Genomic DNA, 57,671 nt, shown 5'->3' with positions numbered 1-57,671 from the left:
TGTTTGAAAAGTTGATCCACTTTTTTTTGTTTATCAGCATCTAAAGTATCACTGTCTAAACCTGTCCATCCAATCCATGTTCCACCATAATCTTTATAAATCGATTTCATTCCTGTTGCCAAGCCGCCTACACTGGCTTCAAGCGTTGTGTTTTCGCCTTCTTCTTTAACGCTAAAAGGGAGTCTATTTGAAACTATATGAATTTTTTGCATAGATTGACTTTTTTTAATTTGAATTTTAGAATTATTATACGATTTTTAGACCGATTGTTTTGGTTATGCCATTTTTATTTGAAATCCCCTAAAAATGAGCCTCAGGTTCATTTCAAGTATTAATTGGTGGTGCTCCTCAAATGGGAGTATTACAAAACTAACCAATAAATTTTAAAATATGGAGAATCTGAATCTGAATTACGGGATTATCGGAAATTGTAAATCTGCGGCGTTGGTTTCCGAAAATGGCAGTATCGATTGGTTATGTTTGCCCAAGTTTGATGCTCCGTCTGTTTTTGCCAAGTTATTGGATAAAGACAAAGGCGGTTCAATGTCTATTATACCTGAGAAATTACTTTCAACATCACAAGAATATATAGAACGGACCAATTTGCTGTCTACCCGTTTTGTTTGCGAAGATGGTGTTTTTGAGGTGATTGATTTTATGCCTAGATATAAATATGAAGATGGCAGTTATTATTCACCAGCGGATGTGGCGCGCGTATTTAATCGTATTAGTGGTGCACCAACCTTTAAGATCGTTTATGATCCACGGCTGGAATATGCTTTACATGAGACTTTTATATCGGAGCATACAAGCTTTATCAAAGCCATTACAAAGAAAGGGTCTTACGATTCTCTTTATCTGTATACCGACTTCGATTTTAAAAAGGTGATAAACAGTGAAACTATCACCTTAACCAGTAGTAAATATATGTTGGTTAGTTATAATCAGAAATTACTTAGGCAGGACATTCATCGCGTCAAGTTAAAGATGGAACGTACCAAGGTGTACTGGTTAAATTGGTCGGAAAACACCACTACATTTAGTAAGTATAATGACGAGATAAGTCGTAGTGCTTTAACATTGAAGCTTTTAAGTTACGACAAGACGGGGGCCGTATTAGCAGCACTGACCACTTCGTTGCCCGAAACCATCGGAGAAGTTCGTAATTGGGATTATCGATTTTGTTGGATCAGGGATGGTTCAATGGTAGTGAAAATATTGACACAACTGGGACATAGTACGGTTGCTCAGAATTATCTTCGTTTTATTGTTGATATCTTACCCGAGAAGGATGAGAAGATGCAGATTATGTACGGTATCAGTGGTGAGAAAAGGCTTTCGGAATATGAACTTCCTCACATGGCGGGATATGGAGATTCTAAACCTGTTAGAGTTGGGAATGCCGCTTATAAACAAAAGCAAAACGATATCTATGGCATCTTAATGGATGCTATATTTCAACATTTTAGCTTGTTTGCAGCTTCGTTGAGCTATAGTGAAGATTTGTGGACTGTGGTGCGAAATGTGGTGAAAATGGTGGAGCGAAACTGGCAAAAACCGGATAAGGGTATTTGGGAGATACGTAACGAGAGTAAGCATTTTACCTTTAGTAAGGTGCTGTGCTGGGTAGCTATTGATCGTGCTCAAAAAATTGCCGTTTTACTTAAACAGGATGATTACATCAAGAAATGGAAGAAGCTGGAAGATAAAATACGGACCGATATTGAATTGAATGCCTGGTCGGAGGCAAAACAGTCTTATGCACAAGCTTATGGTAGTGACGATTTGGATGCTTCTGTTTTATTAATGGAGAGTTATGGTTTTATCAGTGCTAAAGATGAACGCTATAAGTCTACTGTTTATGCAATACAAGGAGAACTTGAACATAATGGTTTAATGTATAGATATATTAATCAGGACGACTTTGGATTGCCTAAATCTTCCTTTACAATATGTACCTTCTGGCTTACCAATGCTTTGTATAAAATAGGTGAGAAGAAGGCGGCCATTGAACGTTTTGAGCAATTACTTACATATAGTAATCATTTGGGTTTGTTTAGTGAAGATCTGGATTTTGAGACGAAACAACAGTTGGGTAACTTTCCGCAGGCATATTCGCATTTAGCCTTGATTGAAACGGCCATCACTATTCTGGACGGTGAAATTACCAATGAAGAGAAAATTATGGATGTACTAAGGTACGAGACTTTTCATTAAGATATGATAGGTGCAATAGTCAATGGTTTTATAGTTTGACTATTGCACCTATTTCTAATAAGTGTGCTATTTGAGCAGTTCGGTAAAGGTCCTGGAAAAAAAGTAAGCATCGTTTAGTTTATAGGTCTCTACTTCTTTTTTCCATTCTACCGTCATTTCAGAGATAGGAGAATGCATGATGCGTTTAAATTGATCATCATTAAGCATACAGGCGCCTTTTAGTATGGAAAAGTTATATTTCTCCATGAATTCCATATCTATATCTTCAGTGAGGATCAAATCTATTGAAGTGTTGTTCTTGGTGATTAAACTTATTTTTTTTCCGGCTTTCATATGCCCAAAGTATCGGTAACTGTCTAACAAACCTAATTCCCATTGAAAATAGATTTTAGCTTGTCCTTCCACAAACATACATTTGGCCCTGCCTTTAATCTTTCCTTTGGTGGGTCCAAAATATTTAACCAGACGTTTACTCTCTGCATAGTATAGCTCATCTAAATCAGACTCCTTGTTTAAGCCATCCGTAATTTTTAGAGATGTAGTTTCTGTGATCTGAGGGGTTTCTTGTGTGAAATATTCCCATGTGCCATTTTCAAATAGCAGGACCGATTTACCTTCCTCGGTGGTGGCTTTTATTTGCGCAGCAGCTAGCATTGGCAGCGCCAGCAAAATGATTGTTATAAAAATTTTCATATGTAATAATTTAGTAAATTCACTGATCTAGTAATTATAAGGTTTTAATAGTTAGTCCTTCATCTGTTTTTGTTGACTATGCTATCCTAGCTAAATACCATGTATTATTCATATTCCTGAACAATGGCTCCTGTCATTCTTAAAAGGGATGTATGTGTATCAATATAGTTGTATATCGCCTCTAACTGCAGTTGTGAAGCCTGAAGGTAAATGTTTTGAACATCTCTATAATTAAATGAGTTAATAGCTCCTGAGTTAAATTTATCCTGTGATATTTGAAGGTTTAGCTTGGCTGCAGCTAAATTTTCTTGGGCAACATTTAGCAGTTCTTTGCGAACCAGAAACATTTCATATAAATTGGCCAGGTTGTTTTTTAAATCGTGTTGCATATCTTCCAACGCAATGACACCTACTTCTTCGTCTATTTTTGCAATTTGTAATGCTCTTTTCTTGCTGCCGCCACTAAATAAATTAAAGCTAAGGGTAAAGTTGCCATAAATATTAGTGGCATTATAATCGGTGGTGGCACTGATGTCGTAACGGGTATGGGTTGAGGAATATTGTGCGCCTCCTTGAAATGCCAGAGTGGGAGAAAAGTTACTTTTTGCTGCCGCCACCGCATTTTCAAGTATGCGTTGGTGAATGTACTGGTTTTGCAAAGTCTTGTTATTGTTTGTCATTTGCTCTTGCAATTCAGTTAGCTTATAATTGATAGTGATGGCGCTGAAGTCTTCTGTTAATGTATAGGCTGGGTTGTCTTTTTCGGCCATCAGGTAGTTTAAATCACGCAAGGCATTTTTTAAAGTCACTTCCTGTAATAGATAATCCGAACGATCAGATAAGTATGCGTTTTGTGCTTGTAATAGATCGTAGGTAACAGCATTGCCTAAGTCTTTCTGGATTTGTACTTTTTGATACCTGTCTTCCGATAAGGACATCACTTCATTGAAGGTTTCTAGCTTTTTCTTTTGTAATAAGGCATCGTAATAAGCTAATACAACAGATTGAATGGTGCCTTCAACCATGATAGCAGTATTCTGGTGCGATTGTTCCTCTAATTCCACAAAACGTTGTTTGTTTATTTTTACTGCAAAACCATCAAAGATTGTCCAGTTGATTTTGGCGTCTCCAATCAACTGTGTTCTGGTAAAGTCCTCGGAATCGTTAAAGTCATTGGCGTTATTGCTGGATGCACTTAGGTTAATGTAAGGGTAACGCCCCGCAGCTCCCCAAGAGTTATTTATTTCGGCCACCTGTTGGTTGGCTTTACTTATGTGAATGCTATAATTATTTTTTAGAGCCTTGTTAATTGCATCAGCCAGTGACAGGTTTTCCTGTGCCATGCTGATAAATCCCAGACTTAAAATAAAGATCGTTAATTGTATTTTTTTCATATGTTTAAATTTCTCTTTCAATGGCCATATGGAACTCCCAAGTAAAATTGATCATCCTCTGTTGTGTAAATTTGGATAATCAAATTTACATGCTCGTTTCATGTACTTGTAATATGTGATCAACCTATAAAATCTTCTTCGCCAGTAACGCTTTTTCGTTGTTCGTTTTGCCAAGCTATTTCCACGTGCTCAGGTTCTATTTTTTTATCATGCCACCATTCTCTTACCACTCTTCTAACATCGTTTAGGATCATAATCAAGGCAGGGAAGAATAATAGGATAAACAAAGTGCCAAAAGCGACGCCCATACACCAATGAGATGGCCATGGGTATAAGGAATTGAGCCTGAAAACTTTTTTCTAAGATCAATGGATATAAGCCAAAGGAGGTGGTGAGGGTTGTTAAAATGATAGGACGTAACCTCGATTTACCAGCCTCAACAATGGCTTCTTTTACTTTTTTACCTTCCACAATGAGCGAATTGAATTTGGATAAGAGAACCACTGCATCATTCACGATTACCCCGGTTAAGGCCACTATTCCCCAAAGACTTAAAATTGATAATGGCTTACCATGGATACCGTGACCCCAAATAGCACCTAGGATAGAAATGGGTATCATCATTAATATGATGAGGGGTTGTTCAAAGGATTTAAAATTTATCATTAGGATGATGATGATGGCTAAAAATGCCATTGGAAATAAGAACATGAGATCTTTCATGTTACGCTGACTTTCCTTCTGCTGTCCTTGAAATTCAACCGAAATGCCGGGATAAAGTACTTTGAGTTCAGGTATGACCTCTGCATTTATCATGTCTAAAACTTCGGTTACCGAAGCATCCGGGTTGGACATGTCGGCATTTACCCTAATCTCACGTTTCCCGTTAAAGCGGTTGATATTCACAGGGCCGCGTTTAATTTTATAGTCGACCAATTCTGTGATGGGGAATTCTCCCTGAGAGCTTACAATTTTCATATTTTCAAATTGTCCTATGTTCTTGCGGCCTTGGGCAGGGTATCTTACCCACACCCTCAGTTCGTCGCGTCCCACCTGTAGTCGTTGCGCCTGACCACCGTAAAAGGCCTGACGAACCTGGTTGGCTATATATGCTTCGTCTAGTCCCATCATATAGGCCTGTGGTTTTAGTTGCAGGAGTATCTCCTGTTTTCCCATGGCATTGGTTGAAACCACATCTTTGAGTTGTGCATATTTTTCAAGTTTGCTTATTAAAAAGTCTCTTCCTTGTTCAAGTTCTTCAATATTACGAGATAGCAAACCAATGGAAACTGGATCCCCAAAGCGGCTTCTGGCACCCATGGAGTATTTGTCTGCTTGGGGTATGGGGCCAATTTTTTCTCTAAGTCTATTGATGATTTCATAGGAACTAATGCCTGTATCTTCTGAGTTTCTGGGAGAAACATCAACGCTTCCTGTATGTGAACCACTCTCTGTACCGTCAAAGGCCGATCCTAAAATAATAATGCTATTTTCTATAATGGGTATGGTATCATTATATTTTTCCATCAATTCCTCATTGACTTCCCATACTGCACTGTCAAAACGCTCCAGGTATTGCATGGTTTTCTCTTCTCCAGATCCGGGAGTAAAGGCGATATTAATGTTAAAGGAATCAAATTCCATGCGTGGAAAAAAAGTTGTTTTAATGATATGTCCGCCTATCAGTCCACCAGTTATTATCATCATGGCCACCGGAATACCAATTGTTATGTAGCGCCAATCAACCGTGAGTCTGATGACCCTATCGTAGGCATAGTCACGTAGCCAAGTGAAAAAACCTTCGGTGTATTTTTTTAAGCCTTTGTTTTTTGCGTTGAGTACTTTTCGGTTGAGCACATGTTTGTTACCCAAGTGAGCGGGAAGTACTAAAAAGGCTTCAAAGAGGGATACCAACAGACTACATATTACAATCAAGGCCATTTCAAACATCATCTCCATCCGTCCTGTAATAAATATCAAGGGCGAAAAAGCAACAATGGTCGTTGCTACCGAAGCTACTACGGCTGGAATTACTTCTACGGTACCATCAACAGCTGCTTGTATGGGGTTTTTTCCCTTTTCAAAGTGCTGAAAAATGTTTTCTCCGATAACAATTCCGTCATCCACTAGAATACCTATCACCAGAATCATTCCAAAGAGAGAAATCATATTAATAGTAACTCCCAATAGGTTAACGATGATAAACATACCTAAAAATGAAGCAGGAATACCCCATGCTACCCATAAGGAAAGACGAATGCTTAACATGATACCTAATATAAGCAGTACCAAAAAAAGTCCTTGACCACCATTTGTATACAATAGATCCAGTCTCATCTTTAAAATGTCCAAAAAGGAACGCGATAGTTGCAAGGTAACCCCTAGCTTTTTGGCGTTGAAATCTTTTACATAATCTTTGATATAGGTATCTATCTCGTCCAGGTCTTCTGTAATGAGTTTATTTACCTGAAGACTGATTACCGGGTTGTTTTTCTCCAGAGCTTTAACAGACACATCTGCAAACTTGAGTTTAACGGATGCGATGTCTCTTATTCTAATGACGCTTCCATCGGGGTTGGCACGCAGAATAATGTTTTCTATCTTATTGGGGTCAGCGCTTCGTGATCGTAAGCGAATCAGTAACTCTTCTTTTTTCGAACGTAGTTGTCCCCCTGATACATCCTTGTTGTTATTGGCAATGGCATTTTGTAGATCATTGAATGTGAATCCGTAGCGTAAGAGTGTTTCCTCTTTGGCTTCTACAGATATTTCGAGATCTGGAAAACCCTGGATACTCACCTGACTGATAAATCCAGATGCTAAAAAATCTTCTTCTACCTGTTGGGCATACGTTTTTAGGGTGAGCAAGTCTACTTCGCCTGTTACTAAAATACGAGCTGCAGGAGAGGTGGTGCGGGTTTTGGATACGATGGGGCGTTCAGCGGCTGTGGGTAGTGATGATATACCATCCACCGCATTTTTAACCTCAATAAGCGCATCGTCGATATCGTAATTGGGTTCAATTTCTATGGTTACGCTAGAACTGTTTTCTGAAGATACAGAGTTTATCTCGTAAATGCCAGGGATAGCCCTGACCGCTTCTTCAATGCGGGAAGTAACACCTTCTTCCATTTCTACCGGTGATGCACCGGGATAGTATACACTTACCCTTAAAATGTGAGATTGTCTCTCTGGAAAAAATGACTTTTTCATGGAAGCCAAACTGATTCCTCCTACAATCACCAAAACCATGATAATAAGGTTGGCGTAAAAAGGAAACCTAACAAATAATTCTACTATTTTCTTCATGATTGGGCTCCTTTATTTTGTTTTCCTTCAACACCTTTGTTTTCTTTTTTAGAAGCGGGTGTATTGTTTGGTTTGTCAATGCCAATGATTCCCACAGGACTATTTTCTTTGACATTGATAAGGGGTTCTGAAACAATCATTTGCCCAGCTTCTAATCCGTTAAATATTAAAGTGGTTTCGTCCCATTTTAATATGTTAATTTGTCGTTTCTTTAACTTGCCTTCTACCACAGTAAATACTTCATTGGCATTGAAAACGGCATTGCGAGGAAGAAGCATTGCTTGGTTGATTTGTTGTCCTGGGAATTGAACTATTTTGTATTCTCCGGCCAATAATTCGTCAATATCAGTGTTGGGTACTTTTATAAATATGCTTCTGGATTGTGTATTGGCATCAATAAAGTCTGATTTGCGAACTACAACACCCTTATGGGCCCTTTGTTTGTTGGTGTTAAATACCTCTACTTGATCACCTATTTTTATCCATTTGCTTTGCTCTTTTTGTACCGGAACCTCCACTTCTACTTGGTCGGTACGTATCATTTTAGCAATTTGTGCACCTGTGTTTACATATCCACCTACCTCAAAATTAACTTGCGAAAAGGTTCCGTCAAAAGGAGCGTAAAGTGAATGACGACTTAGCTTTTTTTCGTCCTGTAATATTTCATAGTAGGCGCTCATGAAGTTTCTACTGGCTAAAAAAACTTTTAGCTGGGAGTTGGATATGGGTGGTAATGGGGGCAATGCCTTTTCCATTTCAATGGCATTAAAAAAATCTAGATACGCCTGATATTGATCTGGGTAATCGACTTTCATATCCGGTAAAATAGTCGTTATGGTTGTTAGAAATTGACTCTTTTTAGCCTTTAATGCAAGTTCAACTTCGTCTTTATATATTTCGGCCAATAGCTGGCCCTTTTTAAAGGAGGTACCTTTACGCAAGTCTACGTTTCCCCTTTGTATTTTGCCGGCCGCTTCTGATACTAGCATTACTTCGTTGCTGGATACCACCCTTCCTTGAGCTGAAAGAGGCGAGGTGATTTGTGTATAGCGAACGGTGTCTGCTTTTACAAAACGTTTAATGTTAAAATCAGGTTTGCGCTTACTATCCGGTTTCATGGATATAAATAAATTGGAAAGAAGATAGGAGCCTCCTAATAACAGGACTAAGGCAACAACAACAAAAGTGATTTTTCTTCGACTCATTATGAATATTTTATGCTTTAATAAAGTAGATACAAAAAAAAGGAAATTATATCAATATTCCCCGTAAGTTGCACTAAAAAAGCTGTTTTGTATGCTATTTGTTGGTGGTTTGGGTTAAATAATGAAACGAACATGAAATTTTAGCATTCTATAATGCACACAAGAGAATGATTGAAATGCAGCGAGCGTTTCAAATGACCATTGAAAGAAATTATAAACTGATGAAATATATGGTGGATTGGATTTTCTAACATTAATTATTTTAAATTTGCAGCATGAAAATGACCAATAGAATAGTTGTAATATTACAGGTGATGCTGTTAAGCACTGTAATGCTGTTTTCTATTGGTATGCAGTATGGGCAGAGTGATAACGCACTGGCTTCTTTATCCGAAAAAGGAAAGCATGTTTTAGTTGCCTCCAGTAGTTTATATCTTCCTGTATCTAATAATCAGGAGCAGAGTGATACCCTGCACACTTTCCCTTCTTTGCGTCCGGTAAATCAGTTGTTGAGTTTGGACGCCATTAATAAATTGAAGGAATCTCTTATGGGCTATAAAAATTCGAATTATATCTATTATTCGATATGCCTGATTCGGATAGGACTTGCCATCCCTGATATTATCTATCCTTTTAACTATTTCTGGTAGTTTTATTCTTTTTTGTTCGCTGGTAAATACTTAACAAAGATCTATGGGTATGCTATAGATGGGCGTATAGGATATGTTCTTGAATGAATATAAGTGCGAAAAATGTATCGTAAAAAGAAAAGTAAATATTTGATATACAAATAAAAAAGATGAATACTACAATATCGATGGTTCTCCTTATTGGAGCTATAATTGCAATAATAATTATTTTTTATCGCGTTAAAGAATCTAAGAAAAAAAAGAAAGTAAAAGAAGATCTGAATGGCCTGGCCAAAGATCATGGCTGTACAATTACATATTATGATTTTTGGAATCATGCCAAATTGGGGTTTGATAATAAGGCCGGCGTTTTGTTTTTTGTTAGAACGATTCACGAACAAGAACACAGCTCTGTAATTAAGTTATCGGAAATAAGTAAATGTGAAATGATGCGAAGTGTTCGCAGTTTATCGGCAGGTAAGAACTCTCCAGATGTGATTGATAAAATAGGATTGATTTTTATTGCCAATGATAAAAAGAAAAGCGATGTGACTTTAGAGTTCTATAACACCCAATATGATAGTCTTAATTTGAATGGAGAGCTTCAATTGGCAGAAAAGTGGCTCGCCCTCTCTCAAGAGTTTTTGCAAAAAGATTAGATGTAGCGTATCAGAATTTTTTTTGCGCTAACAATAAAATGTTAATGGGAAGAGCTATCTAGTGCCTCTTCCCATCTTTTAGGTTCTAATGTTGATACCAATACGTACAGGCTTATTATCATTTAGTGGCTGCAAGAAAACAACTGTTTTTAATATGTTACCCAACTAGTTAGTGAGACCGGTTGTTTCAATTCACCGTAGAGTGGTTATGTCTTATCTTAACAGGTTTATGGTGAATGGTATGTTTTTGTTTCATGAAGAAGCTCTAATGTGTCATTCTGGTTAAAATAATCCATATTAATGTTTAAATTTGTCCTGTTAATTAAACCCATTATGAACAGAGGAGCGGATAACGGGAAGTTGTATGATTGGTTTATGAGAGAAAAAAGAAGAAGCTTTATTATGTAAACTCAACATATTATAGATATCATCATGAGTTTTGCAGGAAAGAACTGGAGCCTGATATTGACCTTGCATACTTCAATATAAGTAACTACTCCAATGATCCCAAAAGAAAATATATATTAGCAAATATTAATTATTTCAAGAGCTTAAATATATATGCATTAGAAATTTCTCCTGTCGATTTAATGCCAATAGATGATATTGTTTTTCTATGGGAGAAGGTGTCAGAGTCAAGCTATATTCAAGAAGAACTACATATACTCCTGAATAGTTCCAGGCTACAAAGTTTAAAAAGCAAATTGAAGAGTCGTATCCCTCTGCTTGAACCGGTGGATATTTATCGTAACCTAGATTATCAAGCTATCGGGAAATATAAAAGTTGTGGAATTTTAAACAAATTGAGTCGAAAATATGATTTCAAAGTGCCCGAATGTGCTTTTGTCATTCCGTTTCATTATTACCATCAACATGTTATAAGTTCGTCTACATCCAGTTTAATCGATAGTTTACTATCTGTAAAAAATACGATTCCCAAAGATTCGCTTCAATTATTGTTAACAGAAATTAGAACAAGGATAAAACGGGCTCCCATTGATACTATATTGATGAAGGAGGTTAATTCAAAAGTTTCCACCGACTGTGTGTATTCACGTTTTAGGTTTCGTTCATCCACTAATGCAGAAGATGCAAAAGGGTTTTCAGGAGCAGGGCTATATACTTCTAAGACTGGGGTACGAAACAGTGAAAAGAAGTCATTTGAAAAGGTAATTAAAAAAATTTGGGCAAGTTTGTGGACTTATGAAGCATTTTCTGAACGAGCGTATTATCACATAGATCACAAGGACGTTTACATGGGTATTCCTGTTCATCGTTCTTTTCCTAATGAGGAGGTAAATGGAGTAGCAATAACTAAAAATATTTATATAAAACAAGTAAGGTTATACAATGATTGAGATTATTGGGATCTCTGTATTTTTTAAACTTCATTTATTGAGGAATACATAAGATAAAGAACGAGGGTATTGTTATGATATACCCTCGTTTTGTATGGATTACTTTATTGATTTATGATTAGCTTATAAGTTGATGCGAACGTTAATACCTGCTTTTATCCATCTGCCCGGTTGATATAGTTGACCAATGTCGGTATACTTTTTATCGAACAGGTTAGTGGCTTCTGCATAAAGGGTATATGTTGGTTTGCGCCAACTTAACTTTAAGTCAACAACGGTGAATGGTTCGTAGTTTTTTGAAGACTCCGTGTTGCTAATGATATCATATTCATCATATCCACCAAGCCTATCTTGATAAAGCACAGACCAGGATGCACTTAAGTGAGAGATAATATTATGCTGAAAGCTTCCTGAAAATTTATGCTTTAAATAGTCAAATATATAATTAGAATCATAGCCGACAGGAAGCGATTTATCTTGATTGAGCCAGGAATAAGACAGGTTTAGGTTTTGGAGAAAATGTTGATTTTGAAATAGTTTTTGAAGATCAAGGTTTAGTGTCGATTCAATTCCTATGGTATTTATTTCGCTGATATTAGAGGTAGTCCATTGGCTTCCCTCGGCTGCATCAGAGGGTTTACCCCAATCAATCATATTTTTCCCAAGACGATAAAAAGATGAAATATGCATACTAATACCTTGGTTGTTTCTGTATTTGATACCACTCTCGTATGTGGTGGCTTCTTCTGGTTCTAAATCAGGATTACCTACGTTTGTGGGACCAGAATAAAAAAGGTCGGTGTAGGTAGGCATTCGTAATGATTTATTAATGCTTCCAAAAATCTTTAAATTATTGTTGACCCAATAGCTGATGTCGAAACCGGGGAAATAGTCAAATTTCCAATCTATATCGCTGTTTAAGTTGGCCATAAGTCCTGCGGAGAGCGATAAACGGTTGAAGGTGTAGCTGTGCTCTATAAAAAATGACGTATTGGTTCGGTTGTATTTCTTGGTGAAAAAACCCAGGTCTTCTCCGGGAATATTCCATATGGTGTCAGGCAGTTCTGAGCCCAAAACATTACTCCAAATACTTTCTGACCTGATGTCTGCTCCAACTGCAGTCTTACCAAGAGCCGACTTGATGACGGTATTGATATTTGCTCCCACCACATCGGTTAAATGGTAGTTGTGGTTGTGGTACCATGAAGCTGCATCATCGTTATTACGATATAGTTCAAAACGGTCTTGATGGCGACGCCAATAAACAGATGATTTGAGGGGATTTTTGCTTTGAGCCGAGAAACTCAAACTGGCAAAGGTTGTCTTGGTTTGTTCATACTGATTAGGGTAGGCAGCTGTATAAAAGGAGTTGGCTCCGTAGCCTTTATCTGTATAGCCAATTTGTAATTCTAATTTTTCTTTTTCCAAATTAAGCTGTCCTTGGTAAAAAAGATTGTAAACCTCAAAGTCTGTGTTGTGTATATAGCCATCGGTGGCACTTTTGTTGACTGAAACAAAGCTCTTGAGTTGGTCGTTTACGATGTTTCCGCTGGCTCCCATGTTGTATAGACCATGTGCGCCTGCCATCACATTCGCTTTGAGGTTAGATTGGTTGGCAGATCCGGTTATGAAATTGATGGCTCCGCTAAAGGCATTGGAACCAAAAATACGTGCTCCGGGACCTTCCAGAATCTCTACTCGTTCTATGTTTGAAAAATCTACGGGTAGGTTGAGACTTAGATGCCCTGTTTGTGGATCGGTGATGTTAATGCCGTTGAGTAAAATCATTACCTGATCAAAAGAACCTCCTCTTGCACTTACGTCTGCTTGAATTCCCAGCGGACCACGCTGGCGTACATCAACATGAGCCACATATTCCAGCAGTTGATCTACTGATTGAACAGGTAGTGCTTCGATCTCCTTTTTGCTGATGACCGTGACTACCCGTCCTATCTCGGAGTAGATGACTGGTGTTCGTCGAGCCGAGACTTCTATTTCTTGTAGATTGATTTTTTTGTTGGTAATAGTGGTGTCGTTTTGTGCAAGGAGCTGCCCATAAGTGAATAGGATAAGGTACGAAGCCGATAACATACCTATTCGTATGTTTTTTTTCAGGGAACAGAACACTGCATAATTGGTTCTTTGCCACTTTTTAAACATAATTTCGAAACCTTTTTTCGAAGAATTTAATTTTGTCATAACTTATTTTTTTTGGCAATGCCAGTTTATAATAGCGGCAAAACTAATAAAATAATCATTTGTTTATGGTCTTACGTAAAAACGTAGGGAGGGTAAAGGTGCATTGTCTCTTTGTTTGTGTGTTTTTTTTCGTAAAACATTTCTTGTTTTCAGTATATTTAGCCTTATGAATAGCATCTTACAACAGATCAAAAAATGTCAGGTATGTAAAGAAGGCCTTCCTTCTGGTTGTAATCCGGTGGTTACGGCCCATCGCAAAAGTAAAATTGTAATTGTGGGGCAAGCGCCCGGAATAAAAGTTCACCAAAGTGGTATTCCATGGGATGATAAGAGTGGAGAAAACTTGAGAAGCTGGATGGGTGTTAATAGGGAGCAGTTTTACGATACCCAACTTTTTGCGATCATCCCGATGGGCTTTTGTTATCCGGGTAAGGCCAAGAACGGTGATCTGCCTCCTAGAAAAGAATGTGCGCCCCTGTGGCATCCCGCATTGTTTGATATGATGAGTGAAGTGAAAATGGTGCTATTGGTTGGTTTGTATGCACAAAAGTATTACCTGAAACAAGCAATAGGTAAAAATCTTACTCAGACTGTGATGAATTACGAGCAATATTTACCTTATTTTTTTCCCTTGCCTCATCCATCTCCCCTGAATAATATATGGCAAAGCAAAAATCCTTGGTTCAAAGCAAAGGTGCTGCCTGCGTTATCAGAGCAAGTAGATGCAATTGTTTGCAAAACAGATAGTTGTATATAACATTATGGGGTATTGATGTAAAAGCAAAATGTAGCGAGTTGTGATCTGGTATTCCTCACATGGTAGATAGTGGCTGCAAGGAAACGACCGTTTTTTCTGATTTTGATAGGAAGCTTCAAAAACAAGGCTTTCGATATTTTTGAAACCAAGGAGTTTACTGATTGTAAATGACTGTTTCAAAAATGAGTATAACGCAGTATTTGGAGTTTTCTTGCAAAGACTAGATACTAATGTTGATGTGTTTCATGTGACCTTGAAAATAAATTATAAACACATGAAACTGTAAAATTATTTTTTAGAATGCTGTCAGATATAAGCCAAGCTACATCAAAAGAAAGTCCTTTGTGATGAAGTCCTCCTCCTAGTGTAAATGCACTAACACCGATGTTATTGTCAAAATAGCGATAACCGCAGCGTAGTGCCAATAGCTTATTGTATTGATATTGAAGGCCAACGCCTGAATAAAGGCCCTTGTGTTGATTAGCGGATATATATGAAATATCAAGACTGCTTGTTACGTTGTGTTTTTCATATATCGTTAAAGGGTATGCTAATCCTCCGCCAATGGAGAGCGGTAGTTGACTGGATCCTTGATCAAACGTCAATTGGGATCCCAGATTGCGGATTACCAATCCGTAGTCTATTTGTTCGTAGGTACTTTTAAACCCCAAATCAAAAAAGAAAGTGTGGGCAGAATAGTTTTGTCCCAGATTTGACTTTAGGTAGTTGATAGAGAGTGAGAGAGCTGAAGCTGTTCCAATATTGTGGGCATACCCGAAGCCAAAAGTAAATTCGAAGGGATCGTAGCTGCCAGTGTAATTCCCTTGGTCATCGCTTGTCTTATAGGTATGCATATTGTATTTTTTGTAGCCCAAAGCGATGCTGTTTTTATCATTGACAGAATAAAACAAAGAAATATCAGAAAGGTGATCATCATTGGTTGTTGCGTTTAGCCACGGACGATAATTTATAGCTAGCGCAAACTTTTGTGGACTCAGATGTGCAGCGGAAAGGTTGGAATAAATGGATGCATTATTATCTTGTGCGATATAAGTATTTCCTAAAGCGGAAGTTTTTGCACTTAGAGGTATCGTGAGAAATGAAGCCGATTGAGACAAGCATGTCATGTACATAAGGCTAAGTACAGATGATATTACTATCTTTTTAATCATAACTTAATGATGTTTCGTTCGAATTCCTGATTGTTATATTTTATTTTTAACAGGTATTGGCCACTTGCCATATTGGATATGTTGCTACTTGCGGGAGAAAATGTGCTGATAGGAATGGATAGCTTATTTACCATAACTGCTTTGTCGTTGTAAAATTCTATTTCTATATTCCCGTCAATTTCATCTCCCATTCTGAAGTTGATGAGGTCAGTGACCGGATTGGGGTATATGTCTATTGGCATAGAATCGTTGCGTATCATCACCTGAAAGGTCGTGCTGGCACTTGCCTGCCTGGCATCCAATGCCGTGATTTCCAATGTGGAGAGACCATTTGATAAGGGGGTCAAGCTAAGTATGTTATTGCTTATGCTAGCATCGAGATAGGATGCGGAAAAAGCTAGTTTATATTGTAAGTCTTCTTCGTCTTCATCATAAAACACATCAGATAAATCCATGCTAATCGTATTGTCAGGATCACCAATGTATGTGTTCTCAATGGCCTTGATCACAATAGGAGGATGGTTCTCTTGAATGGTATAATTAAAAGTGAAATCCGAGGTGGCGCCAAATTCATCTTCAATGAATATGGAGGCTTGGTATGTTCCCGGTGTTGCGGTTAAACCATGAATGGTAATGATTATCTCAGAAGTAGTACCTTCTGTTGTTATATTTCCTGCGGAGTCACTTATGTTCCAAGTATATGAATCACCATCCTGATCGGCTAATGAACAGGTAAAGGTGTATGTTTCATGTGCTTTTAACTTAAAACTATTTCCGCTGTTTGATGTAATGGTGGGGGCGTGATTTTCTGCAGTGATCACTAATAGCGATTCAGAATATTCGGAGTAGGAGCCTAAGACATCATAAGCCGCAATTCTGAAATAATAGTTTGATGCGTAGTCTAGATTGTTAATAGTGAGACTTATCGTATCTCCTACTTCATGTAACTGAACCAGTTGAATCGCTGATGACAAGGAAGTGTTGTTTTCAGTAATGTCGGCGGTGGAAAAATAGTTTTTGGAGTAGTATATTTTATAGCCCGTAGGTTTCAGGTCATCAACATCATTGGTTACAGTCCACGTAAGACTTATATCATTGCCATCAACAATGGCTGTAAGATCGGTTACCGGTTCAGGAGGAATGCTATTAAGTTCAGAGAGGCAAGCTGCTGCATTTATGAGGCCATTACCTAACATGCCTTGGTAGTTATTGTTATATATATCCACATTGATGGCTCCATAATATAACCTTTCTTTCAGCATGTCTGGCGTAAATCCCTGACCACCAAATTCAGATACGATAAGAGCCGCTACCCCTGATACATGCGGGCATGCCATAGAAGTCCCTATGAGATAGGCATATTCATTGTCAGTGACTGTGCTGGCGATCCAGTTGTCGTAATAATCTTCGGAGCTATCCACTCCGCCAGGAGCTGCGATATCTACCCAACTTCCATAGTTGGAATAGTATGGCATAGTAAAATTAGCGGACAAGGAAGTTACGGCAATCACAGGATCGTACATGGCCGGATAGGCATTGGTTGTGCTGCTTTCATTACCTGAGGCAAAGATGACGATGCCGCCACTCATGGGACCTATCTGTACTCCATTCTCATCTATGCCGGCAAATTCAATAAAATAGTCGATGGCCGCTTTCATGGATTCGGGAAGATAGGAGAGCTCATCGTATCCCCAGCTATTTTGACAGATAACGGCCCCATTGTCAGCTGCATATTTAATGGCCTCTGCAAAATTATCGGCACTTGTTTCATTGCCCATTGCATCGGTCTCAAATACCTGACATGACATTAACCTGACTCCCGGAATAGCTACATCTCCTCCTGCTATTCCACAAAGGCCTATGTTATTCCCATTTTCTGCACCAATAATGCCGGCAACATGAGTGCCATGGTCATTAGGTTCTATTGTTCCATTATTGTCGACAAAGTTATATCCGTAAATATCGTCTTTGTAACCGTTGCCATCATCATCGGTTTTAGAGCTACCATTGTATTCTGATGTATTGACCCAAATATTGGTAGCTAGGTCTTCGTGTGTAATATCAATACCTCCGTCTATAACGGCTACAATGACTTCTGGGCTTCCCTTTTGTTTGAGCCAAGCATTAAAGAGGTTGATATCACAGCCTTCAAGGGCATCGTTTACTGTTCCATCGTTATAATAATGCCATTGATAACTTAAAAAAGGATCTGAAAAAGGATAGTCATTGCTTGTGGAAGCTGTGCTTTTTAAAGTATGTTCTAAAAGCACTGGATCTAACTTTTGTATGCTATAAGCTGGTGTAATGATTTTTTTGATGGGTTCTGTTATTTCAACTTCGTTTAGATTCTTAAATTTACCAATCACCTTGGCTAAAGATGCCTGACAGGTATCGTAGCTAATGTCGTACCAAAGATGCATACCTTTTGCCATTGTTCTTTCTTCGTATTTACCGGAGTTAGGGAAAGTTCTTTTAAAGCTCATAGCTCCAATGGCGTTTAATATACTATCCAAGCCTTCGATATTGGATTGGATATTTCCTGATTTTAAAGAAATAGAGAGGTCATTAATATTGTCTTCACGGAGTTTTAAACGAATGATACCTTCTACAGATTCTGATGCTTCAGCCTCAAAGTCACCTTCGTTGTACGCAGTGTTATTTATGATATGATCTTCTTGGCAGGAATAAAGTGTGATAATTAATATTGCCAAGATCGAAAAATAGGATGGGAACGTTTGTCTTTTCATCTTTAATAATCCATAATTATATTTCTTCATTAAAGAGTAAACTTAGTTTTTTCTACGGATAGCGAATGATTTACTATACCAATAGGTTTATTTTATCTGCGAAATTAATTGAGTTAACGTAGTTTTGTTAATTGGGAAAGCTAGATAAAACCAGAAAAATGTATTAGAAAATATATTACGAATTTATATTGTACTTTTAATTATCATGACGAAGTTCTAATGCATTATTAAAACAAATTCTATTTTTGAGTATACAGTTTATTATTAGTAAACGATTATATATGATTAAGCCTTTAACATCATTGAGATTCATTTTTGCTTTTATGGTATTTACATCTCATCTGAGTTTTTTTGAAGAGAGTAGGTCTGGTATTTTGACTCGGATTTATAATTCTGTATTACATGAAGGTTACATAGGTGTAAGTTTCTTTTTTATTTTAAGTGGTTTTATACTGGCTTATAATTATCAAGATGGAATTTTGAAAAATAGAGAATCAATCAAAAAGTTTTACTTAGCACGCTTTGCAAGAATTTTTCCGTTGCATATTTTGACACTGATTATATCTATACCTTTAAGTTATGGTATATTTATGGAAGATAGGAGTATTTGGCTGAGTCAGTTGGTGACAAATTTGCCTTTGATGCAAAGTTATATTCCAGTAAAAAGTATTTATTTTTCTTTCAATGCGCCTTCCTGGAGTATATCTGATGAGATGTTTTTTTATCTTGTCTTTCCTTTCTTAATTTTGTTGATCACAAAGGTTAGAGTGTTCAAAAGCTTTTTTGTATTATCTATTATTGGCATAGTTCCATTATTAACATTTGTAGTCCCAGAGGCATATTATCATCAAATCTTCTATATAAATCCTTTTTTGAGAGTTGTTGATTTTATGATTGGTATATTTATCTTTAATATTTATCTGTCCTTTTCTAAGAAAGAGCGAAGTATCAACTATACTTATTTAGAGGTTTCTTCAGTTTTATTATTAGTGGTGTTTTTTGTGTTTCATCGATTGATACCAACGGTTGCGCGATTTTCTTTTTACTATTGGATACCCATGTGCTATTTGATATTTTCATTTTCCTTCCAGAGAGGTAAGGTTTCTGTTTTATTATCCAATAAGATGTGTTTTTACTTAGGAGAGATAAGTTTTGGATTTTATTTGTTTCATCAACTTGTTTTAAGATATTTTTTGGTGATTAATACTAAGTTTTTGGGTATCGCTAGTGACTTTGTAATAGCCATGGTTGTTTTTGCTATTTCGTTGGTTATTAGTCATTATAGCTTTGTTTTGTTTGAAAGACCAATGAATGGTTATATTAAAGCGTTGAAGGAATCAAAAGCTAATACACCATAATTTGTATGGATTATAGTTGGCGAGTTGAAATGTTTAGGGAATTGTTTTTCAATCTTGGAATGACTTCAAGTAAAGCAAAAGCACTTATAATTAATAATTCGCATTAAAATACAGAAGTCTTATTAAATGAACCGCAGGGAAGGCAATAACAATAGTCGTGGCCGGCGTTGGCGAGAAGCTTGAAGTTGGCGAGTTGTTAAGTTGTTGAAGTTGGCGAGTTGTTGAAGTTGGTAAAGTTTTTAGCTTGTTAGATTGGCGAGCCGGTAAAGTCGTGGAGTGGCTGAGTTGTATTTCTCATTTAATAGATATCTTCCATTCGTATATGAAACTATCGGTAAAAGACCGCAGGGTTGGCCAGAACAATAGCCCCGGGGCCGGCGCTGGCGAGAGGCTATAACCCGGAAAATGCATTAGAAAATCTATTACGCCTTAAAATGGCTTCAAAAGAAGTCACTTCGTTACTTTTCTTCAACTCACCATAGCTGGTGCTATGCCTCATCTCAGAAAAGCCTTCTTTTATTGCCATTTCAACGCTCATAACGAAGTTCTAATACATCATTTGGGTTCGTCGCTGCAGGGTAGGTAGTGGATCTATTGTTCTAGACCTTTGGGCTTCTTTTTGTGGCAATGACGTAGTTATCATAAGGGCCTTTAAAAATAAACCTCTCCGAATAAAAAGAATATATATAGAAATTTAAGGAGCAAGATATATGTCATATAAGTAGAGGTATTACTCTCGTTTTGTAAACTATAACTTCCCATTTATAGACATTATTCGATTAAAAAAACAATAAGTTACAATTTATCCATAACCATATTCAATAACTCTCAATGCATGAATAATCCCCATTTAAAAACCCAACAATCAGTAAAAGACCGCAGGGTTGGCCAGAACAATAGCCCCGGGGCCGGCGTTGGAGAGAAGTTTTCCTGGGCGCACTTGAGGTGGTAGTGCGGTTGGCCTAGCGCGAAAGAAGTGTGTGCCGGACGGAAAGGGAAGCTGATGCCGGGGAGGTAGCGATCTATTGTTCTAGACTTTTTTGGTTCTTTTTGTGGCAATGACAAAAAGAACATATCAATAAGCAGCAAGAGCAAGGTATGTATCAAAAGAATCAAGTTATCCTCTTTCATACAAAAACAATATTTTTCATTTTATGAACAATTTCAAGTAAAACATAGAAGTTCTCAATTATAAAAATCCATATTCAAGATCTCTCACCTAAAGAATATTTTCCATTTTAATACTCAACTATCAGTTAATGAACCGTAGCGTTGGCCAGAACAATAGCCGGGGCCGGCGGTGGCGAGAGAGCTTCAAGGGCGCACTTGAGGTGGTTGTGCGCCGGACGGAATTGGAGCTTGATGTAGGGGAGGTAGTGATCTATTGTTCTAGACCTTTTTGGTCCTTTTTATGGCAATGATAAAAAGGACGTTAACGGAAGTTTCAAAAGCAAGCAATGTACCATGTACGTAGTAAAATATAGATCACTCTAAAGCGATGAGATATTTCATCTTAGAACCCGTTATGCCTCATCTCAACAAGTTCTTGATTGATTGCACTTTTAATTCTCATAACGAAGTTCTAATACATCATTTGAGTTGGTCGCTGCAGGGGAGGTAGTGATCTATTGTTCTAGACTTTTTTGGTTCCTTTTATGGTAATGACAATGACGCAGTTATCATGAGGACCTTTAAAACAAGCCTTCCCGAATAATTCGGCGAAGCCTGATCATGAGGACCTTTTAAAATATACCTTCCCGAGTAATGACGCAGTTATCATGAGGACCTTTTAAAATAAACCTCCCCGAATAAAAAGGACATATCAATAAGCAGCAAGAGCAAGGTATGTATCAAAAGAATCAAGTTATCCTCTTTCATACAAAAACAATATTTTTCATTTTATGAACAATTTCAAGTAAAACATAGAAGTTCTCAATTATAAAAATCCATATTCAAGATCTCTCACCTAAAGAATATTTTCCATTTTAATACTCAACTATCAGTTAATGAACCGTAGCGTTGGCCAGAACAATAGCCGGGGCCGGCGGTGGCGAGAGAGCTTCAAGGGCGCACTTGAGGTGGTTGTGCGCCGGACGGAATTGGAGCTCGATGTAGGGGAGGTAGTGATCTATTGTTCTAGACCTTTTTGGTTCTTTTTGTGGCAATGACAAAAAGGACATATATAGAAATTTAAGGAGCAAGATATATGTCATATAAGTAGAGGTAGTACTCTTGCTTTGTAAACTATAACTTCCCATTTATAGATATTATTCGATTAAAAAACAAGAAGTTACAGTTTATCCATAACCATATTCAATAACTCTCAATAAATGAATAATCCCCATTTAAACACCCAACAATCAGTAAAAGATCGCAGGGTTGGCCAGAACAATAGCCGTGGCCGGCGTCGGCGAGAAACCTTCATGGGCGCACTCGAGGTGGTTGTGCGCTGGACGGAAAGATAACCCAAAAGCTGCAATATAAAATCTATTACGCCTTTGTGTACTGGTTGTTTGACTGATTTGAAGAAACCATATTCAGTACGACATAAAAAAAGAATAAAAAAACATTTAGCTGTAAATACTTGACAATATATTGCTTAGGTATTATCTTTCAAGTTCGATTAAAAAAAAGAGAAGGGAAAGGTTAGGAATTACGAAATAAAGTCTCTTTCTTTGCACCCGCTTTGAACGAAAGGCGAGAGAAATAACTGAGATATTGAGGTAAAAGAAGGGATTAAAAAACATTGATAATAAGGTGTTTTAAGGACGGATGAGGAGTTAAAAAAGAGTCTGAAAAATATTTTTAAATTTTATTTTGTAGATTCAATAAAAACCTTTATCTTTGCAGCCGCTAAAACGGTAGCAAAAAAGGATAAAAAACTGATAAGAATGAAGTCTTTAAAACTGTTTAAATACAGGGGTTTGGAAAGGAATAAAGCGAAAAAATTAATTTTCAATTTTTCTCAAAAAACATTTGGAATTAAGGGAATAAAGTTGTTATCTTTGCATCCGCTTTTACAGCGATAAACTAACATCGGTTAGTTTTAACAAACAGATTGAACTTAGGTTTTAGACCTAAAAGATATAAAGACGATAAGGAGACTTATCGACGTTCTTTGAAAATATTGGAATGCACAAAAGGAAAAATAACAGAGTGATTCTTTGAGTAAGGCTCTTGTAAAGAATAATAGTTATAGAAATAGTTTACTAGATCTATACAGATAATTTTTATACAACGAAGAGTTTGATCCTGGCTCAGGATGAACGCTAGCGACAGGCCTAACACATGCAAGTCGAGGGGTAACATTGTAGCTTGCTACAGATGACGACCGGCGCACGGGTGCGTAACGCGTATGAAACCTACCTTTTACAGGGGAATAGCCCGGAGAAATTTGGATTAATGCCCCATGGTTATACTTTACCGCATGGTAAATTATATAAAGCTTCGGCGGTAAAAGATGGTCATGCGTGACATTAGCTAGTTGGTAAGGTAACGGCTTACCAAGGCGACGATGTCTAGGGGTTCTGAGAGGAAGGTCCCCCACACTGGTACTGAGACACGGACCAGACTCCTACGGGAGGCAGCAGTGAGGAATATTGGTCAATGGCCGCAAGGCTGAACCAGCCATGTCGCGTGCAGGAAGACGGCCCTATGGGTTGTAAACTGCTTTTGTACGGGAAGAAACGTATCTACGAGTAGATATTTGCCGGTACCGTACGAATAAGCATCGGCTAACTCCGTGCCAGCAGCCGCGGTAATACGGAGGATGCGAGCGTTATCCGGATTTATTGGGTTTAAAGGGTGCGTAGGCGGACTAATAAGTCAGTGGTGAAATCTTGCGGCTCAACCGTAAAACTGCCATTGATACTGTTAGTCTTGAATTTAGTTGAGGTAGGCGGAATGTGTTGTGTAGCGGTGAAATGCATAGATATAACACAGAACACCGATTGCGAAGGCAGCTTACTAAGCTATAATTGACGCTGATGCACGAAAGCGTGGGTAGCGAACAGGATTAGATACCCTGGTAGTCCACGCCGTAAACGATGATTACTCGTTGTTGGCAATACATGGTCAGCGACTGAGCGAAAGCATTAAGTAATCCACCTGGGGAGTACGTTGGCAACAATGAAACTCAAAGGAATTGACGGGGGCCCGCACAAGCGGAGGAACATGTGGTTTAATTCGATGATACGCGAGGAACCTTACCTGGACTTAAATGTAGGCTGCATAGAGTAGAGATATTCTTTTCTTCGGACTGCTTACAAGGTGCTGCATGGTTGTCGTCAGCTCGTGCCGTGAGGTGTCGGGTTAAGTCCCATAACGAGCGCAACCCCTATTGTTAGTTACCAGCACGTAAAGGTGGGGACTCTAACAAGACTGCCGGTGTAAACCGCGAGGAAGGTGGGGATGACGTCAAATCAGCACGGCCCTTACGTCCAGGGCTACACACGTGTTACAATGGCCGGTACAAAGGGCAGCTACATGGCGACATGATGCTAATCCCTAAACCCGGTCTCAGTTCGGATCGGAGTCTGCAACTCGACTCCGTGAAGCTGGATTCGCTAGTAATCGCATATCAGCCATGATGCGGTGAATACGTTCCCGGGCCTTGTACACACCGCCCGTCAAACCATGGAAGCCGAGGGTACCTGAAGTCCGTTACCGCAAGGAGCGGCCTAGGGTAAAACTGGTAACTAGGGTTAAGTCGTAACAAGGTAGCCGTACCGGAAGGTGTGGCTGGAACACCTCCTTTCTGGAGAGAGACTTACAATTATTAAAGATGAACAGTTACTCAAATTTTGTGTATTCCACGTTGTCCAAAACGGGACAAAACGTACATTGACATATTGGCAAAACAATCAAAATCATAAGTTGGCCTTAACGCAGATCGTTAAGGATCAACCAACAAGAAAGTAAGCAAGGGCGCACGGTGGATGCCTAGGCTTTCAGAGGCGACGAAAGACGTGATAAGCTGCGATAAGCCACGGGGAGAAGCAAATATTTGTTGATCCGTGGATTTCTGAATGGGGCAACCCGTCCGGTTGATGACCGGTCACTCCGCAAGGAGGGCAAACCCAGGGAACTGAAACATCTAAGTACCTGGAGGAGAAGAAAATAATAATGATTCCCCTAGTAGCGGCGAGCGAACGGGGATTAGCCCAAACCTACAATGTTTAGGCATTGTAGGGGTTATAGGACCACAACATGAATATAAAATAGAAGTAGAACGTTTTGGAAAGAACGACCAAAGAAGGTGATAGTCCAGTACACGTAATATTTTATAGGATAGTGGTATCCTGAGTAGGGCGGGACACGTGAAATCCTGTCTGAATTTGCCGGGCCCATCCGGTAAGGCTAAATACTCCTGAAAGACCGATAGTGAACCAGTACCGTGAGGGAAAGGTGAAAAGTACCCCTAACAGGGGAGTGAAATAGTACCTGAAACCGTGCGCTTACAAGCGGTCGGAGCTGATTAATCAGTGACGGCGTGCCTTTTGCATAATGAGCCTACGAGTTAGTCGTAGTTGGCAAGGTTAAGGGCCTCAGTCCCGGAGCCGAAGCGAAAGCGAGTCTTAATAGGGCGAATAAGTCAGCTGCGCTAGACGCGAAACCAGGTGATCTACCCATGGTCAGGTTGAAGTTCCGGTAACACGGAATGGAGGACCGAACCGCCAGACGTTGAAAAGTCTTCGGATGAACTGTGGGTAGGGGTGAAAGGCCAATCAAACCTGGAAATAGCTCGTACTCCCCGAAATGCATTTAGGTGCAGCCTTGTTTTAGTTATACAGAGGTAGAGCTACTGATTGGACGAGAGGGCTTCACCGCCTATCAACTCCTGATAAACTCCGAATGCTGTATAATGATGAACAGGAGTGAGGGCATGGGTGCTAAGGTCCGTGTCCGAAAGGGAAAGAACCCAGACCATCAGCTAAGGTCCCCAAATATATGCTAAGTTGAACAAACGCGGTTTGATTGCAGAGACAGCTAGGATGTTGGCTTGGAAGCAGCCATTCATTTAAAGAGTGCGTAACAGCTCACTAGTCGAGCGATCGAGCATGGATAATAATCGGGCATAAGCATATTACCGAAGCTATGGATTGTTAATTTATTAACAGTGGTAGGGGAGCATTCCAATGACGCAGAAGCCGGATGGCGATGTCCGGTGGAGTAATTGGAAAAGCAAATGTAGGCATAAGTAACGATAATGCGGGCGAGAAACCCGCACGCCGAAAGACTCAGGTTTCCTGATCAACGCTAATCGGATCAGGGTTAGTCGGGACCTAACGCGAACCCGAAAGGGGTAGTGGATGGATAGCAGGTTAATATTCCTGCACTTCCTGTACAATAAAAGTGACGTATTGTTGAGACTGCTAGGTACTGACGGAATAGTACGTAGAGCCTAGGCTTCGGCCGAAGCGAAGCAGAGCAAACGGTACCGAGAAAAGCGAGTACAGGGACCCGTACCGTAAACGGACACACGTAGTTGGGTTGAGTATACTGAGGCGCTCGAGTGATTCATGGCTAAGGAACTCGGCAAATTAGCCCCGTAACTTCGGGAAAAGGGGCGCCAGTTTAGGCTGGCCGCAGAGAAATGGCGCATGCGACTGTTTATCAAAAACACATGGCTTTGCAAATTCGAAAGAAGAGGTATAAGGCCTGACACCTGCCCGGTGCTGGAAGGTTAAGAGGAGATGTTAGTTTCGACGAAGCATTGAATTGAAGCCCCAGTAAACGGCGGCCGTAACTATAACGGTCCTAAGGTAGCGAAATTCCTTGTCGGGTAAGTTCCGACCTGCACGAATGGTGTAACGATGTGCGCACTGTCTCGGCCATGAGCTCGGTGAAATTGTAGTATCGGTGAAGATGCCGATTACCCGCAACGGGACGGAAAGACCCCGTGAACCTTTACTGCAACTTAACATTGGTTGTGGGTAAGTAATGTGTAGGATAGGACGGAGGCTTTGATGCTGCATCGCCAGGTGTAGTTTAGTCGCCCTTGAAATACGTCCCTTTGCTTATCTGTGGCCTAACGGATTAATCCGGACATTGTTTGGTGGGTAGTTTGACTGGGGTGGTCGCCTCCAAAAGAGTAACGGAGGCTTTCAAAGGTTTCCTCAGGACGATTGGTAACCGTCCGTGGAGTGTAATGGCACAAGGAAGCTTGACTGTGAGGCCGACAAGCCGACCAGGTACGAAAGTAGGACATAGTGATCCGGTGGTTCCGCATGGAAGGGCCATCGCTCAAAGGATAAAAGGTACTCCGGGGATAACAGGCTGATCGCTCCCAAGAGCTCATATCGACGGAGCGGTTTGGCACCTCGATGTCGGCTCGTCACATCCTGGGGCTGGAGAAGGTCCCAAGGGTTGGGCTGTTCGCCCATTAAAGTGGCACGCGAGCTGGGTTCAGAACGTCGTGAGACAGTTCGGTCCCTATCTGTTGTGGGCGTAGGATATTTGAGAAGACCTGACGTTAGTACGAGAGGACCGCGTTGGACATACCTCTGGTGCACCAGTTGTTCCGCCAGGAGCATCGCTGGGTAGCTATGTGTGGAAGGGATAAGTGCTGAAAGCATCTAAGCACGAAGCCTGCTTCAAGATGAGATATCCTTATTAGGGACGTTGTAGACTACGACGTTGATAGGCTGTAGGTGTAAAGGTGGTAACACCAAAGCCGAGCGGTACTAATTGCCCGAAACTTTTAGTTGGAGCATTAAGCGCCGAAATGTGATTTTGATTGTAGCCGATGTGACAATAAAAAAATATAAAGGAATATAACAATATTCAGGTGGTTATAGCGACGGGGCTCCACCTCTTCCCATTCCGAACAGAGAAGTTAAGCCCGTTAGCGCCGATGGTACTGCGTACAGTGGGAGAGTAGGTCGCCGCCCATCTTAAAAGAGAGCAATTGGATTTTATCCAGTTGCTCTTTCTTTTTGCTTTATAAGTGTTGCAAGACGCAAGACGCAAGACGTGGCGAGTTGATGGAATTGGCGAGCTGGAAAAGATGTTAGCTTGTTAGGTTGGCGAGCCGGTAAAGTCGTGGAGTGGCTGAGTTGTATTTCTCATTTAATAGATATCTTCCATTCGTATATGAAACTATCAGTAAAAGACCGCAGGGTTGGCCAGAACAATAGCCGTGGCCGGCGTTGGCGAGATGTAACCCGGAAAATGCATTAGAAAATCTATTACGCCTTAAAATGACTTCAAAAGAAGTCACTTCGTTACTTTTCTTCGACTCACCATAGTAGTTACTATGCCTCGTCTCAGAAAAGCCTTCTTTTATTGCCATTTTAATGCTCATGACGAAGTTCTAATACATCATCCGGGTTTAAGGGCGCACTTGAGGTGGTAGTGCGCCGGACGGAAAGGGAAGCTGATGTAGGGCTGATAGTGATCTATTGTTCTAGACCTTTTTGGTTCTTTTTATGGCAATGATAAAAAGAACAAATATAGAAATTTAAGGAGCAAGATATATGTCATATAAGTAGAGGTATTACTCTCGCTTTGTAAACTATAATTTCCAATTTATAGACCATATTCAAGTAAAACAAAAGTAGTTACAACTCATCCCTAACCATATTTAGTAATTCTTAATCAATAAGTAATCCCCATTTAAATACCCAACTATCAAAATAACGACCGCAGGGTTGGCCAGAACAATAGCCGCGGGGCCGGCGCTGGCGAGAGGCTTGAAGTTGGCGAGTTGTTGAAGTTGGTAAAGTTTTTAGCTTGTTAGGTTGTTAGCTTGTTAGGTTGGCGAGCCGGTAAAGTCGTGGAGTGGCTGAGTTGTATTTCTCATTTAATAGATATCTTCCATTCGTATATGGAATTATCAGTAAAAGACCGCAGGGCAGGCCAGAACAATAGCCCCGGGGCCGGCGCTGGAGCTCGATGCCGGGGAGTTGTGATCTATTGTTCTAGACCTTTTTGGTCCTTTTTATGGCAATGACAATGACGAAGTTATCATGAGGACCTTTGAAAAATATACCTCCCCGAGTAATAACGCAGTTATCATGAGGACCTTTAAAACAAGCCTTCCCGAATAATTCGGCGAAGCCTGATCATGAGGGTCTTTTAAAATATACCTTCCCGAGTAAAAAGAACATATATAGAAATTTAAGGAGCAAGATATATGTCATATAAGTAGAGGTAGTACTCTCGCTTTGTAAACTATAATTTCCAATTTATAGACCATATTCAAGTAAAACAAAAGTAGTTACAACTCATCCCTAACCATATTTCGTAATTCTCAATCAATAAGTAATCCCCATTTAAATACCCAACTATCAAAATAAAGACCGCAGGGTTGGCCAGAACAATAGCCCCGGGGCCGGCGCTGGCGAGAGGCTTCCCTGGGCGCACTTGAGGTGGTAGTGCGGTTGGCCTAGCGCGAAAGAAGTGTGTGCCGGACGGAAAGGGAAGCTGATGCAGGAGAGGTAGTGATCTATTGTTCTAGACCTTTTTGGTCCTTTTTATGGCAATGATAAAAAGGACGTATATGGAAATATTAAAAGCAAGCAATATACCAAGTACGAAGTAAAAAAATAGTTCTCTCTAAAGCGATTGTTGTTATTAAATTACAAGTATTGAGATATTTTCATCTTAGGCTCTGCTATGTCTCGTCTCAGAAAATCCTTCTTTTATTGCCATTTCAATGCTCATGACGAAGTTCTAATACATCATTTGGGTTCGCTGATGCAGAGGAGGTAGTGATCTATTATTCTAGACCTTTTTGGTTCTTTTTGTGGCAATGATAAAAAGAACATATGTGTTCTTGCATAAGCAACAAAAATATCAAAAGAATAAAGTTATTTCCCTCTATACAGAAACAAGATTTCCAATTTATTAAATGCATTCAAGTAAAACACAGAAGTTTTCAATATTAAAAATCCAAATTCAAAAACTTTCATCTTACGGTGAGAATAGCAAATTATACATCAGCAATTTTTCGCAATAGTATTCCATCACTTATGATTAAAAAATATATTGCTAATCCCTTGCATGCAAAGAGAGCGTAGCGAACGAAGCATGCAAGGGATTAGTGTTCATGAGAAAAGATTGTTTTTCTGTTTTCCATCCGATAGCTTTTCCCTTCCAATTTCAAGACTTCACATCGATAAAGCAAGCGATCTAACAGTGCCGTGGCCAGGACTTCATCCTCGAGGGTTTCAGCCCATTGTTTAGGCGATTTATTTGTTGTAATAATCACAGAGGTCTGTTCATGTAGGTGATTTACAAGGTTGAAAAATGCCACAGCTTCATGTTTCTTAATAGGAAAAAGCATTATATCATCAATCGCAATTAAATGAGCTTTTGTCAGTCGGTTGTAAGCATTTAAAGCAGAAGATGTCATTTCTTTCATTTTTAATATGGTAACAAGTTCTTCCATTGTGATGAAATAAGATTTGTACCCGGCAACTACAGCATCATGCACAAGGCCCGCCGCAATATAGGTTTTACCGGTTCCGGATGGTCCCATTAAAACCAGATTGTAGTTTTGTTCCAGCCACATCAACTCACGCAGTTGTTTTAGTTGGGGTTTTGTAATACCGTTGGCAACATTAAAATCGTAGTTATCCAGCTGATGTTTCTTCGGTAATCTGGCTAGTTTGAGTCTTCGCTCCAGATCGGTATTTTGCCTGTGAAGGACTTCTTTTTTCAATAACTCCAGGGTGAATTCCGTATATGAAAGCTTATCTATTTGCGCCTGATGCAAGGTTTCTTCTGGGAACTTCTTTGTCTGGGTAAGCCGCAACAATTCGGCATACTGCTTGATTTGTTCTATTTGCTTCATGATCTATCTCAATAATGTTTCATAAATTTCGATACTACTTTGGGCAGGAGCAATCGACTCCTTAGGGGGTTCCACATTCACTTTACTGATGTTTATTTTACTCGCCTCCGATATTTGTTTTTCTTCGTTTTGAAGATGGGCAAGTACCTCCGCAAATCGATACCCATTAAACACTTTGTTTTCGATGCAGAAGTTTAAAGTTTCTGTTTTTACCCGATCGTTCGCATTGTTTATAGCTTTTAAAATTTCCCTTATATTATCATGAAAATAACGCGGTTTGTCATTTTCCAGGTCAGCCAAATAGCTTTGTGATTCTGGTGTATTGCCAAAAGCGTTTAATAAAAGTTCATATCTCTGTTGTAGTGTCTTTGATTTTTCGCGGCAGTGATCCGTGTTGCGCACCAAAACACCCTTTCCCAGCGGAATCTTATGAGACGCAACAAGCGTATTTACATCAGATAACAAGTCCAGGGTATTCCCTTTGTCATCAAGAAGCACGGTTGTATCGGCATCTTTGTAAGTCCCTATTGGTAAACTGTAAAAATTTCCCTTGTAGGCAACGGTGTTGTCTTTTCGAACCTTGTAACCAGGCAGTAATATTAATGGTTTTTCAGGGGTGTCGCGGTAAGGTTCCAGATGTGATTGTTCAATCAACCATTGTTCATAAGGGACTTTCCTGATGGTTCCGTGAAGCTTGGCATTTGCTGTACGTTTAAGCCATGCCAGGCAATCTTCCTGAAGGGTGTTTTGATCCTGAAATGTACGACCTTTCAGGAAGTTATATTTGACATATTTCACCACATTCTCAACCTTTCCCTTGGATTCAGGATCTGCTTTCCTGCAAAAAATAGTTTCAAAAGAGTATTGCTGGCAAAAACTTCGAAATCCTTCTGTTAATAAAACATCACCAAGATTTTCCCCCTTTATAAATACTTTATCCTGATCGTAAATGATCTTACTTGGTATACCGTTAAAGTAATTAAAAGCTAACTCGTGAGCATATACCGCAGTTTGGGTGGTAAAAGGGCAGCGTTGACAATAAACGTACTTGTAGCGAGAACGCGAAAGTACCATGGCGAAGAAATACACTTTGATACGATGACCTTCTCCACTCTGCATAGTAATCTCGCCAAAATCAACCTGAGCCTCGCTACCATAAGCTACCTCAGGCAGCTTTTGATATTGACGGGAACCCACTTCTTTGTACTTATTGATGGCATGCTTCTCCCGAATCGTTTTTACGAAGTTATAGACCGTTTTGCTATCTACTTTCGGTAAATCTTCAAATGATTCTTTTAAACGATCTTCTACCTGGGCGGCTGACAAGTTAGGCGTGCTTTCGAGAAGTGTTTTTACATATTTATAATAACCAGAGAGCTTTTTTGACAGGCGATGCGGCTTATTTATCCACAACATAAAAGTCTGTTCATCCATTGCTAAATATTTACGGACAGTGCCTCTATCTATCTCAAGCTCTCTACTTATTTGACTCTTATTGAGTCCTTGTTTCCATAATTCATTAACTTTGTACCACATAAAAACTTTTTGGTTTTTATTCATAGCCTTTGTTTTTTTAGATTTCACAACCTAAAAATGGAGGCTATTTTTTATTTCTACAACTGGTGATGTTCTATTGCGAAATTTTGATGGTACTAATTTCCTATTTACAAGTAGAGGTAGTACTCTCGCTTTGTAAACTATAATTTCCAATTTATAGACCATATTCAAGTAAAACAAAAGTAGTTACAACTCATCCCTAACCATATTTCGTAATTCTCAATCAATAAGTAATCCCCATTTAAATACCCAACTATCAAAATAAAGACCGCAGGGTTGGCCAGAACAATAGCCCCGGGGCCGGCGCTGGCGAGAGAGTTTCAAGGGCGCACTTGAGGTGGTTGTGCGCCGGACGGAATTGGAGCTCGCTGTAGGGTAGGTAGTGATCTATTGTTCTAGACCTTTTTGGTCCTTTTTATGGCAATGATAAAAAGGACGTTAACGGAAGTTTCAAAAGCAAGCAATGTACCATGTACGTAGTAAAATATAGATCACTCTAAAGCGATGAGATATTTCATCTTAGGACCCGTTATGCCTCATCTCAACAAGTTCTTGATTGATTGCACTTTTAATTCTCATAACGAAGTTCTAATACATCATTTGGTTTGGTCGATGCAGGGCTGATAGTGATCTATTATTCTAGACCTTTTTGGTTCTTTTTGTGGCAATGACAATGACGCAGTTATCATGAGGGCCTTTTAAAATATACCTTCCCGAGTAATAACGCAGTTATCATGAGGACCTTTAAAACAAGCCTTCCCGAATAATTCGGCGAAGCCTGATCATGAGGGCCTTTAAAAATAAACCTCCCCGAGTAAAAAGAACATATGGAGACAGTTCAATATTGAAAAGACTTCAAGTAAAACAAAAGTAGTTGCAACTCATTCCTAACCAGATTCAACATTTCTCAACAAACGATTATTCTCACTTAAAAACCCAACAATCAGTGAAAAGACCGCAGGGCAGGCCAGAACAATAGCCCCGGGGCCAGCGTTGGCGAGAGAGCTAAAATTACCACTAAAGGATCAATAAGCACGCAAAACAATTAAGTATCATAATCTATTTTTATACAAATAACAACATTGAGTCTGTTAATGCGTATCTTTGTAAAATAATGCATTTAAGGGTAACGCTATAAAATGCATCCTTTTAGGTTAAGCCATCAGAGGTAAACCTTCTAGGTTCACGTAAAAGTATGCAAGTAAATTTTGTAATTATGTATAAACATCTTTTTGGTCCTGTACCTTCTCGCAGGTTAGGTATGTCATTGGGTATTGATTTAATACCTAAAAAAGTTTGTTCGTTAAACTGTGTTTATTGTGAAGTAGGAAAGACTTCTAAATTGACACTAGATAGAATGGAGTATGTGAAATATGATCATGTGATTGCTGAGTTGGAGCAATTTATGAGTCTTAGCCCAAAAATAGATTATATTACATTTTCGGGTTCAGGAGAACCAACACTTTATAGTAGAATAGGAGAGGTTTTGCATTTTGTTAGGCAGCATTATCCAAACGTCAAAACGGCTGTTTTAACAAATGGGACTTTGTTTTTTGATCGTAAATTGAGGTCTGAGTTGTTGCAGGCCGATGTGATTTTACCTTCGTTAGATGCCGCCAGCCAGAATGTTTTTGAAAAAATTGATCGACCGCATTCTGATCTGCATATCCATACATATATAGATGGATTAGTGGACTTAAGGAAAGAATATCTAGGGAAAATTTATCTCGAAATATTTTTATTGAAAGGTTATAATGATTCCAAAGAAGAATTGGATTTGCTTAAAAATGCAATACAATCGATCTGTCCTGATAGTGTTCAGTTGAATACTCTCGACCGTCCGGGGACGCTTCATGGCTTGTTGCCATTATCAAATAGTGAATTACAAGAAATAATAGATTATTGGGATTTACCGAATGTGGAAATTATTGCTACAGTGGAGGAACGTACTTCTGTTGAATCTTACAGTGGTGATATTGAAGCAGCCATCATAGAAACAATAGCTCGTCGACCTTGTACGCTCGATGATTTACATTGCTTTTTGGGTATGCATGTGAATGAAATAAATAAATATCTGGGAGCTTTGGAGGCCAACAATATACTAAAAACAGTTGCGCTTGATCGGGGTGTTTTTTATGAATTAAAGGATAAATAAGAGCAATTGTATAATGTCCAATTGCTCTTATATGGTGAAACCATCTTATGGTTTTATTCCTAAAGATTGGATGGGTGTTTTACTGCAAGTCAAATCGGTCGAGGTTCATTATCTTATTCCAGGTAGCGATAAAGTCGCGAACAAATTTCTCTTTGGCATCGAAACTACCGTATACTTCTGCCAAAGCTCTTAGTTCTGAATTAGAACCAAAAATCAGGTCAACACTTGTGGCTGTCCATTTGAGCGTGCCTGTTTTGCTGTCTCTTCCTTCATAATACGAATGTTGATTCTTTGTCCATGCTGTATTCATATCTAGCAGATTTATAAAGAAATCATTGGTTAAAGATTCCGGGTGTTTGGTAAGTATGCCATGCTTCGAATTGTCATAATTTGTATTTAAAGCACGCATTCCACCAATAAGGACAGTTAGTTCAGGCGCAGTTAGCGTAAGCAGTTGCGCTTTGTCGATCAGTGCTTCGGTTGCCGAGATTTTAAATTGTGTATTTTTATAGTTTCTAAAACCATCAGCGATGGGCTCCAGTACAGTAAATGATTCAATATCTGTTTGTTCCTGTGTAGCATCCATGCGGCCTGGTATAAAAGGAATGTTTACCTGCATTCCTGCATTGTTAGCAGCTTTTTCTATTGCTGTACATCCTGCTAGAACAATCAAGTCGGCCATGGATACTTTTTTTCCTTGGGTTTGTGATTCATTGAAGTTTTTTTGTATTATTTCCAGCATTTTTAATACTTTGTTTAGCTGGCCTGGCTTGTTAACTGCCCAGTCCTTTTGTGGGGCAAGTCGTATTCTCGCACCATTGGCACCACCTCGCATATCGGATCCTCTAAAAGTAGAAGCGGAGGCCCAGGCTGTGGAAACCAGTTGAGAAATACTTAATTCGGTATCCAATATATTTTGTTTCAGTAGTTCTATATCATCGTCATTGATTAATGGGTGGTTGCACACAGGTATAGGATCTTGCCATATGAATTCTTCAGTAGGTACTTCTGGTCCCAGGTAACGAGATCGTGGTCCTATGTCACGGTGCGTAAGCTTGAACCATGCCTTAGCAAAGGCTTCTGCAAACTCCAAAGGATGCTCATAATACCGATGGGATATTTTTTTATAGATGGGGTCGTGAATCAATGCCAAATCTGTTGTTAACATGGTAGGAAGATGTTTTTTATGCGGATCTTGTGCATATGGCATTTGTGGATCAGCATCCTTGGCCACCCATTGGTATGCTCCGGCAGGACTTTTGGTTAATTCCCATTCGAATTCAAATAAGTTTTTAAAGAAATAGTAACTCCATTTAGTAGGCGTTTGTGTCCAGGTTACTTCTAATCCACTGGTGATGGTGTCATCTCCTTTTCCTGTACCAAAGGAGTTTTTCCACCCCAGGCCTTGTTCTTCGAGGGGAGCAGATTCTGGTTCAGGGCCCACATGTGAGGCAGGGCCTGCGCCATGACATTTTCCAAAGGTGTGACCACCTGCGATGAGCGCTACTGTTTCTTCGTCGTTCATGGCCATGCGTTCAAAACTAGCCCGTATATCTTTTGCCGCAGCCAAAGGATCTGGTTTTCCTCCCGGTCCTTCCGGATTAACATAGATGAGTCCCATTTGAACTGCTGCAAGTGGGTTGTCTGCTTTGCTTTCGGGAAGATTACGTTGGTCGTCATCCAGCCATGTGGTTTCTTGTCCCCAATTCACATCTTCTTCAGGTTCCCATACATCGACACGTCCACCGGCAAAGCCCAGGGTTTTAAATCCCATGGATTCCAATGCTACATTACCAGCTAAAATCATAAGGTCGCCCCATGATATTTTTTTTCCGTATTTCTGTTTTATGGGCCATAGTAGTCGACGTGCTTTGTCTAAACTCACATTGTCTGGCCAGCTGTTTAAGGGTGCAAAGCGTTGCTGGCCTTTTCCTCCACCTCCTCTGCCGTCACCAGTTCGGTAAGTTCCTGCACTGTGCCATGCCATACGAATAAATAAAGGACCATAATGACCAAAATCAGCAGGCCACCAATCCTGAGAATCGGTCATCAAGGCATGAAGGTCTTCTTTAAGCTGTTTGTAGTCGATACTTTCAAATTCTTTTGCATAGTCAAAATCCGGATCCATGGGATTGGATAAGGATGAGTTTTGACGAAGAATGTTCAATTTCAACTGATGTGGCCACCAATCACGATTCTTGGTTCCTCCTCCGGCAAAGGCTTTTGCTGAAGCTCCAGTTACCGGACATTTGCTGATTTTCTCTGAATGATTTTCCATAGCTGTAAAAAACATTAAGTTACATTTTTTCATCATAAGATGCTAATCATATATGCGCGTAGTACCTAAATTATTAAATGGTTACAATTCCTGCTCGATGAAATAAGCGAAGGTTTCAACCCCCAGCCTGGGATGGACCGTGAATGTTTTGATGTCTGTTTTGCAGACTTGCTTATTTTCATTGACCATATAGTGCACTCTCTCTAAATCGATTCTTATGTAGTCTTTGCAAGAAAACTCCAAATACTGCGTTATTCTCATTTTTGAAACAGTCATTCACAATCATTAAACTTTTAGGTTTCAAAAAACATGGAAAGCCTTGTCTTTGAAGCTTTCTTATCAAAGACAGAATAATAGTAGTTTTTTTGCGCCCACTATATTTATAGGAATCACTGATTGTAAGAAAGAAGATGGTTTCTATACGAATTATGTGTTGGCTGTGCGTAATAGATTTGTAGCTGTTCTTTGACGGTTGATAAGTATACTTTAAAATGAATTAACATTTGTAATTGTTAAGTTTTGATAAAAAAAATTACTTTTGTGCTGAAATAGTTTCTATAGAAATAAACATCTCAATTGGTAGTAAGCTAATGTTTAGTATTTGTGTGATATATAATAGATTTACGAATATCCCAATGCTCTTTTGTTCTAAAAATATTCTTACTGAAATTATACCGATAAAGAATTAATCAATTTATATACTAAATATATTTTATGAATTTAAAATTAAAAATGGCATTATTTATAATGCTAACGACTTTTTCATTTTTATCAGCACAAGAAAAACCAGAAGTAGAGATTGGGGGGGCATTGAGGTATAATTACAATGTATCGTCATGGAAACCAGAGCAACAAAAACGTGGAGGTGATTTAGGTTTTGATGTATTTCGCATCAATGCCAAAGCAAAATACAAAGGTTTAAAACTGAATGCAGAATATCGTTTCTATTCAGAAGGATTTGGTGGAGCCATGCTCAAACAAGGGTGGATTGGTTATGATTTTTCCACAGAGAACAATTTACAACTAGGGCTGACTCAGGTTCCTTTTGGAATAACACAATACAATTCTCATAGCTGGTTTTTTAGCATGAATTATTATGTGGGTTTAGAAGATGATCATGATATGGGTTTGAAGTATACACATATAGATGATCAGTGGGAGTATGCTATTGCCTTTTTTAAGAATGCAGAGGAGCTTAGCTTTGGAAATAATTCAGATGTTTCTAACAGTCGGTACGCATATGATGTAGGATCTAGTGGAAGTGGAACGCATAAAAACAAAGAAATTAATCAGTTTAATGTAAAAGTGGATCGGAAGTTTTCCAATGGGAGTGCCCAGCATAAGGTAGGGGTGTCGGCCCAGTATGGAGGAGTATATAACATAGATACAAAGGACGTGGGTGATCGCTATGCTTGGGCTGCTCACTATGAATTGAAAGTGGGTTCGTTTGATTTGAAAGCGCAAGTATCCAAATATAGTTATAATACCGAAAATCCGGATGGGGAGGATAATAGGGTGATTGCCATGACTGCCTATGGAGCTCCTTATATGGTAGCTTCAGAGGCCTTATCTTATACTCTTGGAGCTGCTTATACGATTCCTGTTGAATGGGGACCGGTTTCTAGTCTTCAGTTCTATAATGATTTTGGAATGCTTGACAAGACCGTGGATTCTTTTGAGGATTCATTTATGAATGTTACAGGTGTATTAGTGTCGGCAGGTAATGTCTATACCTATATTGATTTTGCACAAGGAAAAGATCAACCATGGTTAGGAGCGGCTTGGACCAATGGCCTGGGTTCTGGAACACCCGATGCCGAATGGGAGAACCGTTTCAATATTAACATAGGTTATTATTTTTAAAGAGGAGAATATGCCCAATAAAAACAAAATTAAAATAAAGGTTGAGGATTTAACCTTAATTTTTGGTAAGCGCAAACAAGAGGCGCTTAAAATGTTGGACCAAGGTATGTCGAAGGAAGATATTCTGAAAAAGACAAAATGTACAGTGGGGGTCAACCGTGCCAGTTTTGAGATTAAGGAAGGAGAGATATTTGTGATCATGGGCTTGTCTGGTAGTGGAAAATCAACACTTATACGTTGTTTAAATCGCTTGAATGAACCTACTTCGGGTCATGTGTTCTTTGAAGATCATGATATAACCAGAGAGAATAATAAAGAACTGTTAGAAACGCGTCGTAATGAGATGAGTATGGTCTTTCAAAAGTTCGGACTACTTCCTCATAGATCTATACTGGAGAATGCGGCTTTTGGATTGGAATTGAGAGGTGAAGAGCTGGGGCTTAGGACCGAGAAGGCTATGCAGGCTTTGGAAACGGTCGGATTAAAAGGATATGAGTCGCAATTTCCGTCAGAACTTTCTGGAGGGATGCAACAGCGGGTTGGATTGGCACGAGCATTGGCGAATGATCCTGCTGTTTTGTTGATGGATGAAGCTTTTTCGGCTTTGGATCCACTGATAAAATCTGATATGCAGGATGAGTTATTGGAGATTCAAAGTAAGTTGAAAAAGACCATTGTATTTATTACCCACGACCTGGACGAGGCCATTAAGATTGGAGAGCGTATCGCTATTATGAAAGATGGGGTGATTGAACAAATAGGGACAGCAGAGGATATTCTTACGCATCCGGCCAGTGAATATGTGGAAGCCTTTGTAGAAAAGGTAGATCGAAAGACTATTATCACTGCCGAAACACTGATGTTTAAAAAGAATACCACCGTTGAAATACATAAAGATGGCCCTAAGGGAGCGATTCGTAAGATGCGAAGCACTACTGCTATAACACTTCCTGTGGAGGATGAAAATAAAAAGTTTTTGGGCTACGTGTGGCTGAGTGATCTGCTGGAACTGGAAAAGGAAAAGGAGACCACTGTTCATAAAGCGCTCAGAACTGATGTTCCAAGTGTGTATAAAAACTATACTGTGGAAGAAATGCTTCCTTTAATTACTGGTATTAGATATCCGTTGGCAGTCGTGGATGAGGAAACAGGTAGGTTATTAGGTTTGGTTTCTCAAACATCTCTCATTATTGAAGCAACGCGCTTTGGAAAAAAAGAAGTGGTGGAACTAAAAGAAAAAGCTAACGAAATATAGTATGGAAAAATTAATTAATGTAGGTCAGTATATCGAAAAAGCAATTAATGCATTGGAAGAAGGCTTTTCTCCGTTGTGGGGCGCTATTGATGATTCCATTTCATGGACGGTGGAAAGCTTAAATGACTTTTTCTTGGCCATTCCCTTTTTCATGATTATTGTACTGGTTACCATAGGGGCTTATTATTGTAATGCAAGGAAACAAGCCTTTAAAAAAGAGGGGTTTAAAAAAGGAATTGGCATGGCGCTTTTTGTGTTAGGTGGATTATTGCTCATATGGGCAATGGGCTACTGGAAACATGCCATACAGACAACTACGCTTGTGTTGGTTGCTACTTTTATTGCATTATTGTTGGGTATTCCTTTGGGCATTTTATCTGCGCGAAGTAATATAGCCAATGCTATTATACGTCCTATTCTGGATTTCATGCAAACCATGCCAGCCTTTGTATATCTTATTCCAGCTATTTTCTTTTTTAGTGTAGGAAATACGCCTGGAGTGATTGCAACTGTTATCTTTTCTTTACCTCCGGCTGTACGCTTGACAAGCCTGGGTATTCGCAGTGTGCCTGAAGATGTGATTGAGGCTGGACATGCTTTTGGCGCTACAGAAAAGCAAATATTGTTTAAAATTCAGCTTCCATTAGCAAAACCAACCATCTTAGCTGGTATTAACCAAGTGATATTATTGTCTTTGTCAATGGTGGTCATCGCTTCTATGGTGGGAGCTAAAGGACTTGGAAGTATCGTTTATCAGGGAATACAGCAAAACGATGTGGCCAAAGGTTTTGAATCGGGTCTGGGTATTGTAATACTGGCTATTATATTAGACCGAATTACACAAGCAATCGCAAAAAAATAATGATAACCTTAATTAAATGATAAAAGAATGAATAAAATTAAAAATTTAAGTATGCTATTGGTTGCCGTAGTTATTATGGTGGCTACTTTTTCTTGCTCTAATAACGCAACCCAAAAGGATGTAAAGAAAGTAAGTATTTTATATCCTAACTGGGCCGAAGGAATTGCTATGTCCCATTTGGCAAAGGTTGCTCTGGAAGCCAATGGATATGAGGTGGAATTGACAAATCTGGAGCCAGGACTTATTTATGGTGAGTTGTCCAAAAAAAATTCCAAAGGCGATGTTTTTTTGGATGCATGGTTACCTCATACACATAAAGATTATTGGAATAAATATGGTGATAAAATTGATCAGTTAGGTGTTTCGTTTGTGGATGGTACAACGGGGCTTGTGGTTCCTTCGTATGTTACTATCAATTCCATAGAGGAATTGAACGAGCATGTGGATCAATTTGAAGGTAAGATTATTGGAATCGGAAGTGGAGCTGGTATTCATGCGAATACAGTGAAGGCCATTGAAGAATATAAGTTAGACTTTGAGCAAATCACTTCTAGCGGTCCGGCGATGGTTGCCAGCTTGCAAAAAGCCATCAAAAAAAATGAGTGGATCGTTATTACAGGTTGGAAACCTCATTTTAAATGGGCTGAAAATGACCTGAAATACCTGGAAGATCCCAAAGGTGTATATCCAAAAGATGAGTGTCAGATTGTGGCACGTAAAGGTTTTAAAGAGGATATGCCAGTGGCTGCACATTTTTTTGAGAACTTTTCGTTTGAAGAAGCCAAATTGTATGAACTGATGGGTGATGTTAAAAAGATGGGGGAGGAAGAAGGTGCTAAAAACTGGTATAATAATAACAAAGCTGCAGTGGATGCCTGGCTGAAATAAACTGAATATAATGGGTCTGATATGGGTGTAGTATGGTTTTCTGTGCCTTCCGACCGATTGTAGATATAACAAGAGTCGTGATTTTTTATAATTGCGGCTTTTGTTGTTTTATAGAGGAGTCTTGCTTATGTTGTTGTGATAAATTTGGAACGAGTAAAAATTTTGGGTATAAATGTATATTGGCTTTTGACTGAATTGGTAGCCATTGCATGGCGTAATAGATTTTCTAATGCAGCTTTTGGGTTATCTTTCCGTCCAGCGCACTACCACCTCAAGTGCGCCCTTGAAGCTCTCTCGCCACCGCCGGCCACAGCTATTGTTCTGGCCTACCCTGCGGTCTTTTATTGATAGTTCCATATACAAATGGAAGATATCTTTTAGATGAGAAACACAACTATAACAACTCCACGACTTCAACAACTCGCCAACTAAATGGCAATAAAAGAAGGATTTTCTGAGACGAGACATAGCAGAGCCTAAGATGAAAATATCTCAATACTTGTAATTTAATAACAACAATCGCTTTAGAGTGAACTATTTTTTACTTCGTACTTGGTATATTGCTTGCTTTTAATATTTCCATATATGTCCTTTTTATCATTGCCATAAAAAGGACCAAAAAGGTCTAGAACAATAGATCACTACCTCCCCTACATCGAGCTCCAATTCCGTCCGGCGCACAACCACCTCAAGTGCGCCCTTGAAGCTCTCTCGCCACCGCCGGCCCCGGGACTATTGTTCTGGCCTGCCCTGCGGTTCATTAGCTGATAGTTTCTTATACAAATGGAAGATATCCGTAAGATGAAAGTTTTTGAATTTGGATTTTTAATATTGAAAACTTCTGTGTTTTACTTGAATGCATTTAATAAATTGGAAATCTTGTTTCTGTATAGAGGGAAATAACTTTATTCTTTTGATATTTTTTTGTCATTGCCATAAAAAGGACCAAAAAGGTCTAGAATAATAGATCACTATCAGCCCGCATCGACCAACCCAAATGATGTATTAGAACTTCGTAATAGATTTTCTAATGCAGCTTTTGGGTTATCTTTCCGTCCAGCGCACTACCACCTCAAGTGCGCCCTTGAAGCTCTCTCGCCACCGCCGGCCACAGCTATTGTTCTGGCCTATCCTGCGGTCTTTTATTGATAGTTCCATATACAAATGGAAGATATCTTTTAGATGAGAAACACAACTATAACAACTCCACGACTTCAACAACTCGCCAACTATATGGCGATAAAAGAAGACTTTTCTGAGACGAGGCATTTTCTGTTACTTGGTCTTCTCATTGGTATTGTTTTCGTCATTATATTCGTCCAAACTAGCACCTGTAGTTATTAAAGGTGAGGCTTCTACTTTTTCAATCTCAAGCATTTTTACCAGTGTTTCCAAGCCGTATTCAACCGTACGTAACTCCTGGTCGTTTAGCTGTTTTAACTTATAAGAAAGTTGTTCGTGTAAAAGTGATGGCATGGTGCTTAATGCTTTGTCTCCACTAGATGTCAAAGCAATGTTAACCACTCTTTTGTCAACAGATTTTGGTAGACGGGCAAGATAACCTTTTTTTTCTAGACGGTTGATAATCCCACTGACAGTGCTCGCATTGAGGTTTAAGAATTTTTTTATCTCGCTCTGTGTAGCCTGAAAATTAGGTGATATTTTTAAAAAATTCAGACAAAGTACCTGTGGAATACTAACGCCATATTCTTTCTGTATTTTTTTTGATTCGATATCTATCGAACGTACTATTTTACGAATCTTGATTAAAATCTCTGTTGTATCCATCTCGTGATCATCATGCCAATAAAAAAACAAAAATACATTTTAATTGAACGCTTTCAATTACTTTTGTGCAAAATAAATAAGAAGTGGCATAACAATTTGTTGTGGTTTTGACAAGATTCTTAAAATGAAACAGTTTTATCAGCAGAATGTAGTTTAGATTACGGTTTTACCACACTTAGTAACCATGCATTTTGAAACTCAAATTGATGTTCCTCTATTGATCTCTTGGGTAAAGTCAAGGTTATAGTAACGACCTGCTGGAGAAATATCTCCGTTGATATCTAATTCCAACGAACCGCCTTTGAGTAAGATTTCGTACAGTTTATCACCTGATGGACTACTGAGATCGAAACTATATTCGTGGTTTGTTATTTGTTATGTTGTCTTTCCCTGATATTTTGTTAACCCTAAGGTTTGATGAGGTTTTTGCTACATTTATCAAGAACTGTGGAGAGAATACGCCTGCAAAATAAAAGAGTTTCAAATCTTAATTAAGAAAATGAAACTCTTTGGTAAATTGAACGATTAAACAAAACAGGTCGGATTATAATGGCATATTACCGTGTTTTTTTGAAGGGTTTGTTTCGCTTTTGTTTTGAGTCATATCCAGTGCCTGAATGAGCTTTTTTCGAGTCTCCCGGGGCATAATCACTTCGTCAATATATCCTAACTCTGCGGCTTGGTATGGGTTGGCGAAATTATCTCTGTAGTCGTCGACTTTTTGAATACGCTCGCTGGCTTCTTCATTTCTGAATATGATATTGACTGCTCCCTCGGGTCCCATGACAGCTATTTCTGCCGTAGGGTATGCCAGGTTAATGTCGGCCATCAGGTGCTTGCTGGCCATCACATCATAGGCACCTCCATAAGCTTTGCGGGTAATGACTGTTATTTTGGGGACCGAAGCTTCGGCATAGGCGTACAGAAGCTTGGCTCCATGTTTTATGATGCCTCCAAATTCCTGTGTTGTGCCGGGTAAAAATCCAGGTACATCAACAAAGGTGACCAAGGGGATATTAAAGGAATCGCAAAACCTGACAAATCGAGCGGCTTTGGTGCTGGAGTTGATATCCAATACGCCGGCTAAAAATGCAGGTTGGTTGGCTACGATTCCAACAGAACGACCATTGAACCGGGCAAAACCAGTCAACATGTTTTTGGCGTACTGTGGCATTACTTCCAAAAAGTGTTCATTGTCCACCACTGTTCTTATTAAGTCGAGCATGTTGTATGGTTTATTGGGATCTGCCGGAACCAATTCCTGAAGTGACTCGTCCTCACGGTCACTTTTATCGCCACTGGGAACGATGGGTGTTTCCTCCATGTTGTTGGAGGGGAGGAAGCTAAGCAGTTCTCTTATCATCATGAGGGTGTGTTCATCATTATCGCCCAAGAAATGTGCTACACCACTCTTGGAGTTGTGGGTGACTGCACCTCCCAGCTCTTCCTTGCTCACTTCTTCATGGGTGACGGTTTTTATCACCTCAGGTCCGGTAACAAACATATAACTGGAGTCCTTGACCATGAATATAAAATCAGTAAGGGCTGGTGAATATACGGCACCTCCGGCACATGGTCCCATGATAGCTGAAATTTGAGGTATAACACCTGATGCCTTTACGTTGAGATAAAATATATCACCATAACCGGCAAGGCTTTGTACACCTTCTTGTATTCGCGCTCCACCTGAGTCGTTTAGTCCTATGATAGGGGCGCCCATTTTTAGTGCCAGTTGATGTACTTTGATGATTTTGCTGGCATTGGTAATGCTTAAAGAGCCTCCAAATACGGTAAAATCCTGTGCGAAAACATATACCAAGCGACCATCTACTTTACCGTATCCGGTAACTACTCCATCGCCCGGAATAATTTGTTTTTGCATGTCAAAATTATGGCAGGAATGGGTGATTAACTTATCCAACTCAACAAAAGTGTTGCTATCTAAAAATAAATCTATCCTTTCTCGTGCCGTGAGTTTTCCGGAATCGTGTTGCTTTTTTATGCGCTTTTTCCCGCCTCCAATCTCTGCTTCTCTATTTTTGTCTTCGTAAATCTTGTATTTATCGTCTAATGATAGCATATTGTTAACTTAAAGGTTTCTATTTGTGTGCTTAAAAATTGTTTTTTACGTTCACATTCCACGAACCACCATCATCTTAAAGGAGGATGCTTGGGCTTGTTTTGTCTTTGCAATCACTGCTGTGTTAGCGGGACTGAGGCTCGATCTCTATGAGTGGAACTCCACCGCGAATGGTGTCTCCTGCTGAAATATGTATTTTGGATACCACCCCTGATATTGGAGCCTTGTACTCGCTTTCCATTTTCATGGCGGAAACGATCAAAGCCGTTTGGCCTTCTTCAATGGGGTCCCCTTCTTTTACCAGTACGCTGACGATTCTTCCGGGCATGGGAGATACAATGATTTGTTCGATACTCTTATGCGCGTTGGAGCGTGATGACTTGTACCTGGTTACGGGATCTATCACGTCTACTGTAAATTGATCGGCACGGGTATTTACTTTATATTGATTGGGATTGTCGCCTTCGATCATCTCCAAATTAATGGATTGATTTTGGTAGAGGACTGAATATACCGATGACTCAACTTGTAATACATCCAAATGGTATTCTTTACCATCGATCTTCACATGATAGGTACTGTCTTCTTGGTGGAGTACTTCTATCTTTGCTTTCCTATCTTTTATTTTTAGTTCTAAAGGCATACTACAAGTTTAAAATCTTAACATATTTCTTTTCTTACCAAATTCCTTCCATGGCGAAGGTTTGTTGGTGACATTATCTTGTACCTGTGTTTGTTGCTTTTTCTTAAAATCAAGGTAAGCCACAAACATGGCAATATCTTGGCACTCCTTTTCACATGGTTCTTCTATTTGCAGATATTTGGCATTGTTTTGGATGAAGTGAGTGTCGTATTTACCGTTTTTGAAATCCGGAGTGTCCATGATCTTCTCCAGAAATGGAATAGAGGTTTTTACGCCGGTTATCTTGTATTCGTATAGTGCTCTTTTCATTCTAGCGATGGCTTCGTCTCTTGTTTTTGCCCAGATGATCAGTTTTGATATCATTGGATCGTAATGAATAGGTATTTCATAGCCCATGTAGACATAACCGTCGGTCCTGACTCCCAAACCTAAGGGTTCACTAATGTGCTTGATGAAACCTGGATTGGGCATAAAATTATTTTGCGGATCTTCGGCGTAAATCCTACATTCAATGGAATGGCCATGCATGATGACCTCATCTTGACGATAACTTAAGGCTTTGCCATCTGCAATGTTAATTTGTTCTTTGACGATGTCTATTCCTGTAATTCTTTCTGTAATAGGATGCTCAACTTGTAGTCTGGTGTTCATCTCCAAGAAGTAGAAGTTGTGTTTGTTGTCTACCAAAAACTCAATGGTACCTGCGCCTACATAGTTGACTGATTGAGCTGCCTTGATGGCATATTCACCCATGATTTTTCTTAAGGCAGGTGTCATGTGAGGTGATGGGGTTTCTTCTACTACTTTTTGATGGCGTCTTTGTACTGAGCATTCCCGTTCGAAAAGGTGAATGGTATTACCTTGTTTGTCGGCCAATATCTGAAATTCTATGTGATGTGGCGATTCTATGTATTTTTCGATGTACACCGTATCATTGCCAAAGGCCGATAGCGCTTCTGATTTTGCCATGTTGTAGGAGGATTCCAGCTCTGCTTTGTTTTTGACGAGCCGCATTCCTTTTCCGCCTCCGCCCGCAGAGGCTTTGATCATGACCGGATAGCCTATCTCTTGGGTTAGGGAATAGAGTTCATCCTTGGAGCTGAGTGATTTTTGGGTCCCAGGAACCACTGGTACTCCAGAATGTTCCATCAATTGTCTGGCGGTGAGCTTGTCGCCCATGGCAGAGATGGCATGGGGACTTGGACCGATGAACAGGATGCCCTTTTCTTCAATTTTTCTGGCAAACTCGGCGTTTTCAGATAAAAAACCATAACCAGGATGAATGGCATCTACCTTAGCCTTTATAGCTACATTTAAGATAGTTCCCATTTTTAAGTAACTCTCATTTGAAGGAGAAGGACCAATACAATAGGCCTCATCTGCATAGCGTACATGCATGGATGTACGGTCAGATTCCGAAAAAACAGCTACAGATAAAATGCCCATTTCGCGACAGGAACGCATAATGCGTACCGCTATTTCGCCTCTGTTTGCTACAAGGATTTTTTTTATCATTCATTTTAATTTAACATCTGTTTAAGATATGAACTTATTTTTGAAAATTAAATACTTGTTTGTCTTTTATATGCATGAAGGATGACTTAGGGGTGGATGCAAATGATGATTTGGGCGTTTGTGTAGAAGTATTCTAAATAGCTGAAGGGCTACTGAAAACCATACTTTTTTATCTGAATTATTATAATTTTGGAGTGTGGAATGAAAATTAAGAATTAACAGATAAGATTATGTTGAAAAAACCGGTAGAAAATATTTTAGTAAGACAAATAGAAAGGGAAGCTTATTCGTCAAACCTTTATTTGTCAATGGCATCTTGGGCAGAAACAAATGGATTTGGAGGCGTTTCTGAATGGATGTATGCACAGGCCGAAGAGGAAAAAATACATCTTCTGAAATTTATGAAGTATGTTAACGAAAGAGGAGGAAAAGCCGTTATACCATCGGTAGAGCAACCACCAGCAGATTTTGCCGATGTTCAGGAGTTATTTGAAAGAACATTAGAGCATGAGCAATATGTGACCGAAAGTATCAGTGAAATTGTTGGTGTTTGTTTGGAAGAAAAAGATTTTACCACTCATAACTGGATTCAGTGGTTTGTGACGGAGCAAATTGAAGAAGAAGCTTCCGTAAGAAACATCATCGATAAGTTGAAATTACTGCAAGGACAAAATCTTTATTTGTTCGATCGCGATGTAGCGGGAATGCGTGGAACGGTACCGGGAAGTCAGCAATAGGCTTTGTTTATAAAGCTTGAAATGATCTAAAATATTGAATGTCGGAGGTGAGCTATACTCATTTTCGGCATTTTTTATTTGCACTAAGTGAAAAACTATTACTTTTGCGAGAATGAGAAAGATTATTAATCCCTTTGTACATAGCAAGCAGCATGATTACAAATGTTTTGGTTGCTCTCCTCTCAATGATATTGGTCTGCAACTTGAGTTTTGGGAGGATGACCATGATGTTGTTTGTAAATGGCGTCCTAAAAAACGCTTTGAAGGATACATGAATGTGGTGCACGGAGGCATTCAGGCCACCTTGCACGATGAAGTGGCCAGCTGGGCTGTGTATACACAATGTAAAACGGCCGGTGTAACTTCTAATTTAGATGTTAGGTACAAACATCCGTTGATGATAACGGATGATGAAATTGCCATTCGGGCTCATATCGAAACCATTAACCGACGATTGGCTATTTTTAAAACCACCATAGAGGACCATAATGGTAAGCTGTGTTCCATTGGAAAAGTAACTTATTTTCTTTTTCCGCAGGATATGGCCAGAGAAAAATATCATTATCCAGGGGTGGATGCTTTTTTTGAATAAATAATTGTTATGAGTTTTAAAAAACGCCTAAAACAGAATATTCCCCAAGGTTTTATACCCTCGCTGCTGTATTTGGGTAAGTGGATTCTTCTTTGTGGCGTTGTGGGACTGCTGGCGGGTTCTGCTTCTGCTGTTTTTTTAATAGCACTGGAATGGGCTACTGACTGGCGAGAAAGTCATCTTTGGATCATTGCCTTGTTGCCATTGGGTGGTTTGGTGATTGGCTTGGTTTACCATTATTTTGGACAGTCGGTAGTAAAGGGAAATAACCAGATATTGGAAGAGTTCCAGAGTCCTAAAAAAATCATACCCTTAAAAATGGCTCCACTGGTGCTGTTGAGTACAGTGGTAACCCACCTCTTTGGTGGATCGGCAGGTAGAGAGGGAACAGCAATACAAATGGGTGGTGCTATTGCTGATCAGTTTACTAAAATATTTAACTTAAAGGCAGAGGATCGTAAGATATTATTGGTGACAGGTGTGAGTGCTGGTTTTGCATCCATTTTTGGAACTCCATTGGCAGGTGCTGTATTTGCACTGGAAGTATTTGTGGTGGGTAGGATGCGCTATGATGCTATCATTCCGAGCTTTCTGGCTGCTGTCTTTGCCAACGAAGCAGCGCATTTGTGGCCTATTCATCATACGCATTATGCCATCCCTTTTGTGCCCGATTTATGGGCTCCTCAGTTGTTGTGGGCCTTATTGGCTGGAGTTTGTTTTGGCCTAGCTGGTATGTTGTTTTCCAATGCAACGCATTATTGGGGTATGTTTTTTAAAAAAATGTTTAAATATCCGCCTTTGCGTCCTGTTGTAGGGGGTGTCGTTATTGCCATAGCTGTATGGGTGTTGGGTAGTACACGGTGGATAGGTTTAGGTGTCCCGGTTATTGTGGAGTCATTTGAGCATACATTGCCTTTTACCGATTTTTTGCTGAAAATATTGTTTACTTCATTTACCTTGGGGGCTGGGTTTAAGGGTGGTGAGGTAACTCCTCTCTTTTTTACGGGAGCTGCTTTGGGTAGCGCACTTTCTTTGTTTATCCCTTTGCCAGTGGCTCTATTGGCCGGAATGGGTTTTGTAGCTGTGTTTTCCGGAGCTACCAACACTCCCATTGCATGTACCTTAATGGGTATTGAGCTTTTTGGCGCAGAGGCAGGTGTGTTTATTGGTATAGCATGTACCACCGCTTATTTGTTTTCAGGTCATACCGGTATTTATGGGGAACAGATTATAGGCAGTCCTAAGAATTTCTTATTAGGTTCTGATAAGGGGAAAAAACTGAATCAACTGTAATAGTTGATCGTTTGATGATCCCGATGCCGGATTTTATTTGTCAAGTGCAAATATGGGTTCCTCATTTATAAAAGAGTCCAAGTTGGTCATCCATTCTTCTAAAGTCAAACTTTCTTCTGCTGGAATATCTATAAATGATGCCAGATCAGTCATCCACTCTTCCAGTGTCAATTCTGAATCAAACGCTACATCAAAAGTATGGGTGTCCATCATCCATGTTTCTAATTCTAATGTAGGTTCTTCGGTATCTTCCAGATTGAATGTTTCGGGATTTAACATCCATTCTTCAAGGATTAAGGATGCTTCACTGTTATTCTCGTTTAAGGCATCGATTAAATAATCAAAATTTGAAGAAACAACTGGTTCAACTGGCATGGGTTCCATCTTTGTGATTTCAGATGCTGATGCTGATGCTGATGTCGATAATACCATTGATGCAAGAATAATCATAAATGTGTTTCTGATTTGGGTGTTTAAATGAAGTGTTCTCATGGTGTTTATATTTTTAAGTAATTATTATTTTTAATTGTTCGAAAGGTGTATTTCAATAGCTGTGCCAATATGTGTAATGTTCTTTTATGTAGTGTTTTAGATTGAGTATTGTGAAGACTTAAATGCTGAATGGTTGTATTACTTTGACACAGTATGGTGTACGAAAACGAACAGGAGAGTAATGATGGTTCCTTCATTATTAATAGCTCGTTATTTTCTTTACATATTTCTTATATTCATTATCTTTAAGCGTTTTTTATCATTTAAACCTGAGGGTATGTATAGATTTTGTTTTTTGTTGATGGTACTGGCCGTACTTTTTTCATGTGATAGGCAGCGTGTTGATAATAAAGTTCTCGTGTATATTGGAACAACGAATAACGATTCTTTAAAAGGAATTGAATATTGCTTTTTAGATACCGTTTCGGGGGAAATATCTCAACCACAACTGGCCGATAAAATATTGAACCCTAATTTTTTGGAGGTGGATGCACAAAATGGACTTTTATTTGCCATTGGAGAACGGTCGGATAAGAAGTCAGTGTTAAAGTCTTATGGGGTTGACGAAAAGTCAGGTCAGATAACACCGCTTTCATCGTCTGTGTTAAATGGCCAGGGGCCTTGTTATGTGGCCTTAGATAAGTCGTTGGATAAGTTAATGTTGGCTTATTATAACTCTGGGGAGGTGGCTTCTTATGTCCTTAGTGATGGGGGGGTGGCTTTTTTAAGAAAGATCAAGCATCATGGTAAGGGGCCTGTTTTGAGTCGTCAGAAAGCTGTGCATGCGCATTCTATTGATATTGATCCGGGGAGCCATTTTATTTATGCCGCCGATTTGGGAGCTGATAAGCTGATGGTTTACACCCAGGATTCCATGGGGCTGACGATGGTTGATTCAGTGATGTGTAAGCCTGGATCCGGACCGCGTCATTTTGATTTTTCACCCCATGGTGATTTGATGGCTTTGGTCAATGAATTGGATTGTACCGTTAGTACTTTTGCGAAAGATTCAGCAGGAATTTATAGGAAAGTGCTACAAGAGGTATCTTTGTTACCCGATACCTTCTCCGGTTTTGCCAAGGCGGCTGATATTCATTTTTCTCCGGATGGTAAGTTTCTGTATGCTTCAAATAGAGGGTACGACTGTATTGGTGTCTTTAAAGTTCATGAGAGAAAACTGGAATGGGTGGACTTTGTCACCGAAGGAATAAAATGGCCAAGGAATTTTGCCATTGATCCAAGTGGTAATTTCCTGGTGGTGGCCAATAGAGATGTAAATAATCTATCGGTTTATCAAAGAAATAAGCGTACGGGAAGGTTGACATTGTTACCTGGTGTGGCCCAGGTCGAACGACCTATCTGTGTTAAGTTTTATCATTGAAACATTAAAAAAAATATTATCTAAGTCTTTTTTCAAATCAAGTAATGAAGCAGTTTATTAAGTTTATTGGAGTTTTAATTTTGGCAATCATTCTTGTGGTTGCTGGATTGATTGCTTATTTTCAGTTTGGAGGCAATGCCAACCGTTCACCTTTGTCTATCATCCCCGATGATGCAGTACTCATCGTTGAAACTGATAATATATCCAAATTAATGGTGGAGTTAACTCATTCTGATTATTGGAATACAATAATTACGGGTGAACTGTTCCATGAGTTTAATGAAGGTTTACAGTCTTTTAATTCGGCTATTCATGAGAATAAGTTATTGACCAAAGTGTTGAATAACCAGAAAGTGTCTGTTTCGATGCATCAGCTGTCTGCTTTTAAAAGCGACTTTATGGTGGTGGTAGATGTGAAAAAGTATGGCAACTTGATTCCTCGAATCGCCTCAATATGGAAAATGCCCGTACAAAAGAATGTGGTAGATAGTGTGAATCTATATTCAATTGTGGTGGAGGATATGCATAAAACAGTGCATATGGCATCTATTGATAACTTATTAATTGCCAGTCTTTCGTATCAGTTGCTGGAAAAGACCATAAGGGCCAGATTTGTTAGTGCTCAGGAGAATTCGTTAAAGAACAATGCTATCACATCGGTTTATAATCATAGACAGTTAAATGTGTATGCCGATATGGAAAAAGTGATGGAGGTGTTTGGTAAAGGAATTGACAATAGCTACCTGAAGGGGCTTGACTTTTCGGTGTTGGGTGGTGATATAGCGCATTCTTCTCTTATGATGGATGGTTTTTCTTCTTATGACGATTCTTTGCCTTCTTTGTTTGCACCTCTGGTGATGGCGGATGCTGGGGCACGGAAGGCAGAAAAGGTAATTCCTTCGGGCGCTGTGTTTTATACTAATTTTAATGTGGATGATTTTACCTCCTTTTATGAGGATTTTTTGCAGCAGTATGCCCAATTGGATCCAGAGGACTATGCTAGTTATAAGGGTGGTATTGGTATGACAGAAACGTTTTTGGGTATTGATATTAAAAAAGATGTTTTTGCATGGATGAATGGTGAAATTGCCATGGCAAAGCTGCGTCCGACCAATAATGCCAGGGAACTGGATTTTATTATTGCTCTAGGATCCAATGACGTTGAACAGGCAAAGGAGAAACTGGATGCCATTGCAAAACGAATAAAGAATAGAACAACCGTTCGCTTTAGGCAAATGGATTATCGAAACTATAAGATTAATTACTTGAATGTGAGTGGTTTCTTAAAGATGATCATGGGAGGTTTTTTCAAAAATAGAGATAAGCCATATTATACGATTGTGGACGATTATGTGGTGTTTAGTAACTCTTCGGATATGTTGAAGTTATTGATTGATAGTTACCTGGTAGGTAATACGCTGGAGCGAAATGCTTCGTTTGTTAGGTTTAATGAGGAGTTAAAACAGTACAGTAGCTTAACGACTTATGTGAACATGAATAGACTCTATGAGCATCTGTATTATTATTCTAATAAAAAGGAGAGACAAGAACTCAAAAAATATAAGGAGCTGATGCAGGATATCGGTCTGGTTGGGATGCAGATATACCCCGAAAATAAATTATTGCGTACCCAGTTTATTGCCAGACAGGATACGAGTGAAGCTTTTAATCTGACGCTTGAACAAATGAACTTGTCGGCCGAAGAGCTTATGTTGGAAGAGTTTGATAGCTTGCAGTTTAAAATAGATTTGGGCGAGGAATATGCGGATTATCATGGTGATTTGGCTTATTATATTACACATCCTGAGCGTGTGCAGGATAGTGTTTTAATTTATGAAGGCGAATTGGATGAGGGTGTGTTGGATGGTATATGGAAAACTTATTATACCTCAGGTAATATCGAGTCGGTGGTGCTGTATGATGAAGGAGTGGTGGATGGAACAGCTGTATTCTATTACGATAACGAAAAGCATATCATCCGTGCTGAGATAGAACTGGAAGATGATCAGATAGATGGAGTGTATAAAGAGTATTATACGGATGGTAATATCAAAGCCAGTCTGGAGTTTAAGAACGGACAACGATGGGGGGATGCCATTTATTATTATCAGAATGGTGCTGTAAAAATAAAAGGTCAGTTTAAAAGGAATACCCGAAGCGGAAATTGGAAGTATTATGCAACATCGGGTGAATTGTTAAAAAAAGAAAATTGGTGATGAGAGAAGGGAGTACTTTGATAAATGTTTTGTTTTTGGTATTTGGGATGGTTTTGTTTACGGCTGCTCTTTTTAACTGGGAGTATTTTTTTAGCCTGCGTAAGGCAAAAATGTTGAGTAAGGCTATTGGCCTGAATGGGGCTCGTGTGGTTTATGCCTTGCTGGGCCTGTTTTTTTCTTTGCTGGGGGCCGACATGTTAATGGCCTGGGGGCTTTTTAATTTTTGACGTGCCTAGGCCTTGGTGTTGTTTGTGGTGTCGAAATGATCTTTTTGGAGCCATTCTTTATAAAAGTCAGGGTGTTTAAATAGCTTTACCATAAATTCTTCAATGGTCAGTTCTTCCAAGATGCGACCATTGCCTTTTAAAAATGCAACAAATCCTTCGTTCGTGTATTTACCCGCTTTTAATAGAAAATCAAAAAGCACCGGGTAGATATCTTTATTGCCGGGATTGTCGTATTTTCTTTTGCAGGAGTCTTTTGAAGAGGATAGGTAAATGCGACAGGCCATCGGTCTTACTGAATAGATGGAGCAAGCTCCATCTGATAGAAAAGCACAGGGGTGGATGATATTTTGTTTTTTTGCTTCTGCAAGACCTTTGGTTTTCTTTAATTTTTTTTCGCTCTTGTTGCGAATGTCGTTGAGCTGTTGTTGATTGCAGGTTTGTATGATGTATTCGTATATAAGTAAGGCTTCCTGTGTGGTCATGTACACCGGCTGGTAACAGCACCAGCTACATCCTTTTTCGCAGGCTATGGGTTTGTTCTGCTGTTGCGTCCGTGCCGCAAAAGATTGTGTTAGCTGACTGATGGCACTGTATTGGCTTTGCATGCCTTTAAATAAAGGAGTCAGACTATGAAAGTCGGTGACTTCCCGAGAAGCAATCGTATATCCATCTTTGTAAAAAGTGAGGTTCCTTTCTTTTTCATTAAAAGGTGAATCTTTGCTTTTGTCTGTCATGGCCTAGAAAATGGGTTTGTGAATATTTGTACAAGGTACGCTTTTATAATTTATTTTTTACTGAACTATAGTGGGGTGTGCTGAAGAAAGTATACTTCATTTAAAATATATTGTATTTTTTTTGTAGTATTGTCTAACTTTAATTTCTTTAAACAAACCTATCAAACCTATTACGTCATGAGATACCATTCGTTTTTATCCACCGAAGATGCAGATTGGGGCGAGCGACAGGTCATGAAATTCAGATGGATATTGGTGGCTGCAATACTGATTCTCATTGGATATATTTTTCTGAGTGGTGCAGTGGATCGTGGGTTTGTTTCCCTTATTTTATTGGGTGTTTATGTTTTTTATAATTCTATTCTTAGTTTATTATTGCGGAGGTTCAAAGGTGCTTCCTGGATACGATATGCTTCTTCTACCATTGATGTAACCATTCTGTCTTTACATATTTATAACTATAGCTATTTTTTCACCCCCATTGCTGTATCTACAGCGCCTTCGTTGTTTGTTTATCCCTTGTTGATTATGCTATCGGTACTAAGGTACGATGGATGGTTGGTGTTTTATACGACTATCTATGTGGTGGTGTGTTCTAATATTGTGTTTTTTGTGCGTTACCCGGATATTGATCCGGATCTTATCTTGCAGGTGGCTTCGGCAGGACCGGAGGGTGCTTTGTATAGATCTGTCTATTTTATTTTGATGGGATATTTTATGTTCAGTATTCCCAAGATGATTAATCGATTGGTGGAAAAACAAAATATTGTAAGTAAGGAGAGGCGTGAAATAGAAATAAAATTGGTGTTGGAGACGCAACGTAAAGAAATGGCCATGCAAAGTTTACGGAGAGAACAGCATCTGAATGATCAGCTAAATAACCAAAAACAATTTATACAACAGCAGAAAGAGGAGCTGGAAAAATTGAATGATATTAAAGATAAGCTATTCTCCATCATAGGTAAGGATTTGCGATCTCCATTTTGTGTTCAAAGTTATTTGTCTGAATTATTGGAAAAGGATTTTGAAGCGATGGATAAAAATGTGATGTTGGAAAGTATTAAAACCATGCATAAAACAGCCCATAAGGGTTTGGATATGCTTACTAACTTGATGGATTGGCACTTGTTACAAACCAAAGCCCTGGAGATAAAGCCTGTTGAGGTGAATGTGAAAAGGATGGCTTGCAAAGTTATTGAAGGACAGTCTGATATCTGGAAGACCAAAGGAATTCGTATTGAGCAATTGGTGGATGAAGAGATCTTTGTCTATGTTGATGAGTTGATGTTTGAAAAAGTATTGGTCAACCTTCTTTCCAATGCGGTTAAGTATACACCCGAAAGAGGATGGGTTCATATCAAAGCTAATCTTGCTGGTGCTACTTGCGTGGTTGAAGTAATAGATAGTGGCGTGGGTATGGATGAACAACAATTACAAGGGCTGTTTATGTTGAATAAGACGATTTCTTCTTTGGGAACTAATAACGAAAAGGGTAACGGTTTAGGTTTGGTGTTATGCAAAGAGATGATAGCCGAAAATAATGGCAGTATCCGCGTGGAGAGCCAGCCTGGGGAAGGAACCCATTTTATTGTATCTCTGCCTGCAGGAGGATGTGGCAATTAAGCTGCTCCTCTGTTGTTTCAAGTCAAGAGAAACTTAATATTTGTATGCACACCAGTTTTGGCTTTCTTTGGTAGGTGATTTGTCATGAATCAGACTGTCCAGAAACTTCCCAAACATTTTTTCATCTCGTTCCAATAAGGCATCATTATACTCCCCAATGGCATTCTGGAGCTGGGAGAAGATAATTTTTGCATCGGCTCCTTTAATATGATTGATTGTTAAATTCTGTAAGGAGAGATATGAATAATTGTTTCCGGTTATTTTATTGAGTTGAATTAGTAGCGCATCTCGCTTATTAATAATTAGTTGTAAATTTCTTGCCCACTTTTCCATTGTATTTTGTTTTAAGTTTCAAGTTTTAATTTACAAAGAACCTTTATGAAAGGAAAGAGTATAGTGTAAAAAAATATCATGATAACTCTTTTTTTTAAAGTTGATAGGTGTAATGTTCATTGATACAATGAGATATGCTGTGTTTGTTGAAGTTGCCAGGGATGACTTCTGTGTCTGTAAATATAAATATTTACGATAAAACAAGGGCTTAAGCTTATCTGTCTTTTATTAAGCAGTATTTAAAAGTATATTTGTCGCAATATTTTATTTTGAAAGTATTATGAAATTTGAGGATTATTCCATCGCAGCAGAAATTAAAACAAGCTTAGCAAAGCTAAATTACAGACGTCCTACTGATATACAGTTCAAATCTATTCCACCTATATTAAAAGGAGAGGATGTGTTGGCGATTGCTCAGACGGGGACAGGGAAAACAGCCGCTTTTGCGATTCCTGTTATTAATCAATTGCACATGCGTAAGATAAAAGGACGTATGGATGGTATTAAGTGTTTGGTAATGGTGCCTACCCGCGAATTGGCTATTCAGATTCATCAGGTGTTTGAAACCATTGGAAAGCATACCCGTGTGAAATCTTTTTGTGTTTTTGGTGGGGTAGAGGAAGCACCCCAGATAGCTAGATTGGAAAAAGGTATTGATGTGTTA

The 57,671-nt window shown here is 39.2% G+C and carries 39 protein-coding genes and 3 rRNA genes (2 of these 42 cut by a window edge); 22 read left to right on the top strand and 20 right to left on the bottom strand.

Annotated elements, in window-relative coordinates:
* Positions 1–212 carry the 5' portion of a bifunctional alpha,alpha-trehalose-phosphate synthase (UDP-forming)/trehalose-phosphatase gene (locus CYTFE_RS0111240; protein WP_027471864.1) on the bottom strand. The gene continues 1,990 nt to the left of window position 1, outside the view, so 212 of the gene's 2,202 nt are visible here — the first part of the coding sequence; the start codon lies at positions 210–212; its stop codon lies off the left edge, out of view.
* Positions 213–390: 178 nt separating this feature from the next.
* Here CYTFE_RS0111240 and CYTFE_RS0111235 point away from each other — a divergent pair, with 178 nt between their 5' ends.
* A complete protein-coding gene (locus tag CYTFE_RS0111235; protein ID WP_027471863.1) occupies positions 391–2,217 on the top strand; it encodes a glycoside hydrolase family 15 protein in 1,827 nt (608 codons plus the stop codon).
* A 66-nt stretch (positions 2,218–2,283) separates the two neighbouring features.
* On the opposite strand, the gene CYTFE_RS0111230 is transcribed toward CYTFE_RS0111235, so the two are convergent.
* From CYTFE_RS0111230 to CYTFE_RS0111215, 4 genes are all read right to left on the bottom strand, one after another.
* On the bottom strand, positions 2,284–2,910 hold the full coding sequence (locus CYTFE_RS0111230) for a hypothetical protein (RefSeq protein ID WP_027471862.1): 627 nt from the start codon (positions 2,908–2,910) through the stop codon (positions 2,284–2,286).
* Between the two features lie 104 nt (positions 2,911–3,014).
* Positions 3,015–4,304 carry a TolC family protein gene (locus CYTFE_RS0111225; RefSeq protein WP_027471861.1) on the bottom strand — a complete coding sequence of 430 codons (1,290 nt, stop codon included), beginning with the start codon at positions 4,302–4,304 and terminating at the stop codon, positions 3,015–3,017.
* 234 nt (positions 4,305–4,538) lie between these two features.
* Entirely contained in the window at positions 4,539–7,613 is a 3,075-nt protein-coding gene (locus CYTFE_RS26185) for an efflux RND transporter permease subunit (RefSeq protein WP_081735969.1), read from the bottom strand.
* Positions 7,610–8,818, bottom strand: a complete 1,209-nt coding sequence (locus CYTFE_RS0111215; protein WP_027471860.1) for an efflux RND transporter periplasmic adaptor subunit — start codon at positions 8,816–8,818, stop codon at positions 7,610–7,612. The genes CYTFE_RS26185 and CYTFE_RS0111215 overlap by 4 nt, the downstream gene beginning before the upstream one ends.
* A gap of 275 nt (positions 8,819–9,093) precedes the next feature.
* Here CYTFE_RS0111215 and CYTFE_RS0111210 point away from each other — a divergent pair, with 275 nt between their 5' ends.
* The 3 genes from CYTFE_RS0111210 to CYTFE_RS28710 all read left to right on the top strand — a co-directional run bounded on the left by CYTFE_RS0111210 (position 9,094) and on the right by CYTFE_RS28710 (position 11,464).
* Positions 9,094–9,468, top strand: a complete 375-nt coding sequence (locus CYTFE_RS0111210) for a hypothetical protein (RefSeq protein WP_027471859.1) — start codon at positions 9,094–9,096, stop codon at positions 9,466–9,468.
* Between the two features lie 149 nt (positions 9,469–9,617).
* Positions 9,618–10,106, top strand: coding sequence for a hypothetical protein (locus CYTFE_RS0111205; protein WP_044213385.1), 489 nt, complete (start codon positions 9,618–9,620; stop codon positions 10,104–10,106).
* Between the two features lie 368 nt (positions 10,107–10,474).
* Entirely contained in the window at positions 10,475–11,464 is a 990-nt protein-coding gene (locus CYTFE_RS28710) for a PEP/pyruvate-binding domain-containing protein (protein ID WP_052343153.1), read from the top strand.
* Between the two features lie 123 nt (positions 11,465–11,587).
* Here the strand turns inward: CYTFE_RS28710 and CYTFE_RS0111195 are convergent, their stop codons facing one another.
* Positions 11,588–13,663 (bottom strand): TonB-dependent receptor, encoded by a 2,076-nt coding sequence (locus CYTFE_RS0111195; RefSeq protein ID WP_044262754.1) that lies wholly within the window; start codon positions 13,661–13,663, stop codon positions 11,588–11,590.
* A 166-nt stretch (positions 13,664–13,829) separates the two neighbouring features.
* Here CYTFE_RS0111195 and CYTFE_RS0111190 point away from each other — a divergent pair, with 166 nt between their 5' ends.
* Positions 13,830–14,420, top strand: coding sequence for a uracil-DNA glycosylase family protein (locus CYTFE_RS0111190; protein WP_027471856.1), 591 nt, complete (start codon positions 13,830–13,832; stop codon positions 14,418–14,420).
* Positions 14,421–14,647: 227 nt separating this feature from the next.
* Here CYTFE_RS0111190 and CYTFE_RS0111185 read toward each other — a convergent pair whose 3' ends face one another.
* Positions 14,648–15,592: a PorV/PorQ family protein gene (locus tag CYTFE_RS0111185; RefSeq protein WP_152541788.1), complete on the bottom strand. Its 945-nt coding sequence runs from the start codon at positions 15,590–15,592 to the stop codon at positions 14,648–14,650.
* Positions 15,589–18,369 (bottom strand): S8 family serine peptidase, encoded by a 2,781-nt coding sequence (locus CYTFE_RS26175; RefSeq protein ID WP_052343152.1) that lies wholly within the window; start codon positions 18,367–18,369, stop codon positions 15,589–15,591. Before CYTFE_RS26175 ends, CYTFE_RS0111185 begins: the two co-directional genes overlap by 4 nt.
* A gap of 251 nt (positions 18,370–18,620) precedes the next feature.
* Here CYTFE_RS26175 and CYTFE_RS0111175 point away from each other — a divergent pair, with 251 nt between their 5' ends.
* On the top strand, positions 18,621–19,697 hold the full coding sequence (locus CYTFE_RS0111175) for an acyltransferase family protein (RefSeq protein WP_027471854.1): 1,077 nt from the start codon (positions 18,621–18,623) through the stop codon (positions 19,695–19,697).
* Positions 19,698–20,088: 391 nt separating this feature from the next.
* Here the strand turns inward: CYTFE_RS0111175 and CYTFE_RS29975 are convergent, their stop codons facing one another.
* Positions 20,089–20,235: a hypothetical protein gene (locus CYTFE_RS29975; protein WP_154665658.1), complete on the bottom strand. Its 147-nt coding sequence runs from the start codon at positions 20,233–20,235 to the stop codon at positions 20,089–20,091.
* Positions 20,236–20,525: 290 nt separating this feature from the next.
* Positions 20,526–20,828 carry a hypothetical protein gene (locus CYTFE_RS30750; RefSeq protein ID WP_154665657.1) on the bottom strand — a complete coding sequence of 101 codons (303 nt, stop codon included), beginning with the start codon at positions 20,826–20,828 and terminating at the stop codon, positions 20,526–20,528.
* 2,103 nt (positions 20,829–22,931) lie between these two features.
* On the opposite strand from CYTFE_RS30750, the gene CYTFE_RS0111165 reads away from it, so the two are divergent.
* From CYTFE_RS0111165 to rrf, 3 genes are all read left to right on the top strand, one after another.
* Positions 22,932–24,453, top strand: a 16S ribosomal RNA gene (locus tag CYTFE_RS0111165).
* A 154-nt stretch (positions 24,454–24,607) separates the two neighbouring features.
* Positions 24,608–27,405 (top strand): 23S ribosomal RNA (locus CYTFE_RS0111160).
* A 77-nt stretch (positions 27,406–27,482) separates the two neighbouring features.
* Positions 27,483–27,592: ribosomal RNA gene (gene rrf / locus CYTFE_RS0111155) — 5S ribosomal RNA — on the top strand.
* The 16S, 23S and 5S rRNA genes sit together here, the layout of an rRNA operon.
* Before the next feature lie 2,147 nt (positions 27,593–29,739).
* Here the strand turns inward: rrf and istB are convergent.
* Both istB and istA read right to left on the bottom strand, forming a co-directional pair.
* A complete protein-coding gene (istB, locus tag CYTFE_RS0111145; RefSeq protein ID WP_027471853.1) occupies positions 29,740–30,495 on the bottom strand; it encodes an IS21-like element helper ATPase IstB in 756 nt (251 codons plus the stop codon).
* A 3-nt stretch (positions 30,496–30,498) separates the two neighbouring features.
* Positions 30,499–32,055 (bottom strand): IS21 family transposase, encoded by a 1,557-nt coding sequence (gene istA / locus CYTFE_RS26170; RefSeq protein WP_052343151.1) that lies wholly within the window; start codon positions 32,053–32,055, stop codon positions 30,499–30,501.
* 1,213 nt (positions 32,056–33,268) lie between these two features.
* Between istA and CYTFE_RS0111135 the strand changes: the two genes are divergently transcribed.
* Positions 33,269–34,207, top strand: coding sequence for a radical SAM protein (locus tag CYTFE_RS0111135; RefSeq protein WP_027471852.1), 939 nt, complete (start codon positions 33,269–33,271; stop codon positions 34,205–34,207).
* A 79-nt stretch (positions 34,208–34,286) separates the two neighbouring features.
* On the opposite strand, the gene katG is transcribed toward CYTFE_RS0111135, so the two are convergent.
* Entirely contained in the window at positions 34,287–36,500 is a 2,214-nt protein-coding gene (gene katG, locus CYTFE_RS0111130) for a catalase/peroxidase HPI (protein WP_316929577.1), read from the bottom strand.
* 717 nt (positions 36,501–37,217) lie between these two features.
* Between katG and CYTFE_RS0111120 the strand changes: the two genes are divergently transcribed.
* Genes CYTFE_RS0111120 through CYTFE_RS0111105 form a run of 4 tightly spaced genes read left to right on the top strand, consistent with a single transcriptional unit; the run spans position 37,218 to position 41,353 of the window.
* Positions 37,218–38,348, top strand: a complete 1,131-nt coding sequence (locus tag CYTFE_RS0111120; protein ID WP_027471849.1) for a hypothetical protein — start codon at positions 37,218–37,220, stop codon at positions 38,346–38,348.
* Positions 38,349–38,358: 10 nt separating this feature from the next.
* Complete coding sequence (locus CYTFE_RS0111115) at positions 38,359–39,603, top strand: quaternary amine ABC transporter ATP-binding protein (protein WP_027471848.1); 1,245 nt, start codon at positions 38,359–38,361, stop codon at positions 39,601–39,603.
* A gap of 1 nt (position 39,604) precedes the next feature.
* The gene (locus CYTFE_RS0111110; protein ID WP_027471847.1) at positions 39,605–40,465 is read left to right on the top strand and encodes an ABC transporter permease; all 861 of its coding nucleotides are present in this window, start codon (positions 39,605–39,607) and stop codon (positions 40,463–40,465) included.
* 27 nt (positions 40,466–40,492) lie between these two features.
* Complete coding sequence (locus CYTFE_RS0111105; RefSeq protein WP_027471846.1) at positions 40,493–41,353, top strand: glycine betaine ABC transporter substrate-binding protein; 861 nt, start codon at positions 40,493–40,495, stop codon at positions 41,351–41,353.
* Positions 41,354–42,628: 1,275 nt separating this feature from the next.
* Here CYTFE_RS0111105 and CYTFE_RS0111090 read toward each other — a convergent pair.
* From CYTFE_RS0111090 to accC, 4 genes are all read right to left on the bottom strand, one after another.
* Positions 42,629–43,141, bottom strand: coding sequence for a MarR family winged helix-turn-helix transcriptional regulator (locus CYTFE_RS0111090; RefSeq protein ID WP_027471844.1), 513 nt, complete (start codon positions 43,139–43,141; stop codon positions 42,629–42,631).
* 544 nt (positions 43,142–43,685) lie between these two features.
* Positions 43,686–45,221, bottom strand: a complete 1,536-nt coding sequence (locus CYTFE_RS0111085) for an acyl-CoA carboxylase subunit beta (protein WP_027471843.1) — start codon at positions 45,219–45,221, stop codon at positions 43,686–43,688.
* A gap of 124 nt (positions 45,222–45,345) precedes the next feature.
* Positions 45,346–45,864: a biotin/lipoyl-containing protein gene (locus tag CYTFE_RS31660; RefSeq protein ID WP_027471842.1), complete on the bottom strand. Its 519-nt coding sequence runs from the start codon at positions 45,862–45,864 to the stop codon at positions 45,346–45,348.
* 9 nt (positions 45,865–45,873) lie between these two features.
* Positions 45,874–47,379 (bottom strand): acetyl-CoA carboxylase biotin carboxylase subunit, encoded by a 1,506-nt coding sequence (accC, locus tag CYTFE_RS0111075; protein ID WP_027471841.1) that lies wholly within the window; start codon positions 47,377–47,379, stop codon positions 45,874–45,876.
* A gap of 230 nt (positions 47,380–47,609) precedes the next feature.
* On the opposite strand from accC, the gene CYTFE_RS0111070 reads away from it, so the two are divergent.
* The 3 genes from CYTFE_RS0111070 to CYTFE_RS0111060 all read left to right on the top strand — a co-directional run bounded on the left by CYTFE_RS0111070 (position 47,610) and on the right by CYTFE_RS0111060 (position 50,001).
* Entirely contained in the window at positions 47,610–48,116 is a 507-nt protein-coding gene (locus tag CYTFE_RS0111070) for a ferritin (protein ID WP_027471840.1), read from the top strand.
* 112 nt (positions 48,117–48,228) lie between these two features.
* Positions 48,229–48,708 (top strand): PaaI family thioesterase, encoded by a 480-nt coding sequence (locus CYTFE_RS0111065; protein WP_027471839.1) that lies wholly within the window; start codon positions 48,229–48,231, stop codon positions 48,706–48,708.
* Positions 48,709–48,717: 9 nt separating this feature from the next.
* Positions 48,718–50,001: a voltage-gated chloride channel family protein gene (locus CYTFE_RS0111060; RefSeq protein WP_154665656.1), complete on the top strand. Its 1,284-nt coding sequence runs from the start codon at positions 48,718–48,720 to the stop codon at positions 49,999–50,001.
* A gap of 33 nt (positions 50,002–50,034) precedes the next feature.
* Here the strand turns inward: CYTFE_RS0111060 and CYTFE_RS0111055 are convergent, their stop codons facing one another.
* Positions 50,035–50,493, bottom strand: coding sequence for a hypothetical protein (locus CYTFE_RS0111055; protein ID WP_152541843.1), 459 nt, complete (start codon positions 50,491–50,493; stop codon positions 50,035–50,037).
* 277 nt (positions 50,494–50,770) lie between these two features.
* Here CYTFE_RS0111055 and CYTFE_RS0111045 point away from each other — a divergent pair, with 277 nt between their 5' ends.
* The 3 genes from CYTFE_RS0111045 to CYTFE_RS0111035 are packed head-to-tail and all read left to right on the top strand — an operon-like array spanning position 50,771 to position 54,317.
* Positions 50,771–51,874, top strand: coding sequence for a lactonase family protein (locus CYTFE_RS0111045; RefSeq protein WP_044262750.1), 1,104 nt, complete (start codon positions 50,771–50,773; stop codon positions 51,872–51,874).
* 44 nt (positions 51,875–51,918) lie between these two features.
* On the top strand, positions 51,919–54,090 hold the full coding sequence (locus CYTFE_RS0111040; RefSeq protein ID WP_027471835.1) for a DUF3352 domain-containing protein: 2,172 nt from the start codon (positions 51,919–51,921) through the stop codon (positions 54,088–54,090).
* Positions 54,090–54,317, top strand: coding sequence for an Imm17 family immunity protein (locus CYTFE_RS0111035; protein WP_044213966.1), 228 nt, complete (start codon positions 54,090–54,092; stop codon positions 54,315–54,317). The genes CYTFE_RS0111040 and CYTFE_RS0111035 overlap by 1 nt, the downstream gene beginning before the upstream one ends.
* 5 nt (positions 54,318–54,322) lie before the next feature.
* Here the strand turns inward: CYTFE_RS0111035 and CYTFE_RS26165 are convergent, their stop codons facing one another.
* Positions 54,323–55,051 carry a YkgJ family cysteine cluster protein gene (locus CYTFE_RS26165; RefSeq protein ID WP_052343150.1) on the bottom strand — a complete coding sequence of 243 codons (729 nt, stop codon included), beginning with the start codon at positions 55,049–55,051 and terminating at the stop codon, positions 54,323–54,325.
* A 177-nt stretch (positions 55,052–55,228) separates the two neighbouring features.
* Between CYTFE_RS26165 and CYTFE_RS0111025 the strand changes: the two genes are divergently transcribed.
* Entirely contained in the window at positions 55,229–56,674 is a 1,446-nt protein-coding gene (locus tag CYTFE_RS0111025) for a sensor histidine kinase (RefSeq protein WP_027471833.1), read from the top strand.
* A gap of 33 nt (positions 56,675–56,707) precedes the next feature.
* On the opposite strand, the gene CYTFE_RS0111020 is transcribed toward CYTFE_RS0111025, so the two are convergent.
* On the bottom strand, positions 56,708–57,007 hold the full coding sequence (locus CYTFE_RS0111020) for a hypothetical protein (RefSeq protein WP_027471832.1): 300 nt from the start codon (positions 57,005–57,007) through the stop codon (positions 56,708–56,710).
* Positions 57,008–57,287: 280 nt separating this feature from the next.
* Between CYTFE_RS0111020 and CYTFE_RS0111015 the strand changes: the two genes are divergently transcribed.
* Positions 57,288–57,671 carry the 5' portion of a DEAD/DEAH box helicase gene (locus CYTFE_RS0111015; protein WP_027471831.1) on the top strand. The gene runs 852 nt beyond the window's last position, so only the first 384 of its 1,236 coding nucleotides appear in the window; it begins with the start codon at positions 57,288–57,290; the stop codon falls past the right edge of the window.

Origin of the sequence: Saccharicrinis fermentans DSM 9555 = JCM 21142 (genome assembly GCF_000517085.1) — a bacterium.
Classification (GTDB): domain Bacteria; phylum Bacteroidota; class Bacteroidia; order Bacteroidales; family Marinilabiliaceae; genus Saccharicrinis; species Saccharicrinis fermentans.
This window is presented reverse-complemented; position numbering and strand designations above follow the sequence as displayed.

Excerpts from the sequence above, each read along its gene's own strand:
- CYTFE_RS0111105 (WP_027471846.1), top strand. The coding sequence starts at position 40,493 with ATGAATAAAATTAAAAATTTAAGTATGCTATTGGTTGCCGTAGTTATT.
- CYTFE_RS0111035 (WP_044213966.1), top strand. The coding sequence starts at position 54,090 with ATGAGAGAAGGGAGTACTTTGATAAATGTTTTGTTTTTGGTATTTGGG.
- CYTFE_RS0111025 (WP_027471833.1), top strand. The coding sequence starts at position 55,229 with ATGAGATACCATTCGTTTTTATCCACCGAAGATGCAGATTGGGGCGAG.
- CYTFE_RS26185 (WP_081735969.1), bottom strand. The coding sequence starts at position 7,613 with ATGAAGAAAATAGTAGAATTATTTGTTAGGTTTCCTTTTTACGCCAAC.
- CYTFE_RS0111230 (WP_027471862.1), bottom strand. The coding sequence starts at position 2,910 with ATGAAAATTTTTATAACAATCATTTTGCTGGCGCTGCCAATGCTAGCT.
- CYTFE_RS0111090 (WP_027471844.1), bottom strand. The coding sequence starts at position 43,141 with ATGGATACAACAGAGATTTTAATCAAGATTCGTAAAATAGTACGTTCG.
- CYTFE_RS0111060 (WP_154665656.1), top strand. The coding sequence starts at position 48,718 with ATGAGTTTTAAAAAACGCCTAAAACAGAATATTCCCCAAGGTTTTATA.
- CYTFE_RS0111040 (WP_027471835.1), top strand. The coding sequence starts at position 51,919 with ATGAAGCAGTTTATTAAGTTTATTGGAGTTTTAATTTTGGCAATCATT.
- CYTFE_RS30750 (WP_154665657.1), bottom strand. The coding sequence starts at position 20,828 with ATGAAAGAGGATAACTTGATTCTTTTGATACATACCTTGCTCTTGCTG.
- CYTFE_RS0111215 (WP_027471860.1), bottom strand. The coding sequence starts at position 8,818 with ATGAGTCGAAGAAAAATCACTTTTGTTGTTGTTGCCTTAGTCCTGTTA.
- istA (WP_052343151.1), bottom strand. The coding sequence starts at position 32,055 with ATGAATAAAAACCAAAAAGTTTTTATGTGGTACAAAGTTAATGAATTA.
- CYTFE_RS0111020 (WP_027471832.1), bottom strand. The coding sequence starts at position 57,007 with ATGGAAAAGTGGGCAAGAAATTTACAACTAATTATTAATAAGCGAGAT.
- CYTFE_RS0111225 (WP_027471861.1), bottom strand. The coding sequence starts at position 4,304 with ATGAAAAAAATACAATTAACGATCTTTATTTTAAGTCTGGGATTTATC.
- CYTFE_RS31660 (WP_027471842.1), bottom strand. The coding sequence starts at position 45,864 with ATGCCTTTAGAACTAAAAATAAAAGATAGGAAAGCAAAGATAGAAGTA.
- CYTFE_RS0111115 (WP_027471848.1), top strand. The coding sequence starts at position 38,359 with ATGCCCAATAAAAACAAAATTAAAATAAAGGTTGAGGATTTAACCTTA.
- CYTFE_RS0111110 (WP_027471847.1), top strand. The coding sequence starts at position 39,605 with ATGGAAAAATTAATTAATGTAGGTCAGTATATCGAAAAAGCAATTAAT.
- CYTFE_RS0111190 (WP_027471856.1), top strand. The coding sequence starts at position 13,830 with ATGAATAGCATCTTACAACAGATCAAAAAATGTCAGGTATGTAAAGAA.
- katG (WP_316929577.1), bottom strand. The coding sequence starts at position 36,500 with ATGTTTTTTACAGCTATGGAAAATCATTCAGAGAAAATCAGCAAATGT.
- CYTFE_RS0111185 (WP_152541788.1), bottom strand. The coding sequence starts at position 15,592 with ATGATTAAAAAGATAGTAATATCATCTGTACTTAGCCTTATGTACATG.
- CYTFE_RS0111135 (WP_027471852.1), top strand. The coding sequence starts at position 33,269 with ATGTATAAACATCTTTTTGGTCCTGTACCTTCTCGCAGGTTAGGTATG.
- CYTFE_RS0111175 (WP_027471854.1), top strand. The coding sequence starts at position 18,621 with ATGATTAAGCCTTTAACATCATTGAGATTCATTTTTGCTTTTATGGTA.
- CYTFE_RS0111045 (WP_044262750.1), top strand. The coding sequence starts at position 50,771 with ATGTATAGATTTTGTTTTTTGTTGATGGTACTGGCCGTACTTTTTTCA.
- CYTFE_RS0111195 (WP_044262754.1), bottom strand. The coding sequence starts at position 13,663 with ATGACAAAATTAAATTCTTCGAAAAAAGGTTTCGAAATTATGTTTAAA.
- CYTFE_RS29975 (WP_154665658.1), bottom strand. The coding sequence starts at position 20,235 with ATGAGCGTTGAAATGGCAATAAAAGAAGGCTTTTCTGAGATGAGGCAT.
- CYTFE_RS26175 (WP_052343152.1), bottom strand. The coding sequence starts at position 18,369 with ATGAAGAAATATAATTATGGATTATTAAAGATGAAAAGACAAACGTTC.
- CYTFE_RS0111210 (WP_027471859.1), top strand. The coding sequence starts at position 9,094 with ATGAAAATGACCAATAGAATAGTTGTAATATTACAGGTGATGCTGTTA.
- istB (WP_027471853.1), bottom strand. The coding sequence starts at position 30,495 with ATGAAGCAAATAGAACAAATCAAGCAGTATGCCGAATTGTTGCGGCTT.
- CYTFE_RS0111235 (WP_027471863.1), top strand. The coding sequence starts at position 391 with ATGGAGAATCTGAATCTGAATTACGGGATTATCGGAAATTGTAAATCT.
- CYTFE_RS26165 (WP_052343150.1), bottom strand. The coding sequence starts at position 55,051 with ATGACAGACAAAAGCAAAGATTCACCTTTTAATGAAAAAGAAAGGAAC.
- CYTFE_RS0111085 (WP_027471843.1), bottom strand. The coding sequence starts at position 45,221 with ATGCTATCATTAGACGATAAATACAAGATTTACGAAGACAAAAATAGA.
- CYTFE_RS0111120 (WP_027471849.1), top strand. The coding sequence starts at position 37,218 with ATGGCATTATTTATAATGCTAACGACTTTTTCATTTTTATCAGCACAA.
- CYTFE_RS0111055 (WP_152541843.1), bottom strand. The coding sequence starts at position 50,493 with ATGAGAACACTTCATTTAAACACCCAAATCAGAAACACATTTATGATT.
- accC (WP_027471841.1), bottom strand. The coding sequence starts at position 47,379 with ATGATAAAAAAAATCCTTGTAGCAAACAGAGGCGAAATAGCGGTACGC.
- CYTFE_RS0111070 (WP_027471840.1), top strand. The coding sequence starts at position 47,610 with ATGTTGAAAAAACCGGTAGAAAATATTTTAGTAAGACAAATAGAAAGG.
- CYTFE_RS0111065 (WP_027471839.1), top strand. The coding sequence starts at position 48,229 with ATGAGAAAGATTATTAATCCCTTTGTACATAGCAAGCAGCATGATTAC.
- CYTFE_RS0111205 (WP_044213385.1), top strand. The coding sequence starts at position 9,618 with ATGAATACTACAATATCGATGGTTCTCCTTATTGGAGCTATAATTGCA.